This is a genomic window from Enterococcus sp. AZ167 (genome assembly GCF_051714025.1).
In the GTDB taxonomy this organism is placed as follows: domain Bacteria; phylum Bacillota; class Bacilli; order Lactobacillales; family Enterococcaceae; genus Enterococcus_D; species Enterococcus_D casseliflavus.
Genome location: NZ_JBIORB010000001.1, coordinates 537501 through 595171, shown reverse-complemented (window position 1 = coordinate 595171; position 57671 = coordinate 537501). Strand labels below are relative to the sequence as shown.

The 57671-nt window shown below is 41.9% G+C and carries 55 protein-coding genes and 1 riboswitch (2 of these 56 cut by a window edge); of the genes, 14 read left to right on the top strand and 41 right to left on the bottom strand.

Going from position 1 to position 57671, the window contains the following annotated elements; all coding sequences use genetic code 11:
• A protein-coding gene (locus IGJ05_RS02750; RefSeq protein WP_005226188.1) for an amino acid ABC transporter ATP-binding protein crosses the window boundary here: on the bottom strand, positions 1–175 show its 5' portion. Its footprint begins 563 nt before the window's first position; 175 of the gene's 738 nt are visible here — the first part of the coding sequence; it begins with the start codon at positions 173–175; its stop codon lies off the left edge, out of view.
• Positions 176–442: 267 nt separating this feature from the next.
• On the opposite strand from IGJ05_RS02750, the gene trpS reads away from it, so the two are divergent.
• Complete coding sequence (gene trpS / locus IGJ05_RS02745) at positions 443–1450, top strand: tryptophan--tRNA ligase (protein WP_005236112.1); 1008 nt, start codon at positions 443–445, stop codon at positions 1448–1450.
• 402 nt (positions 1451–1852) lie between these two features.
• Here trpS and pheT read toward each other — a convergent pair whose 3' ends face one another.
• The 6 genes from pheT to lepB all read right to left on the bottom strand — a co-directional run bounded on the left by pheT (position 1853) and on the right by lepB (position 14018).
• Entirely contained in the window at positions 1853–4273 is a 2421-nt protein-coding gene (gene pheT, locus IGJ05_RS02740) for a phenylalanine--tRNA ligase subunit beta (RefSeq protein WP_266167254.1), read from the bottom strand.
• Complete coding sequence (pheS, locus tag IGJ05_RS02735; protein WP_266167253.1) at positions 4274–5320, bottom strand: phenylalanine--tRNA ligase subunit alpha; 1047 nt, start codon at positions 5318–5320, stop codon at positions 4274–4276.
• A 352-nt stretch (positions 5321–5672) separates the two neighbouring features.
• Positions 5673–5993, bottom strand: coding sequence for a winged helix-turn-helix transcriptional regulator (locus IGJ05_RS02730; protein WP_005226192.1), 321 nt, complete (start codon positions 5991–5993; stop codon positions 5673–5675).
• A 67-nt stretch (positions 5994–6060) separates the two neighbouring features.
• Positions 6061–9738, bottom strand: coding sequence for a helicase-exonuclease AddAB subunit AddA (addA, locus tag IGJ05_RS02725; RefSeq protein ID WP_317726431.1), 3678 nt, complete (start codon positions 9736–9738; stop codon positions 6061–6063).
• A complete protein-coding gene (locus tag IGJ05_RS02720; RefSeq protein ID WP_317719789.1) occupies positions 9731–13348 on the bottom strand; it encodes a PD-(D/E)XK nuclease family protein in 3618 nt (1205 codons plus the stop codon). The genes addA and IGJ05_RS02720 overlap by 8 nt, the downstream gene beginning before the upstream one ends.
• A gap of 121 nt (positions 13349–13469) precedes the next feature.
• Positions 13470–14018, bottom strand: coding sequence for a signal peptidase I (gene lepB, locus IGJ05_RS02715; RefSeq protein WP_266167250.1), 549 nt, complete (start codon positions 14016–14018; stop codon positions 13470–13472).
• A 214-nt stretch (positions 14019–14232) separates the two neighbouring features.
• On the opposite strand from lepB, the gene IGJ05_RS02710 reads away from it, so the two are divergent.
• Complete coding sequence (locus IGJ05_RS02710; protein WP_311954231.1) at positions 14233–15684, top strand: NAD-dependent succinate-semialdehyde dehydrogenase; 1452 nt, start codon at positions 14233–14235, stop codon at positions 15682–15684.
• 112 nt (positions 15685–15796) lie between these two features.
• Positions 15797–16393: a nitroreductase family protein gene (locus tag IGJ05_RS02705; protein WP_074933687.1), complete on the top strand. Its 597-nt coding sequence runs from the start codon at positions 15797–15799 to the stop codon at positions 16391–16393.
• Between the two features lie 63 nt (positions 16394–16456).
• Here IGJ05_RS02705 and IGJ05_RS02700 read toward each other — a convergent pair whose 3' ends face one another.
• Positions 16457–16951: a hypothetical protein gene (locus IGJ05_RS02700; protein WP_266167248.1), complete on the bottom strand. Its 495-nt coding sequence runs from the start codon at positions 16949–16951 to the stop codon at positions 16457–16459.
• A 137-nt stretch (positions 16952–17088) separates the two neighbouring features.
• On the opposite strand from IGJ05_RS02700, the gene IGJ05_RS02695 reads away from it, so the two are divergent.
• A complete protein-coding gene (locus IGJ05_RS02695) occupies positions 17089–17616 on the top strand; it encodes an HdeD family acid-resistance protein (RefSeq protein WP_005226199.1) in 528 nt (175 codons plus the stop codon).
• A 120-nt stretch (positions 17617–17736) separates the two neighbouring features.
• Complete coding sequence (locus tag IGJ05_RS02690; RefSeq protein ID WP_005226200.1) at positions 17737–18180, top strand: hypothetical protein; 444 nt, start codon at positions 17737–17739, stop codon at positions 18178–18180.
• A gap of 32 nt (positions 18181–18212) precedes the next feature.
• On the opposite strand, the gene IGJ05_RS02685 is transcribed toward IGJ05_RS02690, so the two are convergent.
• Entirely contained in the window at positions 18213–20147 is a 1935-nt protein-coding gene (locus IGJ05_RS02685; protein ID WP_375352780.1) for a heavy metal translocating P-type ATPase, read from the bottom strand.
• Between the two features lie 185 nt (positions 20148–20332).
• Between IGJ05_RS02685 and rsxC the strand changes: the two genes are divergently transcribed.
• Genes rsxC through IGJ05_RS02670 form a run of 3 tightly spaced genes read left to right on the top strand, consistent with a single transcriptional unit; the run spans position 20333 to position 23330 of the window.
• A complete protein-coding gene (gene rsxC, locus IGJ05_RS02680; protein ID WP_311954239.1) occupies positions 20333–21670 on the top strand; it encodes an electron transport complex subunit RsxC in 1338 nt (445 codons plus the stop codon).
• Positions 21663–22733, top strand: coding sequence for an RnfABCDGE type electron transport complex subunit D (locus IGJ05_RS02675; protein WP_015509781.1), 1071 nt, complete (start codon positions 21663–21665; stop codon positions 22731–22733). The genes rsxC and IGJ05_RS02675 overlap by 8 nt, the downstream gene beginning before the upstream one ends.
• 24 nt (positions 22734–22757) lie before the next feature.
• On the top strand, positions 22758–23330 hold the full coding sequence (locus IGJ05_RS02670; RefSeq protein WP_311954242.1) for a hypothetical protein: 573 nt from the start codon (positions 22758–22760) through the stop codon (positions 23328–23330).
• Positions 23331–23366: 36 nt separating this feature from the next.
• On the opposite strand, the gene IGJ05_RS02665 is transcribed toward IGJ05_RS02670, so the two are convergent.
• Complete coding sequence (locus IGJ05_RS02665) at positions 23367–23564, bottom strand: hypothetical protein (RefSeq protein ID WP_015509783.1); 198 nt, start codon at positions 23562–23564, stop codon at positions 23367–23369.
• A gap of 135 nt (positions 23565–23699) precedes the next feature.
• Between IGJ05_RS02665 and IGJ05_RS02660 the strand changes: the two genes are divergently transcribed.
• Complete coding sequence (locus IGJ05_RS02660) at positions 23700–23972, top strand: hypothetical protein (protein ID WP_005226206.1); 273 nt, start codon at positions 23700–23702, stop codon at positions 23970–23972.
• An 89-nt stretch (positions 23973–24061) separates the two neighbouring features.
• Here IGJ05_RS02660 and IGJ05_RS02655 read toward each other — a convergent pair whose 3' ends face one another.
• The 3 genes from IGJ05_RS02655 to IGJ05_RS02645 all read right to left on the bottom strand — a co-directional run bounded on the left by IGJ05_RS02655 (position 24062) and on the right by IGJ05_RS02645 (position 25551).
• Positions 24062–24433 (bottom strand): hypothetical protein, encoded by a 372-nt coding sequence (locus IGJ05_RS02655; RefSeq protein WP_005226207.1) that lies wholly within the window; start codon positions 24431–24433, stop codon positions 24062–24064.
• A 169-nt stretch (positions 24434–24602) separates the two neighbouring features.
• Complete coding sequence (locus tag IGJ05_RS02650) at positions 24603–25148, bottom strand: ECF transporter S component (protein ID WP_262119416.1); 546 nt, start codon at positions 25146–25148, stop codon at positions 24603–24605.
• The gene (locus tag IGJ05_RS02645) at positions 25132–25551 is read right to left on the bottom strand and encodes a DUF4430 domain-containing protein (RefSeq protein WP_005226209.1); all 420 of its coding nucleotides are present in this window, start codon (positions 25549–25551) and stop codon (positions 25132–25134) included. The genes IGJ05_RS02650 and IGJ05_RS02645 overlap by 17 nt, the downstream gene beginning before the upstream one ends.
• Before the next feature lie 165 nt (positions 25552–25716).
• Between IGJ05_RS02645 and IGJ05_RS02640 the strand changes: the two genes are divergently transcribed.
• Entirely contained in the window at positions 25717–27117 is a 1401-nt protein-coding gene (locus IGJ05_RS02640) for a C69 family dipeptidase (protein WP_262119417.1), read from the top strand.
• Between the two features lie 185 nt (positions 27118–27302).
• Positions 27303–27473, top strand: a complete 171-nt coding sequence (locus tag IGJ05_RS02635; protein WP_010748430.1) for a hypothetical protein — start codon at positions 27303–27305, stop codon at positions 27471–27473.
• A 59-nt stretch (positions 27474–27532) separates the two neighbouring features.
• Here IGJ05_RS02635 and IGJ05_RS02630 read toward each other — a convergent pair whose 3' ends face one another.
• From IGJ05_RS02630 to IGJ05_RS02615, 4 genes are all read right to left on the bottom strand, one after another.
• Complete coding sequence (locus IGJ05_RS02630) at positions 27533–28693, bottom strand: MalY/PatB family protein (protein ID WP_262119418.1); 1161 nt, start codon at positions 28691–28693, stop codon at positions 27533–27535.
• A gap of 30 nt (positions 28694–28723) precedes the next feature.
• Positions 28724–30286: a maltose/glucose-specific PTS transporter subunit IIBC gene (gene malX, locus IGJ05_RS02625; protein ID WP_438725006.1), complete on the bottom strand. Its 1563-nt coding sequence runs from the start codon at positions 30284–30286 to the stop codon at positions 28724–28726.
• 103 nt (positions 30287–30389) lie between these two features.
• The gene (locus IGJ05_RS02620; protein WP_262119420.1) at positions 30390–31175 is read right to left on the bottom strand and encodes a MurR/RpiR family transcriptional regulator; all 786 of its coding nucleotides are present in this window, start codon (positions 31173–31175) and stop codon (positions 30390–30392) included.
• Between the two features lie 187 nt (positions 31176–31362).
• Positions 31363–31545: a hypothetical protein gene (locus IGJ05_RS02615; protein WP_087627554.1), complete on the bottom strand. Its 183-nt coding sequence runs from the start codon at positions 31543–31545 to the stop codon at positions 31363–31365.
• 165 nt (positions 31546–31710) lie between these two features.
• On the opposite strand from IGJ05_RS02615, the gene IGJ05_RS02610 reads away from it, so the two are divergent.
• Together IGJ05_RS02610 and IGJ05_RS02605 are read left to right on the top strand one after the other, a co-directional pair.
• Positions 31711–32376 carry an NAD(P)H-dependent oxidoreductase gene (locus IGJ05_RS02610; protein ID WP_115232367.1) on the top strand — a complete coding sequence of 222 codons (666 nt, stop codon included), beginning with the start codon at positions 31711–31713 and terminating at the stop codon, positions 32374–32376.
• A complete protein-coding gene (locus IGJ05_RS02605) occupies positions 32376–32549 on the top strand; it encodes a hypothetical protein (RefSeq protein WP_005226215.1) in 174 nt (57 codons plus the stop codon). The genes IGJ05_RS02610 and IGJ05_RS02605 overlap by 1 nt, the downstream gene beginning before the upstream one ends.
• A 96-nt stretch (positions 32550–32645) precedes the next feature.
• On the opposite strand, the gene dat is transcribed toward IGJ05_RS02605, so the two are convergent.
• From dat to IGJ05_RS02500, 21 genes are all read right to left on the bottom strand, one after another.
• A complete protein-coding gene (gene dat, locus IGJ05_RS02600; protein ID WP_262119421.1) occupies positions 32646–33503 on the bottom strand; it encodes a D-amino-acid transaminase in 858 nt (285 codons plus the stop codon).
• Positions 33504–33624: 121 nt separating this feature from the next.
• A complete protein-coding gene (locus IGJ05_RS02595) occupies positions 33625–34725 on the bottom strand; it encodes an AI-2E family transporter (RefSeq protein WP_010748435.1) in 1101 nt (366 codons plus the stop codon).
• Between the two features lie 162 nt (positions 34726–34887).
• On the bottom strand, positions 34888–35316 hold the full coding sequence (locus IGJ05_RS02590) for a hypothetical protein (RefSeq protein WP_015509791.1): 429 nt from the start codon (positions 35314–35316) through the stop codon (positions 34888–34890).
• Between the two features lie 76 nt (positions 35317–35392).
• On the bottom strand, positions 35393–35809 hold the full coding sequence (locus IGJ05_RS02585) for a GNAT family N-acetyltransferase (RefSeq protein WP_262119422.1): 417 nt from the start codon (positions 35807–35809) through the stop codon (positions 35393–35395).
• Between the two features lie 211 nt (positions 35810–36020).
• Positions 36021–36944, bottom strand: a complete 924-nt coding sequence (locus tag IGJ05_RS02580) for an LCP family glycopolymer transferase (RefSeq protein WP_010748438.1) — start codon at positions 36942–36944, stop codon at positions 36021–36023.
• 1 nt (position 36945) lies between these two features.
• Positions 36946–37599, bottom strand: coding sequence for a phosphatase PAP2 family protein (locus tag IGJ05_RS02575; RefSeq protein ID WP_266166321.1), 654 nt, complete (start codon positions 37597–37599; stop codon positions 36946–36948).
• Complete coding sequence (locus tag IGJ05_RS02570; RefSeq protein WP_015509795.1) at positions 37596–38789, bottom strand: FtsW/RodA/SpoVE family cell cycle protein; 1194 nt, start codon at positions 38787–38789, stop codon at positions 37596–37598. The genes IGJ05_RS02575 and IGJ05_RS02570 overlap by 4 nt, the downstream gene beginning before the upstream one ends.
• Positions 38767–39921 (bottom strand): FtsW/RodA/SpoVE family cell cycle protein, encoded by a 1155-nt coding sequence (locus tag IGJ05_RS02565; RefSeq protein WP_311954305.1) that lies wholly within the window; start codon positions 39919–39921, stop codon positions 38767–38769. Before IGJ05_RS02565 ends, IGJ05_RS02570 begins: the two co-directional genes overlap by 23 nt.
• A 126-nt stretch (positions 39922–40047) precedes the next feature.
• A riboswitch (M-box (ykoK) riboswitch) is annotated at positions 40048–40223 on the bottom strand.
• A 287-nt stretch (positions 40224–40510) separates the two neighbouring features.
• Positions 40511–42406, bottom strand: coding sequence for an endonuclease MutS2 (locus IGJ05_RS02560; RefSeq protein WP_317719774.1), 1896 nt, complete (start codon positions 42404–42406; stop codon positions 40511–40513).
• 348 nt (positions 42407–42754) lie between these two features.
• Positions 42755–44284 (bottom strand): alkyl hydroperoxide reductase subunit F, encoded by a 1530-nt coding sequence (gene ahpF / locus IGJ05_RS02555; RefSeq protein WP_317719773.1) that lies wholly within the window; start codon positions 44282–44284, stop codon positions 42755–42757.
• Between the two features lie 9 nt (positions 44285–44293).
• Positions 44294–44857: an alkyl hydroperoxide reductase subunit C gene (ahpC, locus tag IGJ05_RS02550; protein WP_005226227.1), complete on the bottom strand. Its 564-nt coding sequence runs from the start codon at positions 44855–44857 to the stop codon at positions 44294–44296.
• 306 nt (positions 44858–45163) lie between these two features.
• Entirely contained in the window at positions 45164–45367 is a 204-nt protein-coding gene (locus tag IGJ05_RS02545; protein WP_010748444.1) for a hypothetical protein, read from the bottom strand.
• A gap of 152 nt (positions 45368–45519) precedes the next feature.
• Positions 45520–46479 (bottom strand): permease prefix domain 1-containing protein, encoded by a 960-nt coding sequence (locus IGJ05_RS02540; protein ID WP_005226228.1) that lies wholly within the window; start codon positions 46477–46479, stop codon positions 45520–45522.
• Positions 46476–46808, bottom strand: coding sequence for a PadR family transcriptional regulator (locus IGJ05_RS02535; RefSeq protein WP_005226229.1), 333 nt, complete (start codon positions 46806–46808; stop codon positions 46476–46478). Before IGJ05_RS02535 ends, IGJ05_RS02540 begins: the two co-directional genes overlap by 4 nt.
• A 189-nt stretch (positions 46809–46997) precedes the next feature.
• Positions 46998–47969 (bottom strand): siderophore ABC transporter substrate-binding protein, encoded by a 972-nt coding sequence (locus tag IGJ05_RS02530; RefSeq protein WP_005236194.1) that lies wholly within the window; start codon positions 47967–47969, stop codon positions 46998–47000.
• 24 nt (positions 47970–47993) lie between these two features.
• Entirely contained in the window at positions 47994–48752 is a 759-nt protein-coding gene (locus tag IGJ05_RS02525; protein ID WP_005226231.1) for an iron ABC transporter ATP-binding protein, read from the bottom strand.
• On the bottom strand, positions 48749–49693 hold the full coding sequence (locus IGJ05_RS02520) for an iron chelate uptake ABC transporter family permease subunit (RefSeq protein ID WP_005236195.1): 945 nt from the start codon (positions 49691–49693) through the stop codon (positions 48749–48751). Before IGJ05_RS02520 ends, IGJ05_RS02525 begins: the two co-directional genes overlap by 4 nt.
• Positions 49690–50640 carry an ABC transporter permease gene (locus IGJ05_RS02515; RefSeq protein ID WP_010748447.1) on the bottom strand — a complete coding sequence of 317 codons (951 nt, stop codon included), beginning with the start codon at positions 50638–50640 and terminating at the stop codon, positions 49690–49692. The genes IGJ05_RS02520 and IGJ05_RS02515 overlap by 4 nt, the downstream gene beginning before the upstream one ends.
• A gap of 319 nt (positions 50641–50959) precedes the next feature.
• The gene (locus IGJ05_RS02510; RefSeq protein WP_017144376.1) at positions 50960–51160 is read right to left on the bottom strand and encodes a hypothetical protein; all 201 of its coding nucleotides are present in this window, start codon (positions 51158–51160) and stop codon (positions 50960–50962) included.
• A gap of 120 nt (positions 51161–51280) precedes the next feature.
• Positions 51281–52645, bottom strand: coding sequence for an FAD-dependent oxidoreductase (locus IGJ05_RS02505; protein WP_005226235.1), 1365 nt, complete (start codon positions 52643–52645; stop codon positions 51281–51283).
• Positions 52642–54111, bottom strand: a complete 1470-nt coding sequence (locus IGJ05_RS02500; protein WP_438725003.1) for a helix-turn-helix domain-containing protein — start codon at positions 54109–54111, stop codon at positions 52642–52644. The genes IGJ05_RS02505 and IGJ05_RS02500 overlap by 4 nt, the downstream gene beginning before the upstream one ends.
• A gap of 162 nt (positions 54112–54273) precedes the next feature.
• Here IGJ05_RS02500 and IGJ05_RS02495 point away from each other — a divergent pair, with 162 nt between their 5' ends.
• A complete protein-coding gene (locus tag IGJ05_RS02495) occupies positions 54274–55377 on the top strand; it encodes an SLC13 family permease (RefSeq protein WP_262119428.1) in 1104 nt (367 codons plus the stop codon).
• Between the two features lie 132 nt (positions 55378–55509).
• Here the strand turns inward: IGJ05_RS02495 and IGJ05_RS02490 are convergent, their stop codons facing one another.
• The 3 genes from IGJ05_RS02490 to IGJ05_RS02480 all read right to left on the bottom strand — a co-directional run.
• Positions 55510–56223, bottom strand: coding sequence for a methyltransferase domain-containing protein (locus tag IGJ05_RS02490; protein ID WP_074933632.1), 714 nt, complete (start codon positions 56221–56223; stop codon positions 55510–55512).
• Positions 56224–57231 carry a zinc-binding alcohol dehydrogenase family protein gene (locus IGJ05_RS02485; RefSeq protein WP_225001395.1) on the bottom strand — a complete coding sequence of 336 codons (1008 nt, stop codon included), beginning with the start codon at positions 57229–57231 and terminating at the stop codon, positions 56224–56226.
• Between the two features lie 74 nt (positions 57232–57305).
• Positions 57306–57671 carry the final stretch of a hypothetical protein gene (locus IGJ05_RS02480; protein WP_231473204.1) on the bottom strand. Its footprint extends 696 nt past the window's final position, so the window shows 366 of its 1062 coding nt (coding positions 697–1062); its start codon lies beyond the right edge, outside the window; the stop codon is at positions 57306–57308.

The window sequence follows — 57671 nt, the reverse complement described above, 5'->3', positions numbered from 1 at the left end:
GACCACCTGAAATGGTTTCTAGACCATTAATCGTACGGAGCATTGTACTTTTACCAGATCCTGAAGGTCCGATAACAACAACGACCTCACCTTTTTCAAATTCAAGGTTGATGTTTTTTAATGCATGGAACTTTCCGTAATATTTCTCTACGTTCTTAAATTCGATCATTGCCATTGATTCACACTCCTAGCTTTTTTTAAAATTAAATGAGTAATTGGAAAGATTTGATTCATATTATAGCTCAATCTTTTTTCATTTGTAAAGGTGCTTTTCCAATGTTCCCCCCTTATTTCTGAAAAGACAAGTGCTATTTTACTTTGATGTGAGGTTTTTGTCCATGAAAATTTTTCTCACCCCATCAGATCACAAGGAGAACCGGTTGTTTCTTTTGCTAAAAAAAGGTAAGATAAACCATATAACAAAGGAAAAGGTGGAATAAAAGTGAATACGATTTTAACTGGCGACCGCCCAACTGGCAAATTGCATCTTGGCCATTATGTGGGGTCTTTAAAAAAACGGGTCGAAATGCAAGCTGACCCTGAAAATCAGCTTTATATTATGGTCGCTGACATGCAGGCACTAACAGATAACGCGAAAACACCTGAGAAGGTCTCAGCGAATATTCTAGAAGTTGCTTTGGATTATTTAGCCGTTGGATTGGATCCAGCAAAAACAACGATGTTTATTCAATCGCAAATCCCTCAGCTCTCTGAATTGACGATGTATTATCTCAATCTAGTCAGTGTTGCTCGAGTACGACGAAATCCAACCGTTAAAGCCGAAATTGAACAAAAAAAATTTGGCGAAGGCGTACCTTCAGGGTTCTTCATCTACCCTGTCTCTCAAGCAGCGGATATCACCGCTTTTAAAGCAAATTTAGTCCCCGTTGGAGAAGATCAAAAACCAATGCTGGAACAAACGCAAGAAATCGTGCATAGTTTTAATTCTACGTATAGTGAAGTATTAGTCGAACCAAAAGCGGTTTTACCGCCAAAAGGCATGGGACGTTTAGCGGGAATCGATGGGAACGGGAAAATGAGCAAATCACTGAACAATGGTATTTACTTAGCTGATCCAGCCGATGTATTACAAAAGAAAGTGATGAGCATGTATACGGACCCAAATCACATTCATGTCAACGATCCTGGACAAGTTGAAGGCAATATGGTCTTTACGTATCTTGATGTATTTGGCACTGAAAAAGAAAAAATTGCTGAATTAAAAGAACATTACACTCGGGGTGGATTAGGCGATGTCAAAATCAAACGTTATTTGATCGATGTTTTAGAAGCCGAATTTGCACCGATTCGTGAACGCCGTGAAGCTTTTGCAAAAGATCCCGGTGAAGTGATGAACTTATTAAAACTTGGTAGTGAAAAAGCAGAACAAGTTGCCGCCCAAACGTTAGCTGAAGTCAAAAATGCAATGGGCATCAATTACTTTGCCTAAAAAAACAAGCCTTTACGGCTTGTTTTTTTGTTTACAAATCGGAATGAATTCTTTCATACAAATCCTATGTGTCAACTCTGTGTCAGATTTCACAAGAACCCTTCCTCCCCAGACTGACACTTTGTGTAATTTGATTTGATGCTGTTTCTTGCACAAAAACTAAGAGAGCTGTCCTAAAAAATATCTTCATAAAATGTGGATTAGAAAATGCATTTTTTCAGCCTTGCCAGTGTTTAAAAAAGTTTGTACCAAAAAAACTGGATTGCCTTCTATAGAGAAATCTTTTACGGCTTTCACTCAACTCCTCACATTCTTGTGTCATCTGAGCATCTATTATAATAGTAGAAAACGTTCCCCACCCAACTTCTTTGTATGGTGGAGAACGTTTTTCTACTTATTTGATTAGCGGATTTCTGCTTGAACTTTTTCTTCTAAGTTACGAGTAATTTTCGCTATTGCTTGATTGATCTCTTCATCCGTCAGGGTAGCTTCTGGATTGCTAAAGGTCAGGCTGTACCCTAATGATTTTTTGCCTGCTTCGATGTTTTTCCCTTGATAAACATCGAATAAACGAATCGCACTTAAGAAGCGACCTGCACTTTCGCGAATGATCTCCATCACGGACTGGTTATCGATCGTTTCATCAAGCAAGAGTGCCATATCTCGCGTTACTGATGGGAACTTAGAAACTGGTTGATAGACCAATTGTTCTGTTTTCGCTGCTAACAGTTGATCTAAGTTCAATTCAGCAACATAGGTTTCACTCACTTCATAATCTTTGGCGATCGATGGGTGGACTTGTCCCAAGAAGCCGATTTCTTGGTCATCTAGCAAGATCATTGCCGTACGGCCAGGATGCATCTCTTTGAGGGCTGCCGTTTTTTGATAACGAATACGGTCGGTTAATGCCAACGAATCAAATAGATTTTCTAAAATGCCTTTCAAATGGAAGAAATCAACTTTTTGAGCTTGGGTTTGCCAGTCTTTCTCATGGATATTTCCTGTCAAAGCTAGCCCTAAGTGATTGACTTCTGTTGGCAGCTCGTGCTTACTGTCGCCTGTTTGATAGAAGACGCGACCAATTTCATACAAAGCAACACGATTGTTTTTACGTGCCAAATTGTACGCAACGTCGTCTAACAAGCCTGAAATCAGATTCAAGCGCAAGACGGCACGCTCTTCGGTCATTGGCCAATCCAATCGAGTCACTTGGCTCGATTTATCCGTAAATTGTTGTGCCTTCTCTTCAGTGGTCAAAGCATAGCTGATGGCTTCACTGACCCCGTTGCCTTCCAATAGCGTCCGAACTTCTCTAGTCAGACGTTGCGCTTTGGTTAGATGACCGGCAACCGTTTCTCCTTGCGGTAAAGTCGATGGCAAACGATCATAACCGTAAATACGCGCCACTTCTTCAATGATATCTGCTTCGATCGTAATATCCCAACGACGAGGTGGGACAGAAACAATATAGCTGTCTGCTTCTTGACGATGACCAAAGCCTAATGTATCAAAGATTTCTTGCACTTCTTCATCAGTGATTTCTGTGCCTAAATAGCTATTGATTCGAGCTAAAGTGATTGTAACCTCCACAGGTTCTACAGCTACTTGGGAACCTTTTACTGCCCCTTTTAAGACCGTTCCGCCAGCAAGTTCTGCAATCAGTGCTGCTGCTGCATCACAAGCTTTTGCAACCGTTGCTTGGTTGATCCCTTTTTCAAAACGAGCAGAGGACTCACTTCTTAAATTGAATTTCTTTGAGGTTAAACGAATCGCTAATGGATCGAACAACGCCGCTTCTAAAGCGACTGTGGTCGTTGTTTCCGTGATTTCAGAATCAAGCCCTCCCATGACGCCTGCGAGCGCAACGGGTGTCGTTCCGTTGGTGATAACGATGTCTTCTGATGAAAGCTGACGTGTTTCTCCATCTAAGGTTACCAGGCTTTCATTTTCTTTGCCGCGACGTACCAGTATTTCCTTGCTGTCTAGCTTTTGATAATCAAAAGCATGCAATGGTTGGCCAAATAATAGCAAGATATAATTTGTCACGTCCACAACATTGTTGATTGGACGAATGCCTTCATTCATCAAGCGATTTTGCAGCCATTGTGGACTTGGGGCGATCGTTACACCATCAATGATTCGAATTTGGTAAGCGGGTGCATCGGTTGCTTCCGTGACCTTCACCTGAATTTTATCGGCAGCAGCTACTTCACTTTCATTAAGCGCAATTTCAGGAAACTTCGGTGTTTGCCGATAGATGGCACCGACTTCATAAGCAACCCCCCGCATGCTCAACGCATCCGCACGGTTCGGTGTGATCGATAATTCGATAATGTGATCATCCATATCGAGATAAGGAAAAACCGGTGTTCCTACTTCTGCTTCTGCTGGTAAATAATAGATTCCTTCTGCGTATTCCTTGGGGATTACACTATCAGCATACCCTAGTTCTTGCAATGAACAAATCATGCCGTTCGAAACTTCTCCCCGCATCTTGCCCTTTTTGATTTTTACATTGCCTGCGATTCGAGAGCCTGGTAATGCCACGATGACTTTGATGCCATTTTTGACATTTGGTGCTCCACAAACGATTTGCGTGTCTTCTTCCTCACCAATATTTACTTGGCAAATCGATAGATGATCAGAATCTGGATGTGGTCGGCAGTCGGTCACTTCTCCGACAACGATTTTTTTTAAACCCTCTTCAGGCACGTCAATACCTTCGACTTCGATCCCCGTCACTGACATTTTGTCCGCCAGCTCTTTTGGTGTGATCTCAGACAGATCAAGGTATTCATTTAACCATTTGTACGATACTAACATTTATTGTTCCCCCTTGAACTGGCGAATGAAACGCACATCATTTTGATAGAATTGGCGAATGTCGTTTACGCCGTAGCGCAGCATTGCCACTCGATCAGGACCTAAACCAAAAGCAAATCCTGAATATTGGGTTGGATCGATCCCTGACATTTCTAAGACGTTAGGATGCACCATTCCAGCACCGAGGATCTCGATCCAGCCAGTTTGTTTACAAACGTTACAACCCGCACCACCGCACTTGAAGCAGCTGACATCGACTTCGACCGATGGTTCTGTGAAAGGGAAATAGCTTGGTCGCAAGCGAATTTGGCGATCTTCACCAAACATTTTTTGCATCATGACTTCTAAAGTTCCTTTTAAGTCACCCATCGTAATATTTTTATCGATCACCAATCCTTCAATTTGATGGAATTGGTGGCTATGGGTCGCATCATCTGTGTCACGACGGAAAACTTTCCCTGGTGAGATCATCCGCAGCGGCCCTTTAGAAAAATCATGAGTTTCCATTGTTCGCGCTTGCACTGGTGACGTATGGGTCCGAATCAGCACTTCCTCTGAAATATAAAAAGTATCCTGCATGTCTCTGGCTGGATGATCTTTTGGCAGATTCATCCGTTCGAAGTTGTAATGATCTTTTTCCACTTCGTAGCCTTCGACTACTTGGTAACCCATACCAACAAAGATATCTTCGATTTCTTCCATGATTTGCGTTAGCACATGGCGTGTTCCTCGGTCCATCTGTTTACCAGGCAAAGTCACGTCGATGGATTCTTCAGCAAGGGCTTTTTCCAAGTTTGCTGCTTCGATAGACGTCTTGGCTTCTTCGATCGCTTCTGTCAAGATATCACGAATCTCGTTGGCATAGCTCCCCACCTTCGGCCGTTCTTCCGCAGAAAGATCTTTCATCCCCCGTAGAACTTCAGTAATGGGACCTTTTTTTCCAAGCACTTCCACTCGAATCTGATTCAAGTCATTCATGGTTGGACTTTCTTTGATTTTAAGCAATGTCGTTTCCTTCAATGCTTCTAATTTTTCTTGTAAAGACATGTGTTTCCTCCTTCTATACAGTGAATAGTGTAAAAAACGATTTGACTGGAAAAAGTGACGATCTTTTGATAAAAAGACAAAAAAAGACGTCATCCCTTAAAAAAGGAACGACGTCTCGTGTTACCATCCTCATTCGCGGAAAGTTCCGCGCACTCACTTCGGCTAACGACAGCAACACTGCCGACTGATTGTTCTCAGCAAGCTCCAGAAGTGAAATTCATTTTTCGAATACAGGACTTGCTTTCAGTCTGTGACAAGTCTCCCTTTTTCTGATCCAGCCAAATTACTAGTTTCTATCAACGCTTTTTTTACTATTCATTTAAGCTTAGTTTACCTAATTTCCGTTGAGAAATCAACTGCATTCTTCCTCACGTACCCAGGTTTCTGCCCAACGCTTCACACTCATCATACTCTTTTCAAGAGCAATACCTCTTGGCGTCAAGCAGTAAAGATTGTTTTCTTTGCAGACAATTTCTTCCCGCTCTAATTCTTTCAAGCGTTCGACTAACACCCGATCACTCACTTGAGGAATCTTGTTTGCTAACTCAACAAATCTTTGTTTGCCGTCTTCAAGAAGGACATCAATGATCAAGCCGTTCCACTTTTTGCCTAAAATAGAAAAAGCTTTTTCAAATTTAGGACAAAGGGCATAATCCGATTCTACTTTTATCATTCTCCATCACCTCTTTTACCTATTATAGCATATGACTTACGAAATGTAAGAAACTAGGATCGATCAGCTAGAATGCCACGATCATCTTAGGTTTTAACAGCACTAAATAGGTCTGTTTCACTGGTTTGTTCAATGCTTTCTCCAATGCTTGGCAATAGAGTTTTAATTGACCATAATATCGTTCGCGCATTTTCTGTTCAATCTGAGCCTGACTGCCGAACACATCATCCGTTTTAAAGTCATACAAAATGATTTCATCCGCCAATTCAATATAGCCGTCAATAATACCATGGATCAAAAGCGGCGCATCTGGTTCGTCAAACCCTTCAAAGATCGTATCGGCCTCTTTTAGCATCGAAAACGGCTGCTCCCGCTTCACCACATCAGAGAATTGGTTCAGCAGTTCACCTAGTTCAGTTTGATAAAACCATAAAATACTCGATCGGTCAATTTTTTTGGCGATTTCTTCAGAAAAAAATTGCTTTTTCACGAGTTCAGCAATCAGGAGCGCCAAAGTATCTTGTGTTGGCTTCATTCCTAAGGGGATCATTTGCAAAACCGTATGTGTTGCGGTTCCGATACTGCTGGCGAGAGGCTTCGTTTCTTGCAGAAATTTGGGTTTCGCCAATTCATCTTGTACGTAGCGATATTGCTGAGGATTCGTCTTCTCGGAAACCGACCGCCATTCCAACAAAGTGGTCTGTTGATCATCAGGATCGTTATAGAGTCTTTTCAATTCTGAAACAGATTGATAACTAGTCGTTTGGGTCGCTTTTTGATAAGGATAGCGATAGGCTAGGCGTTTCAAAAGATCATCGATATTGCTATCTGGCGCAATCAATCGTTTAGGCTCCTCGACTGGCGCAAGCGTCTCTTGGACTTCTTGCGTGATCGTTTCTTGATTCCACCATGACAGACGAAAATGAGCAGGATGATCGATCGTTCGCTTGCGCTCTGACGCTTCGGAGAATACTGCTTCCATATCTGGATGGCGCATCAAGGTCCGTCCGACCCAATCCATCAAGCTCCCCCGAGCAACAAGGCGCAACGCTGGATCAAGAACCATCTCGGATTGTGTCAAGCCAGATTGCCACGTCTTAAAGGCATCCGCTTGATTTTTATAGGAGCCTACTAAGAAAAGCTTCTGCTCTGCTCGTGTCAATGCTACGTATAATTTTCGCATCTCTTCTGACAAGGCTTTTTTCAAACGAACTTGCTTGATGGCTTGAAACGGCAGTGTTTCAAATTTAAGGTTTTCTGCGGGTTCCACATATTGGATTCCAGCCCCCAGCTGTTCTTCAAAGATATAGCGTTTTTGAAAATCTTGGTAATTAAAGAATTTTGTTGTATCCAATAAGAAGACTACAGGAAATTCCAAACCTTTACTTGCATGGACGGTCATCACACGAACCGCATCTTCTACTGGTGTAGCTAATGGCTCTGCCAAGTCCTTGTTTTTTTCTTGCATCTTTTCGATGAAGCGAATGAATTGGTACAACCCACGGAAACTGCTCTTTTCGTATTTCTCCGCTCTGTGGACCAATGCCGCTAAATTGGCATAGCGCTGCTGACCTGCAGGCAGTCCCACGACATAATCCAAATAGGCAGTATCTTCATAGATTTGCCAAAGCAAGGTTGGGATTGGTAATCGTCGTGCTTCCTCTCGCCATTGTTCCAGTTTTGTTAAAAATCCATCCACCGTTTGCCACAAGGGTGACGCTTCTTGTTGCCCATGGTAATCCAATACTGCATCGTAGTAGTCGCTGGAACGATTCGCTAAACGGATCTCAGCCAATTGATCTTCTGTTAGGCCGACGATTGGCGAACGCAAAGCGGCCACAAGTGGGATATCTTGGTACGGGTTATCAATGATCTGCAGCAAAGAAACGACGGTTTGGATCTCCGTTGCCTGAAAATAGTTTTGAGCATCATTGACCGCCATCGGAATCCCAAACTGCTTAAAGACATCTAAAATGACAAGATTGTTTTTACGTGTGGGGGTCAATAAGACGATGTCATTGTAAGTGATTGGTCGATTTGTTTTGGCTTTTTTGTCATAGATCATGAAGTTTGATTCAATCAACTCTCGAATCTTCAAGGCAGTGATCTGCATTTCACCTTCTGTTTTGTCATCGATCAATTGTTCTTCGGATTCATGCTCTTTTTCATATAACAAGAGCTCTGTGGCAAAGGCCTCGCTTTCTGGAAAATCAGGAAAACCGGTAATCAAGGCTGCCGCCTCATCGTAAGGGATTTGTCCAACCCTTTCATCCATCAGTTGTTGAAAAACTAGATTCGTAAAATCCAATACATCGGAACGAGAACGGAAATTTTCTGCTAAGACGATTCTTCGCCCACCATTCTCTGTTTCAAATGCCAAGTATTTTTCGATAAATAGCGTCGGATCTGCTAGTCGAAACGAATAGATCGACTGCTTCACATCCCCCACCATAAACATATTGCCAGGGTTATGATCGACTTGTCTGACCCAATATAAAATTGCCTCTTGCAGCCGATTGACGTCTTGGTATTCATCGACTAAAACTTCTTCAAAGCGATCACGATAATAGGTCGATGCCTCACTTCCACTGCCATCTCCTTGTAAAATCTGCAAGGTGAAATGTTCCAAATCATTAAAGTCTAAACGGCCTTTTGAAAGCTTTCTTTCTTGAAATGCTTTCATAAATGCTTCGGTCATCGCTGCCATTTTTTCAACGACAGGTGCTGATCGATGAAGCAGCTCCATCATTTCAGCTGGTGGATACGGGAAGGTGGCTTTCAATTGCTCGACCAATTTTTTCGCATCATCGCGTAAGGGCTTGATTTCTTGGGACAATTCCTTTTGTTCTGGTTTGCGAAAAGCTGGGTAACGACCAAAACGCAATGTTTGGATCTGCTCATAGAAGCCATCGACATCGTCTGCATCCAGCAGAGCCTTTAAGGTTTCCACCATGCCCAATTCGGTATCGATCAACTGTGCCGCTTTTTCCATCGCTTCATCAGAACGGGCATAGTCTTGCGCCGCCTGCAGCAAATGCGCCGCTGTCTTCAAATTTTCTTGCAAACTCGGTTTGATTTGCGATTGATACAGGATATTTTCAGCAAAGGTTTCTTTGCCGATATAGTGATCACTTAGATGGGCTAACCAGTTGACTGGATCTGGATTGGCTCGGGCAAAGTCATAAAGAGACAGGATCAGATCCCCGACGCCTTCATCAGAACGATCACTTGAAAAATTTTCCGTCAAACGAAAGAAGGCTTCATCATTGGCTTCATATTGTTGATCTCTCAGCTGTGTCCAGATTTCTTCTTTCATCAATAAAATTTCGGTTTCATCGGTCATCATGCGGAAATTGGGATCTAAATCGATCAAATAATAAAAACGCCGAATCACAGTTAAACAAAACGCATGCAAGGTAGAAATGTTAGCTGTCGGCAACAGCTGCAGCTGACGAACGAAGTGCTGGCGCTTTTGCTCGTCACTTTCTTGATTGATGGCCTGTTGCAATGCCACTTGAATCCGTTCTTTCATTTCTCGAGCAGCTGCTTCGGTAAAGGTTACGATCAGTAAAGAATCGATCGTCGTTCCTGCTTTTAGCTTTTCGATCACTCGCCGAACCAAAACGGTGGTTTTGCCTGAACCCGCTGAAGCGGAAACGAGGATATTATCCCCTTTATCAAAAATGGCTTGCCATTGGGTATCCGTAAAGGTTTCATTTTGCGGTTTTAAAGGGATCTTACTCATCTTCTTCCTCCCTTAAGCGATGGATAATCTCATCTTTAGATAAGTTTTCTAAACGGTGGTACTCATTTTCTTTCAACAATACATCAAAGTCACAGATGCTGCGAAACGGACAAAATTCACACGCCCGTTTTTTGTCTTTTATTTTATAAGACGGGTTTAAGGCGATTTCACCGCTCAACAGCTTCTCACCGCTTTGCTGCATGTTTTTACGATTGTGTTTTCTTAACAGTTCAAGCTCTTCTTCTGTATAAAACTTGTTTTTCGCCTGCGTTGTTTTTTGATAATTGCCGTTTTTGTCTTTTCGAACAGGAAATATCGGTGAATTTTTGCTGGCTTCAACATCCTCATCTAGCAACGGGAAAACAGCCGGTTCGTCAATAAACAACCCGTCATACTTGAAACGTTTTAAACGTTCTTCTTCACTGGCTTCTTGTCCGTCCAAAAGCGGATTATGCACATGCAGATAATAAGCCCCCGCTGGTCGCACATTTGGCGAACCAACCAGTTGGACAGCATCCGTCAATGCGACATCGAGATAGGTGATCAACTGCATCGCAAGTCCGTAGTATGCTTCAGAAAGGTCAAAATCTCGGCTGCTAGATTTATAGTCAACAACAGAAAGCCATTGTTCTTCTTCCGTTTTTGCCGTATCGACACGATCGATCTTCCCCCGCACATGCAGTTTCCCGCCAGAACTTAATGGCAATTCGATCCCATTGATCCCATTTGAGCCAGCGATCTGACCGAATAGCACCTCCGTCTTTTCAGGACTAAAATGCATTTTTTGTCCTTGTTTCGCTAATGCCCACGCTACTCGCTGAATCGTCTTGCCTAATTGATACCGAATAAAATTCATCCGAGCAGAGCTCGTCAGTAAGCGATAACGGCTTTCGCCAAAAATTTCCTGCAAAACGACTTCCACAAATTGCACGCGTTGGTCAGCAGTTAACTGGGTCAAGGAAATATTTTCAGCAATCAGGACTTTGACAAAGCGGTCCAACGCATCATGGAAAAACTCACCGGTCATTGCTGGATTTAAGCCATAAACTTCCCGTTCTTTTAACCGTAATCCGTAGCTGACGAAATACTTGTATTCACACTGATAGAACGTCTCCATCTGAGAAATGGAACTGTAGATCGACGGTCCATATAGTGCCGCAGCTTGTGCTTGAGACAAAGGAATCGGAATATTTTGATGAGTTTGGCTTTCAAATACTTGGGCAGCTAAATCTGTCCATTCCGAACGCAGCAGTGCTTGTTTCAGCTGCTCCCAAACCCTAGGCAAATTCTCTTTGTTTTTTTGCGCTTGCTGACTGAGGTTATTGATTTGATAGATCAGGCCACGGTAACTGCCGACATAGTTTCTTGGATCGCTGACTAGCGTCAATATTCCTCGCTCTTGCAGTGGGACATCCAAACGTTTGACCACGCGATCTAAATAAGGCGACATTTTGATGTTTTGCTGGGTATCAAAATTAACGGCATAGGACAGTGATAAGTGTTCCGTTGCTGAAAGCAAGACAGAATAAAAGGCAAATGGCTCTTTGACACTGCCTTCCACCACTGTATCTCTAAGGTATTTTTCACCATTGAACAACTGATTGAAATGCTGACGTTCTTCATTCGTCAACAACGTTTTGTTCTCTATTTTTCTTGGTAACGCCGTTTCATTCAATCCCGGTGCAAATGTGATCTTTGCTTGCTTTGGACGTGCCAGATCAAGGCGATTGATGTTGACTTGGTCGATCGCTGTTGGGATCTTCCCGAATGTGACATTTTCTAAGCCAGTCAATAAGACATCCTCAAAGAGCGCAAAATCAAAGGACTCTTCCCCATAGATCGCAGCATATTCATCCAGCAAATCCATCAAGGCTTGCCATGCTTGTTCATGATTACGGGCTTGATCCAACTTCCCTTGCTGGATCGCTTGATCTCGCCAATGCCGCAGTTGTTCTTCAACACCGGCATTCAGTAAAAAGCGATACAGCAGTTCGACCGCATCGCGGTTCGTTCTAGCAGCTGTCAGCCAGTCAAGAGTATCAGCAACATCTTGTTTAAAGGCCCTGCGCAACTGGTTGGTATACGCTGTCAAATCCACTTTATCCGTCTGCTCTTCTTCCGATTGTAAATACTCGATCAGTTCCCAATCTTCGTTTCTCGTCCAACTCGCTCCTTGGAAATCATGAGCCAACGCTTTGTTCTCGGTAATATCCACCAACTTACGAAACTGGTCACGCCCAACGAGCCAATCTGCTTCGGAGCGATAGGCTGCCGGTAAGTAAAGTTCTGTTCTAAGCAACCGTAAAATATCATTTAAGCGAAAGCCATAGGATTGACAAGCAAAAAAAGCATTCAAAAACTCAACCAATGGATGTTGCGCCATCATCTGCTCTTCATCGATATAAAAAGGAATCTCAAACTCAGTAAAAATTTTAGGGATATATTGATGATAGATTTCTGGTTCAGCGATCAATAATTGGATCTCTCGGTATCGTAATGCTGGGTACCGTTTCTTATCGCTCATCATCCCACGGATCGACGCTGCAATCTGACGGATCTCTTCTTCTGGATTCCCAACTTTCCAAACTGCCAGAAAGTCCTTCACAGAGGACTGTTGCTGATAGTTGACTTGTGACTGGGTCTGCCGCCAAAATGTTTCAATTTCATTATACGCCTGTTGCATCGATCCCTTCGCTTCCTTGTCTACCTTTTGGTTGACCGAAAGTTTCTGATCCAAATAAATCGGCACTTGATTTTCTCGGGCAAAACTGATCAATTGATAATAGGTTCGCCCTGCTTCATAAAACAAATTTAACGGTGAAGGCAGCTCTTGTGGATACCCACGATCCAGAAAAAGATCAATAATGACATGACTTTTTTTCATCAACACTTGAATCAGCTGCTGTTCCTGTGTTGAAAAAGCGGAAAACCCACTGATAATAAATAAGGCATGGGAAAGATCTGGTGCTTTGTTCATTGACACCGCGTTAGGCATTGCTTGCTCCACTGGAGAATCATCCAGCAAGGAACCTTCAAGAAAGCGTGTCAACAAGGTGATCGGTTGTTCGACTTGTAATGCACGCTCCAGAAGTTCTTGTTCAAATCGTTGAAATATTTTCGCTAATTCACTGTATTTTTTCTCCTCGTCTTGGGTTGTGCTTGGTGCAGCACCACCTGCCAATAAATCTTCGATCCCCAATCGACTTGTATGCATTTCTTGATAGAACGCCAACAATTGCTGGATAAAACCCGCTTTGTTGATCTCACCACGGTATAAGACGAGTTCTTCTTCTAGTTCCAAAAGCAGCTTACGCATGATCATGGAGGCACCATTTTCAGTGATGGCATTTTGAGAAAGCAACCCGGTTTGCTGCAGATAAAACCAAGCCAAACGGTGAAAACTATACACTTGCGCGCGAATAGAAGCAAAATCTTCTACGCGATCCTCTTTCAGTAATTGAAGGATCTCGCGCTCTCGTTCAAATTTGTTGTAGTTAGGTACCAGAAAAAATACTTCTTGATGGTCTTTTTCTAACCAACTTTTTGCATTTTCTATCACTGCTTGATCATGACGACAACGGCCATCGCCAAGGATAAATCGTAAACTCATGAAAGGACTCCTTCTCTCCATCGTCTTTTAAAAAAAACACTAAAAATCAGCGACACGCTTCTTCAAATGCGTCTTTGTTTTAAAAGAATCTCCTTAAAAACAAAAAAACGGTCGCAGAATTTCACTCTTTGCCTAACATACCAAAATCGGCAATTGGCCAGAATACAAATTTTACATCACCCAAAATCGTTGCTTCATCGATCAGACCTAATTGACGACTATCTTTGGAAATTCGGCGGTTATCCCCTAACACTAAAATTTGACCTTCAGGAATGACTTCAACACCAAATAACCCCATATCAAAATCACTGGTCAATGGAAAGCCATCTGGGACAGCTGCTTTGAATTCATCCAAGTAGGGTTCATCATATGCTTGTCCATTGATATAAAGGGTATCGTTTTGATAGGAAACCTGATCGCCAGGTAAACCGATCACGCGTTTGATATAGTTTTTGCCTGCTTCATCCGGTGCTTCAAACGTTATGATATCGAAACGTTCGATCTCGGTATTTTTCAAAGCAATCACCCGCTCACCATCATGTAATGTGGGGTCCATCGAATCTCCTTTTACGATCACAGGAGTAAAGACATACTGTCTTAATAACAAGAGGAATAAAGTGAAGATCACGACAAATCCTACTGTTTTTAAAAGCTCTTTTACTTGTTGCACGCGTCCCTCACTCCTTGAATATTTTACTATATTTTCCAAGAATCGAACAAACATTCTTATTTTTCTATTCTACCATAAAATGATAGGAGCAGGACATTTCCCCTTTGGTTCTTTACAAAAATTTGGAGAATCAAGAGACTTGCATATGAATTGTCATCCTTTCTGATCCGTGCTAGGGTTAAATAAGAACCCATTATTGAAAGGAAGTGCCAAGATGAACCAACAGTTACCACAAGTACCAACAAAGTTATTGATTAACGGAAAATGGCTTGAAGGAACAAAAGAGTCGGTTTCGGTTACCAATCCTGCCACTAATGAAGAACTCGTAAAAGTTAGTCAAGGAGGGATCGAGGAAACCAAGCAAGCAATCGATGCCGCAGCAATTGCTTTTCCCGAATGGTCAAAACGCTCCCCTCGAGAACGTGCCGATTTGATGAACGTCATTGCTGATTTGATGGAGGAAGAAAGCGATCGTTTAGCAAAAATCATGAGTATGGAACAAGGAAAAACATTAAAAGAAGCGGAGGCAGAAATCCAATCCAACGTTGACAATTTCCGTTGGAATGCAGCTGAAGCGCAACGGGTCTATGGCGAAGTGATTCCAGCCCCTGAACACAATCATTGGCTGGTACGCAAAGAAGCGATCGGGGTTGTTGGCGCGATCACGCCTTGGAACTTTCCTTCTAACATGATTGCAAGAAAAATTGCACCTGCTATGGCCGTTGGCTGTACCCTTGTTATGAAACCATCAAAAGAAACCCCTCTATCCGCATTAGCTTTAGGCGAGCTTTTTCAACAAGCAGGACTTCCTGACGGGGTCGTCAATATCGTCTTAGGAGATTCTTCTGAGATTGGGAAAGAATTGACCGAAAATGAACAAGTCAAAAAAATCACCTTTACCGGCTCCACGAAAGTTGGGATGAAATTATATGAACAAGCAGCACCAACTCTGAAAAAAGTTTCATTGGAGTTAGGTGGTCATGCCCCGTTTCTTGTTTTTGCTGATGCTGATTTAGATTTAGCTGCTGAAAAATTAATTGCAGCAAAATTCCGCAACAACGGTCAGGTCTGTACATCCCCCAATAGAATTTTTGTCGAAGAGTCCGTCAAAGACGCCTTTACCAAAACATTACTAGCGAAAATGGAAACCGTAACGGTCGGCAATGGTCTGGAAAACCCTACTGTTGGTCCTTTGATCAACCAAGCAGGCGTTGAAAAAGTCATCGAGCAGTTGGAAGATGCGGTAAATAAAGGAGCTAAAGTTTTACTCGGTGGTAAGAAGCTTACTGAAGGTGAGTACGAAAAAGGCAACTTCTTCGCACCAACGGTCATCGATGGGATTACTTCTGAGATGGCTATCTACTATGAAGAAACCTTTGGACCTGTGATCCCATTGATCTCATTTACGGATCGACAAGCAGTCATCGCTGCGGCAAATGATACGGAATTTGGACTAGCTTCCTACTTCTTTTCAACGAATTTGCAAACGATCTCGGATGTAGCCCAAAACCTCCAATATGGAATGGTTGGGGTCAATGACATTGCGATCTCAAATCCGGCGGCTCCCTTCGGCGGCGTCAAGCATTCCGGTTTTGGTCGTGAAAACGGCAAATATGGCCCTGAAGAATACGTGACCGTTAAATTCATTGCTATTGATGCCCAATAAGAAAAAGTCAGGTGCGTTTGCCTGACTTTTTGACGTCCCAAGCATTTTCTTTTACTAACATTAAGTAAGAATGTATACTTCACTCTATGACAATAGAAAAGGTGGGAATACGATGACAAAATTTCTTGATACAATCAAACAGCGCCGCTCAATCTATGGGCTAGGTAAAAATGTGGCTCTTTCCGACACTGAAATCGAAGACATTGTGAAAGAAGCAGTGAAAAATAGTCCAACTGCGTTTAACGCACAATCACCAAGAGCCGTGATTTTATTTGGCGAAGCCCACGAAAAATTGTGGACATTAACAGAGGCTGCAATAGAACCATTGACACCACCCGAAGCGTTTGAAGCGACAAAACAAAAACTTGCTGGGTTTAAAGCGGGTTACGGAACCGTTCTATTCTTTATTCACACGGATACCGTGAAAAATTTGCAAGAGCAATTTGCTCTATATGCAGAGAACTTTCCCGTTTGGGCAGAACAATCGAATGGGATCGCTCAAGCGAACGCTTGGACCGCTTTAGAAGAAGCTGGATTAGGTGCCAACTTACAGCATTACAACCCTGTCATCGATGATGCTGTTGCAGCTGAATGGTCAATTCCTGAAAATTGGCAACTACGGGCGCAACTAGTCTTTGGTTCAAAAGAAAGCGAACCGAACGAAAAAGAATTTCTAAGTGACGATGAGCGCTTCCGCGTGTTCCATTAATCCAATTTGCGACCTAAAAAAGACCCTTGATTACGCCTTAAACTGGCAGTAATCGAGGGTCTTTTAGTCCTTTGTTCCTTGATCATGATCGACTAAAATATCGATCGGTGTCCCTTCATTCAAGTGTTCTGACAAGAAAATAACCAATTCTGCTAATGGCTGCTTGAATTTCATTAATGGGCCTCTCATCCCTCTTCGAAAATAGTTCATCTTGATGGGCTGCCCTTCCTTTTCTTGAAATAAAACGACTCGATCGATCTCTTGGTAGAGTACCCCTTTGATACTCATTGGATGGACAATGATTCGATCAAGTGCTAAGCCGCGGCTATCTAAAACAAAGCTCAAAAAGACCAAACCCGAAACGATCCCTCGCACCCGATTATCAAGTGCCTCTTCCATCATCACCATAGATAGGATAATCATTACTGAAAAAATCGTAATGGCGACCTTGCTTAGTTTGCGCTCCACAGCAAGAAATTGAATGTCTTTCCGTACCACGAATAAATAAAGGTATAAAACGATCGTAAAGGCACACATCACTAGCGTTAACCCACTCATAATACTCTCCGTTCTGTTTTCTTTTCCTTATTCTACCAAAAAACCCTCTGATACAAAAGGCTTAGCCTATTTCGTAGGTTTTTTGATATCTATTTTAACAAGAATTCGGTACAATAGGAAAAAAAGGAGGAATTATCATGAATGCATTTTTTGATAAATTACAACGCTATGATTTACTTCGTGCCGTCGTATATATCGTCTTTGGCTTCATCATCTTGATTGCACCACGATCTGTCTTCAACACGATCGTTTATCTTGTTGCCGGGTATATTGCATGTTTAGGGATCATTAGCTTGTATACGAGCTACAAAGAAAAACAAAAGGGCTATCGCAATGTGCAATCCGTCTCTGGTATCTTACTGTTGATTGCGGCAGCTGCGATTTTAGTTTTTGCCAAAGGATTACTTGCCATCGTGCCATTTTTCTTAGGAATCATGATCACCATCAGCGGTTGCACCCGATTGATGGCAAGCTTTAACCAAAAACGCATTGGTTTACCTTATATCACTAGCTTGATCATCAGTCTATTGATCATTGCTGCAGGGATCATCCTAGTATTGAATCCCTTCGCCACTTGGTTGTTGTTCTTCCAAATTTTTGGCGGGATCTTGATTTTCATGGGTGCCTCCGATGCGGTCAACCATTTTCAACGAAAAAGAGCCTAATAAATGAGAGTGTTTTAAAATTTCCTACGAATCTAACATCTACATGTAGACTTTTCCCGCTATTCCTTTTAAAATAGGAGATATCAAACAGTCAGTCCATTGACACGCGGGAGGTGCGACATGAAGAAAATCAAGCAAGAAGCAAAACATCCAAACGATGTACCGGTAATTTTTTTGACCGATGCAACTGGCAAAGTCGTACGAAAAATCTCGATCAATGAGTGGCGTGCGCTTAAAGCAACCCCTGACCAGATCGAAGAACTTGATATCAAATTGTATCGTGAAGCAATCAGTTTCTATCTTCAAGAAGACTACGCAAAAGCAAAAGATCTTTTGCATTTCTTGATCAACAAAACAGACTATAGTCATTATGAATACGTGGAACGACTAGCAAATATCTACCGCATCGAAAACCGTCCCGCTAAAGAAAAAGACCTGTTACTGACTGCTTATCATGCAATCAAACCGTTGGATTCCTCTGAAGGGATTTTAAGAAGGATCGAAAATCGATTGCAAAAAATCGATGCCTTTGATTTTCCAACTTCGACACAATTCAGTCATTAAAAAAGCAGCTATCCTTCGATAGCCGCTTTTTTTTATGCATCTGGCAGTTTGCGCAAAAGGCGCAACCCGTTAAACAATACAATCAACGTACTTCCTTCATGGGCAAATACCCCCAGCCCAATATTCATTTTTCCAAATAGATTCAACCCGACTAATAATGCGACGATAAACATGGAGAAGAAAATATTTTGCCAAATGATTCGATCCATTTTCTTCGCTAAGCGATAGGCATACGCGAAGCGTGAAAGATCATTTTTCATGATCACGGCGTCCCCCACTTCGATAGCAACATCTGACCCTTCCCCCATCGCAAAACCGATGTCTGCCTGAACAAGTGCGGGCGCATCATTGATGCCATCCCCCACCATGGCGGTTTGTCCGTAGGCTTCTTGGAGTGCTCGAACCGCTTCCGCTTTGTTCTCAGGCAACACATTAGCCGCCACTTGATCAACGTTTAGCCGCTTTCCGATGGCTTCCCCAGCAGACGCACTATCTCCGGTGATCATAACGGTATGGATCCCTTCATTTTTTAAATAACGAATCACAGAAGCTGCCTGTTCGTTCGGCTCATCCATCAAAGCGATGATTGCGACAACCTCTTCATTAATGGAAAAAACGACCATCGTTTTTCCTTGCGCCTCCAGGTGACGGTACTGTTGCTCCAACGAACCTGTTAACTGGGAGTTTTCGGTTCTTTTTCCTAATCGATAGGTTTTTGTTCCTGAGACGGCTACTAAACCGGAACCAATCTCATTCGTAACCGTCAGCTGTTCGCTTTGCTGCTCTTTATTGTTCTTCTCAAAATAAGTAACGATCGCATCTGCCAATGGATGATTGGCTTGTTTTTCCAGCGAAACGATGATGGAAGCGGCCTCTGCTTGATCGATGGCTTCAGCGAAAATGACATCCGTGACCGTTGGTTTTCCGACGGTCAACGTGCCCGTTTTGTCAAATGCCACCGCTTTGATCTGAGCAAAATTCGTTAAGTAGTTGCTGCCTTTAAAAAGAATCCCTTTTTTCGCTAGATTTGAAATCGCAGATAAACTAGCAGGTACCGCACTTGCCGCTAACGCACAAGGAGACGCTGCAATCATCATCACGATCCCGCGATAAAAACTGGTATACCAATCCCAACCAAGTAGAAACGGTGCTGTTAAGATGAACAAAGGGACTGCAATGAAAACAGTGGTTACATAGATTGGTTCGATTTTTTTGATTCGTGTTTCTGTTGGTGACTGATTCGACTGTGCCGCTTCAACGACTGAAAGAATTTTGGCAAAGACCGTTTCCGAGCTGTCTTTTGTGACCTCCATCAAAAATGTTCCATTGCCATTGATGGTACTGCCATAAACTTCGTCTCCCGCTGTTTTTTCTCGCGGTATACTCTCGCCATTGATGGAAGCTTCGTTGATGGCACTCGTGCCAGAAAGAATCACCCCATCTGTTGCTAACTGATCACCAGGCAAAACTTGTAAAATATCCCCTTTTTTTATCTCTGAAGCAGCAATTTTTTTGGCTTTCCCATCTGGGCCCATCAAACGTGCTTCCGTTGGATTCAATTTGAGAAGATTGGTGATTTCTCGTCGGCTTTGCCCTTCCGCGTATTCTTCTAAAAAGTGAGCACCAGCAAAAATCAAAATCAGTAAGGCTGCCTCATTAAAATTGCCTATGATCATTGACCCTATCGCTGCTAATAACATCAATAGATGTACATTTGGCGTAAAGCGCCGATTGATTCTTGTGCTTTTTACGGTATCCTCGATCCCTTCCCACGAAATGTGGTAGCCCGCTAATAAAACTGCAGCAAAATAAACCCCGTCTTTTACCCATTGATTCGAAATAAACAGCGCCACTATAAAGAAGATTACCCCCGCGAAGTAAACTTTACGAGGAAACGTCCCATGATCATGGGTATGCGTATGTCCCTTCGTTTTTGTGTGCTCGTGTTGACAAGTATGTTCAGCCATCATCAAAACCTCCTCTATTCCATCGAACATATGAACGATCAATCATGTTTATACCCTGATTATATATGAACGAACAATCATATGTCAACCGAAATAAGTTTTTCTTGTGAAATGTAAGCGTTTATGGTTTTGAGAATGCGGATGGCATGCTAGAATAAAGTTAGGAGAAAAAAGGAGTGTTGGCTATGAGAACATTTACTGGTGGAATTCCACTAAGTCCCCCGTTACAAATGTTAAAAGAAAAATTAATGATCGAACAAGATGAAATCCTTACCTTTTCACCCACGATGGTCTTTATCCCTTTGGCACAACATATTGGTGCCCCTGTCGAACCGACGGTTTCCGTTGGTGAGTACGTCAAGCAAGGGCAAGTGATCGCTGAAGCAGATGCCTTTGTATCTGCGAAAGTCCATGCATCTGTTTCGGGCAAAATCGTCGATATTGTCGATTGGCCAAATCAAAACAATGAAGAAGGAAAAACCATCATCATTGAAAACGATTATGCCTTCGATAATGATTTTTTGTCTACCCCATTCAACTGGCAATCTGCTGCTAACGAAACGATCCTCAAAAAAATCCGTCAAGGCGGTATCGCCGGCAAAGGCGGTGCAACGTTTCCCACCCATGTCAAATTCAGTATTGATGAAAATAAAAAAATCCATACCTTGATCTTAAACGGATCTGAATGTGAGCCCTTTTTGCGCAGTGATGCCTTCTTAATGCAAAAAGAAGCCCAAAAAATCATCCAAGGGGCAAAAATTGCCCAAAAATTGTTAGCTGATCCAAAAATCATCATTGGCATCGAGGATGATAAACCGCTAGCCATTTCAGCGATGCAAGCCGCAAGTGCAGAGGATGACACGATAGAAGTCGTTACTGTCCCAACTGTTTATCCAACCGGTGGTGAAAAGCAGTTAGTAGAGTTATTGACCGATCAGGAGGTACCTTTAGGCGGCTTGACTGCCGATATTGGGATCGTATTGATCAATGTTGCCACCAGCTTTGCCATCGCTGAAGCGGTCTGTTATGACAAACCGCTGATTGAACGCTATACAACCGTGACTGGTGATGTTCAACATCCACGCATCGTCAAAAATCCTTTAGGAACACTCGCAGGAGAGTTGATCGATTTTGCTGGCGGCTTTCAAGGTGCGCCCAGCAAGCTGATTCTTGGCGGCCCCATGATGGGGAAATCCGTCAAAACATTAAAGGTTCCGGTCACCAAAGGCAGCAACGGGATCGTTGTTTTTAATGAAGAAACCGATTGGCTATATGCCGAAAACCCCTGCATTCGCTGCAATAAATGTGTCGAAGCTTGTCCGATGCGCCTGATGCCGATGGAGATCGATCAATTCTATCGAGCAGGCGATTATCAAAAATGTGAAGAATTGCTGGCAGAAGCGTGTATCAATTGTGGTGCTTGCACCTTTGTCTGTCCAGCCAAACGTTCCTTAGCTGCCAACATCACTGCCGCAAAAGGCAAGGTTGCACAGCTGCAGAAGGAGGCGAAGGAAAGTGCCTGATTACTACAAGGATTCCGATAGCGAGCGCCTCTTTCAGCAACGAAAAAACCAAGAAACACCACCAAGCCCACATATTCGCAGCAATGACGAAACAGTCAAAATCATGGGCTGTGTAGTACTAGCCTTACTACCAGCAGTTTTATTCTCTGGCTACCTTTTCGGGCTCAAGGTATATGGGTTGTTTTTCATTGCGCTAGCCACGGCGTTTGCCGCCGACGGAATTTGGTCCTACCTCATCAAACGGCCATTTCGTTTCGATCTAAGTATCGTTGTGACGGCATTGCTTTTAACGATGAATCTTCCACCGACCGCACCTTGGTATTTCCCAGTGATCGGGGTGGCGTTTGCCGTGATCATCGTCAAAGAATTTTTTGGCGGTATCGGCTATAACTTTTTAAATCCAGCCCTTGGCGGTCGCGCCTTGTTGATTGGCTTGTTTTATAACCAGATGTTTTTGATCAGTTGGCCAGATCCACCTTTTGGCAGCATCGCTCCTGATGTGGTTTCGCAAGCTACGGCGAACGATGTCGTTTCCGGTGCTACGCCATTAGCTGTCATGAAGGCCGGGGACACCTTAAGCGGTTCTGATCTGTTGGATGCTTTTTTAGGATTTACTGGGGGACGAATCGGTGAAACCAGTGCCTTGCTTTTACTTCTAGGTGGAATTTTTCTCGTTTACAAGAAAATCATCTCCCCTCGTATCCCGCTGATTATTTTTGCAACGATCGGGCTCTTTGCTTTTATCCTTGGTCCAGAAGGACTTTTTACTGGCAGTTGGCAAACGGTGATTGGGCATATCATCAGCGGTGGTGCCATGTTGGGTGCGATCTATATGGCGACTGATTATTCTTCGACTCCAGGAACAAAAGCAGGAGAAAATCTTTTTGCCTTAGGCGTGGGGCTTCTCGTTGTCCTCTTCCGTTTCTTTGGTTTCACAAACGAAGGCATGAGCTATGCCATCTTGATCATGAATTGTTTTACTCCACTCATCGATCGCTTCTTACGCCTTCGCATTTTAGGGGAAGGAAAAAAGACCCCGTTCAACCTTAAAATCATGAGCTAAAACGCAAGAAAGGAGCGTTCTCATATGATGATCGCCAATCGACTAGTGGTCTTCCTAGTCATTCTACTCACAAATTACGCCTGTCAAAATTTGGCGCCGACCGTCAAAGAAAAAAAACCGAACGTGACGACACGGGTGGTTTTCCTGTCAGGGATCATTGCAGTCGCATACTTGTTGAGCGGTTTAAGTTTTTATCTTTTGCTTCAAAATCGCTTTGTCTATGGCAATAAAGTGGTCACCAATTTGGTAAGTGCTGCCATCATCGCCTTGATTACTGCCAGTTTATGCTTACTGATCGTTCCAGCAAAAAAACATTTCTTGACGAATGATCTAAAAAAGACGACCCTAGTCAGTGTCATCTTGCTGACGATCGCCACTGTGACCCAATTTCCCTATACCGATTATTTAACCAATTTATTTGTTGCTGTAGGCATGTATTTTCTCTTTTCCTGTGCTTTGTCAGGGGTTCATACACGAAATCAAATTGCCGCAATTCCGCCAATTCTGAAAGGCTTACCTCTGGACATCGTGACACTTTTTCTATTTTATCTGAGCTTTTCCTTTCTCAACGGTGTCTTCTTCAATTATTTATTCTAAACAAAAAGCAAGTCCCGCTTTGGCAGCGGAACTTGCTTATTTCTTGCGGAATATTTCTCTGAAGGAACCGATCAAAAAACCAGTCGAAAAAGCATTTTGTGCTTTTTGTTCTTTTTCAGCAGCGATTTTTTGTCGTGTTCGCAGCCCTTTATTGGCATTTTTGGACTTCTTCCCTTCACGGAGTTCTTTCGAAGCCTTTTGAAACTCTTTTGAGAAACGGTTATACCCAACCACTCCTTTTGCCTCCTTTCTTTTTGCGTGACACATAATAACGAGGATTTTTTATAGGAATTGCCTTTCTGATGCAAATCAGGTAACATAACAGACAGAAAGATGATTTATCCCAGGTTTATCAGAAAGGAAGATCCCATGAACGAAACCCACACTGGATTGTTAGTCAATAGCCGTGTTTTTCAAGAAACGCCAATGATGCTAACAGGTATCCAACTTTTAGAAGACCACAAAATCGTGAATTGCATTATTAAGGATCGATACTTAGCCAGTTATGTCTTACGCCTTCCTTTAAATAAATACCAATTAGAAGTCGAAGGAAAATGGAACAAGCGGGAACAGTTAGTGATCAAGCATATGAAAATCAAGAATATCGATGAGTTTATTAAAATCGTCGGTACACCAGAATAACAGGACTCACGAAAAGCAAGTGCAGGCAACTGCCCTTGCTTTTTTTTTGAAAAAATCCAGCTGATTTTTCCCGCGTGTTCCTCCGATGTTTATCGCGACATTCTAGTAAACCGGTCGATCAAGGCTTTTTGTTCCTCTTTGATACCGATCGCCAACGGTTTGATCATTAGTTTGACAGTGGTCGAAGGTGTCTGAATCTGGACTTTTTTATTTACCACACCGCCTAGTTGTAATTTTGTGATCTCGTGGATCATAATTGTCTGCATCCCTTTTTCATGAAATTGCAGATCTAACTGAATCAAGTGGATTTTTTCTTCGTCAACCACCACGATAAAATACTTTGGTGTTGGCAGGGCAATCATTTTGGCTTCCTCGGCATAACCAGCCAGTTTTCCATGGAACTTCGCACGGTAGCTTTCTAAATCATCTTTTTTCACGATCCATTTCATCAAAAGCCACATCCTTCCTTAGATACCTTAAGGATACCTGCAGAAACCGCTTTTGCACAACAATATGCCTGCTTGTTTCCTCACATAACCCCTTTCACCTCATTTGATCGTCAAAGACTTTTTCCTCTAGTCATGGACGTTTTGCCCGACACTAGCTAACTCAACAAAAAAAGCGAAGCGCTTAGTGCCCTTCGCTGTTGTTCTTTGGATAGTAGTGTTGGAAAAGCCGCAGAAAGATCGGTGCTAGTAACAGATAAAAAATGCCATTGCCTATTGCGTGGAGGGCATCAAAGCTCAATCCTTGAAAATAATAAGCCCAAAAGATAGGAAACCCATAAAGTTTGACACTGATCCAAGATATCACAAAGCCATAAGCAAACCCTGCAAATACACTGTAGATGACTTGTAAAAGCAACCGTTTCATAAACAGCTTGCTTTTTGACAACAGATACATCCCCAAAATAATGATTGCATAGCTAACTAATTGAGCAATCGTCCATATTCCCATTCCCATGTAAAAATTGGTAATCAGCATCGAGAGCAGACAAACGATCAATCCACGACTAAGACCTAAATGGATGGTTACTAATAAAAAGATCACCGTCATTGGTTGAACATTGGGTAAGGGTTGAAAAAGTGACCTGCCGACGACGGCCGCTGCCACAAGCAACCCTAAATAAGCAATTTCTTTTCCAGCAAATGCAAGTGGTTTATTCGAATTTTTCATAGGTGAAAACCACTTTATCGTTGTTTCCTAAAAAGGTATCATCTGCCCCAGTTGTAATCATTTCATCATTGATCGTATATGTCCAATAATAGCCAGCTTTTTCATCTTGCGCTAAACCGTCAATGCTGGTGATCATCCCTTGATTTTCTTCCAAGTCAAAGTTCTCTTTCATGATAGTCATCAAAGAAACCCCTTCTTTAAAAGTGACCGTTTTGGTTTCGATCTCCTGGTCTTGCTCTTCACTTTTATTATTGAAGCTGATTTGGGCAGTGCGCTCTTCGGCGTTTTGTTGGACTGACGAAGATTCACTGGAGGAGTTTCCCGCATCCATCGATGGTTTGGCACAGCCGGCAAAAACCAGACTTAGTAAAAAAATATAACTAAAAACAACTGTTTTCTTCATAATAATGGCTCCTTTGATTTTTTTTACAACACCTTATTCTACTAAAAATTAATAAAAAAGGCGAAAATTTTTTGTTCCTCTCTATAGAAAGCATTGTAAAACCATGAGACTATGGGTATACTAGCTTCAATCATTCGTAAGAAGAAATGAAGGAGTGTTGGAAAGATGGATAGAAAAAAAGCGTCCTGTACCACTTTACTAGTAGGAAAAAAAGCATCGATCGACGGCTCGACCATGATTGCCCGCAATGAAGATTCTGGAAGCGGTTCGGAACCGCAAAAATTCGTCGTCATCACTCCAGAACGGCAAGGAAATGAGTTTTACGCCGTTTTAAGCGACTGTCGAATCAGTTTGCCAGCAAAATCATTACGCTATACTTCAACCCCTGAAGCAGATGAATCGCAAGGAGTTTGGGCAGCTTCAGGAATCAATGAAGAAAATATCGCCATGACTGCAACAGAAACGATCACAACCAATTCACGCGTTTTGGCTATTGATCCATATGTGGAAGATGGTATCGGGGAAGCTGATTTCGTCAGCATCGTACTGCCTTACATCCATTCCGCTAAAGAAGGTGTTTTACGCTTAGGGGAACTCTTAGAAACCTATGGGACCTATGAAGCCAACGGGATCGCTTTTTCTGATGCCGAGGAAATCTGGTATATGGAAACCATCGGTGGACATCACTGGGCAGCTGTTCGCATACCAGATGATGCCTATGTCGTGGCACCAAATCGCTTAAACATTGATCACTTCGATTTCGCCTCAGAAATGACGTTGTGTTCGCAGGATCTCGAACAGTTGATTGAAGACTATCAATTAAATCCTGATTTTGAAGGCATTAATCTACGCCATATTTTTGGCAGCTCCTCAGAAAAAGATACCCGTTACAATAACCCGCGGGCATGGTACATTCAAAAACACTTTAGCGGAACAGCCGCTGAACCGATCGATCAAGAGCTCCCGTTTGTATGCTACCCAAAACAAAAGCTATCCGTGGAAGATGTAAAATGGGCATTGAGCTCCCACTTCCAAAATACGCCTTTTGACCCTTACGGTACAGGGAGCGAGACACAAAAAACACAATTCCGATCGATTGCTCTCAATCGCAACCAGCAAGTCCATATTTTACAGATCCGCAACCACGTGCCCGCAGCAATCGCTGGCATTTATTGGCTTGCCTTTGGCCCCAATACCTTCAATGGCGTTGTGCCCTTTTATGCAGCTATCACTAAGACCCCACTTGGCTATTGTGATACGACAAAGACCTACGATCCATCAAATAGCTATTGGTTAGGACGCACCTTGGCGTTGATTGGAGACAGCGACTACGATCGCTATAGTGATCTTGCCAACCGTTTTGAAATGGAAACGATGGCGGCTTGTCGCCGCATCCAACAAGAAACTGATCGTAAAGCTTCCGTTGACAAGCAGCCTACTCGTCTGCTTGAAGAAGCCAACGCTGAGATGGCCGAACTGTATTTAAAAAATGCAACAACGTTACTAGGAAAAATGGTGGAGTCTGGCAGTAATAAAATGGCCTTGCGTTTTTCTTTAGCCGATTAGTCAATCGCTGAAAATAAAAGGATTAACAAAAACTTTACATGGAATTGCAGCAATCTAAACATTGCTCTCCTATACTAAAGATACCAATTCGTTTTCTTTTTCCTTGCTGGTACAAATCAAGCAATTGATTTGTACTAGTCCCCCTATTGAAGATCAATTGGTAAAAACCGTTGGGAGGAATGAACATGACTACAAGCATTTATCGGACTGTCACCAACGAAATTGTTAAAGGTGAGATCATCAAGAGCAAGAGTCAGCAAGATATGCTGATCATTCAAGACAAAGAAGGTTATTTCCATGTCGTTGAACCAATCCCCGTTACTACTGCAATGACTCCCCGCACGACGAAAGACTAAAAAACCACTGGCGATCAGAAAGAATACAGGATCTTTCTGATCGCTCAGTGGGTTCTTTTTTATGTCAAACTCAATGTGAATCGCTTCAAGCCATCAATGAGTTTTTCTCGCGAACAGCCAATGTTTAGGCGCAAAAAATTTCTCCCCTCTTTCCCATAGATCTCTCCTGACATAATCGCGACTTTCCCCTTTCGAATCATTCGTTGCTGCAATTCCGCCATCGTTAAACCCAGTGCTGTACAATCAATCCACATAAGATACGTGGCTTCGCTTTTCGTGACCACGAGTTCTGGGTGATGTTCCTGTAAATAAGCGATCACATAAGCAAAGTTACCATCAAGATAGTCATTGAGCTGATCCACCCACTTACTTTCATTATCGTAGGCAGCAATCGTTGCGGTCATGCCAAAAATACTGGTGGAGCTCAACCCATCGGCTTCTTTTAACTGAGTTAAGAAGCGCTCACGCAACTTGGGATCAGGAATGATTCCATAAGAATAAATCAACCCTGGAAAATTAAATGTTTTACTTCCCGAAGTAACAAGGGCTACATTTTCTTGCAACAAATCAATGATCGGTTGATGCCTTTGCCCTTTTCTTACAATGTCCATATGGATCTCATCAGAGATGATAAATAAATCATGGGTTTTCGCCAATTCGATGATTCGTTGCAACTCATCCTTTTGCCAGACTCTCCCAGTTGGGTTATGAGGACTACAGAGGAGAAGAACTTTATTTTCAGGCTGTGCCATCAATCTTGTTAGCTCTTCGAAATCAATGCGATACGACTTAGCATCATAGATGAGTGCATTAGGTACGATTTTTCTTTTGTTCTCTTTGATCATTTTATAAAACGCATCATACGCTGGCGTCTGAACAATGATCCCATCTCCTGGTTCACTGAGTAGGGTGACGAGCTGTTTAACGCTATACATAACGGAAGGACTGTAGACCAGCCAATCGCTTTTGATCATGCTGTTAAAACGTTCAGAATACCATTTGCAGACCGCTTGCTTGAATTCATTATGATTCCAACGTGTATACCCAAAAACCGGGTGCTGCATCCGCTTGATAAGTGCCGCTTCAACTGCAGCTGGCACCTTGAAATCCGTATCGGAAATCGTAAATGGCAACAAGTTTTTTTCACCAAAACGGTCTTCAACATAATCCCATTGAGTACACTGGGTTCCTTTACGATTGATTGGTTCATCAAAAAACATTTTCTTCACTCCTACTACTTGACAATTTTGCTAAAGAATCGCATCAAGTTGATTTCTGACTGTTGTTACTTTCGTTCCAATGATTACTTGCACGTTAGTATCATCTAAGTGAACGACCCCAAGCGCACCTAGTTTTTTCAGCCGTTCATCATCAACCAATGTACCATCGTTTAGAACGAGGCGTAGCCGTGTAATGCAATTGTCTAAAGAATCAATATTGCTTGCTCCCCCTAAAGCTGCCAAAATACCATGGGCATCGTAGCCACTCTTTCCAGAATAGGTCATTTCCTCTTCCAACTCATTCGTTTGATCACTGTTCTCTTCTCTACCAGGTGTCTTCAAGTTCTTGCGAAGGATTACTGTTTTAAAGACAAAGTAATAAAGGGCAAACCAGCAAGCTCCTACAATCAGAACGAGCCACCATTTTGTATATGCGCCTTGCATCACGCCAAAGATAAGAAAATCAAGCACGCCCCCATCGGTATTTCCAATCGTGACACCTAATAGACTCATTACCATAAATCCAGCACCTGTCATGATGACATGAAAAATCCATAATAAAGGGCTGATGAATAAGAATAAAAATTCGATTGGTTCAGTAATTCCTGTCACAAAAGTTGCAATGACGCCTGAAATCAATAAACCTTTTATTTTTGAACGATTCTCAGGTTTTGCCGTGTGGTACATAGCTAATGCTGCTGCCGGTAAGCCAAACATGAAGGTTGGCATCTTCCCTTGAGACAAGAACGCAGTTGCACTTGGTGAGATGCTCAAGCCGTTTTGTAATTCCGCATAAAAAATATTCAACGCCCCAAAGACTTGCTGACCATCGATCAGCTGACTTCCCCCGGCTTCGGTAAAGCGAATCATGGAAACCAAAATATGGTGTAATCCAAATGGCAGTAACAAGCGCTCACCTGAACCAAATAAGAACGGACCGAAAGGACCAGCTTGTTGGATCAAATGTCCGATTCCTGTGATGATCATAGCAAACAACGGCCAAATCATCGGAATGATCACCCCGACCATAGCTAAAGTAAGCGAGGTGATGATTGGAACAAAACGTGCTCCTGAAAAGAATGCAAAACTATCTGGCAATTGAAAATGGTAGAAGCGCATATGCAATTTATAAACGATCAATCCTGCGATAATACCTCCTAGAACACCCATTGATAATGTTTGAATGCCAAAAACGATCTCTTGCCCTGCTTCTCGTAGTTGATCTGCAGCAGCTAGTTGATTCGTTTCTTGCAAATAAAAATTTATGGATAAATGCATCACGACATAGCCCACAAAGCCTGAGAATGCCGCAACTCCCTTCTCTTTTCTTGCTAGACCTAAAGGAATCGCCATCGCAAACATGACGGGTAAGTAACTAAAGGCAAACCCACCGATCGTTGACATGAAACGAAAAACCACTTGGAGCCAAGGGGCACCTAAAAATGGGAAAACGTCGATCGTTGAAGAAGATGAAAATGAACTACCAATCCCTAAAAATAAACCAATGAATGCGAGTAAAGCGACTGGCAACATAAATGTTTTCCCAAGTCCTTGAAAAATTTCCATCCAGCTTGCTTTCTTTCCTTTTTGCATATCATTTCCTCCTAACACTTTTATCTCTTAAAATGTAAACGATATCAAGAAGGCTTACAATACAGTTCCCCAAAGAAGAATGACCATTCACAAAATGGAATGGTCATTCAGGATCAAGTCCTGCTTCGATTTGATTGGCGTATTGAATAATTAAAATATCCAGTAACGCCGCTAAGGAGATCCGAGGGATCAAATCGACTTCATGATGATAAATCGCTGTCATTTCAACAGGAAAAGAGAAGGTGGCAAGCTTTTCTAACGTGCTTTTTGGTTGACCAATACAGGCTAAAATCGGCACGCCTCTTTGTTTCAAACGAGTAGCATAATTTAGCATCCCGATCGTTTCTCCACTATGACTAATAAAAAGAGCTAAATCATTTTTTGATAGTTGGTTCGCGATGGTTGTCAATTCATCCCAATCCGTTGATGCACCCACTGTTTTACCTAAAAAGTGCAATTTTCGACTTGCAGATAATGCGACCGGCGCACTTTGCCCTAAAGCGAAAAATTCGATTCGTTGTGCTTGCTGCAGCATTTCCACGGCACGCTGAAAGTCAGCTTCTTCAATCATTGATAGGGATGTCGTCAGCTGGTCAATCATTTGCTTGATCAGTGGGGATAAGCCAAGAGAGGCTTGGGTAGCAGACTCGTTTCTTTCAAGGCTTTGATAACTTTTCAATGAAAATTTGAATTCTTGAAAACCCGTAAAGCCAAGCTTTTTCGCCATTCGACTGATCGTTGCTTGACTAGTATAGGTTTGAGAAGCTAACTCATCGGCCGTCATTTCCGAAACTTTCTCAGGCGCCCTCAAACAATAGTTAAGGACGGTTCGTTCTACTCGGTTTAGCTCAGGGATTTTGTATTGGATTCGTTTGTATAAATGGTTCATCACCTGCTTCTCCTCTCTACTGCTTCTCCTCTCTACTGTTTCTTTATTCTTCTCCTCTCCACTATGCTTCATTTACTCATTATACCTTCCATCAAGAAAAGTACCAACTGATGATGAAGAACTTGACAGCAAAAAAGTGACTCACCAGGTAAAAGGTGAGCCACTTCTTCTATTTTCTCTCTATCTATCATTTTTGCGCAGTCAATTCTGTAAACTCTTGCCCATTGCCATAGTCACTTTCTTTTGAGGGTTGCTTTCCAGATATTCGTTGTCGGCAACTGGCAAGTTTATTTTCGACATATTCCATTGTATTGGCGGCGAACATTACTACATTTGCTAGACCTTTGATCAAGGGATCATTTGATTCCATCCTCTATTCCCCCATTTCCTTCACGTGTAAGTCGTTACTGACACTTCCTTATCAATGAATATAGACGAGGTACCTTAAATCAAACTAAAAGAGGACCAACACTACGAAAAGCAAAGCAGACTAGTTTCCCTTTCTGGTAAAATATGGTACATGTAGTAGGAAAGGATGATCAATCTCATGATAAAAACCTTAGTGGTGGCTAGCCACCCAGATTTCCACAACTCTCTTTCCCAACGTTTTTTCAGTGAAAGTGCCAAACTTCCTAATGTCACCATACACTTTCTTGATGATTTTTCTGACTTTTCCCTTGCCGATGAACAGGCGCTGCTGCAAAACTGTGACCGTTTAGTTTTACAATTCCCCTTATATTGGTACAGTGTTCCAGCAAAAATGAAAGCTTGGATCGATACGGTTTGGGAAAATTGTGCGCCTGCTTTGGTGGGAAAAGAAATCAGTTTCGCCGTTTCTACTGGTATTGCTGCCAAAGAATTTCAGTTAGGCGGTCGAGAAAATACGACCTTTAACGAAATTTTGCATCCACTCGTACTGATGGCAAAAAAACACCAAATGACCGTGTTACCCATCGTTGTCCTTGACCAACTGATGTATAAAACGGAAAAAGAAAAGCGTGCCTTTGTCATTGCCTATCAGCAATTATTATCGATGCCCGCTCCCTTTACGTTTGACCAAAAGCAACAATGGTTTGCTGAGAAACTGGCACATTTGGTTTCTAAAAAACCGCAGCTTTCTCCTTTGCTATCCCTGTTGCAGGAAAACCATGAAACATTGAACGAATTAGAAGATGCTTTAGCTGAATTGGAGGTGCTTTGATGGGGCATGATTGGCTAACACCGCTGATAGAACAATCCATTCAAGAAACCACTGATTACCATGAAAAAGCATTTTTGCAAGAGCTGGGACAGTTGTTGCAGCAGCAAGAAACCCGCATCGAATTGAAACAAGGAGAACTTGACGGGAAGTTGTGGAACCCTAGTGAATGGTAAGAAATAATTTTCAACGCAAGAAAAAGCTTTGGTCCCACCCAGCCTTAAAAATACTGGGTGTTGCCAAAGCTTTTTTAGGTGGTTTCTATTGCATAATCACAATGAATCGCTTTTATTCTTTGTGGCAGCGATATACGCTGCTTGCAATTGTTTCGTGATTGAACCCAATACGCCAGTGCCAACGGGTTTCCCATCAATGGCAACGATCGGAACGATTTCCCAAACTGAGTTGGTCAAGAAACACTCTTGCGTGTTGCGTAGTGCCTCAATCGGGACGGGTTCTTCTCGATAGGGAATTTCTAATTGGCGACACAACTGAAGGACCTTCAATTTCGTGATTCCCGGTAACACCAAACGCCCATCCGGATGAGTATAGACGATCCCATCAATGACAAACCAGAGATTGGATGCAGATGCTTCTGTAAAAAAGCCATCTCGTTGCAGTATCGCATCATCGAAGCCAGCTTCGATCGCTTGATCCAGCGCCAAAAGATTCCCTAACAAACTCAATGATTTGATATCACAATGCAACCAGCGTTCATCAGGAAGAACGGTTGCCGAAAGCCCTGCTTGCTGCATTTCATCTGGTCGTTCAAAGGGGATCACATTTGCCGTCACCACCCCTTTGACCGATCCAGCTGGTGGAAACTCGTGATTTCTCGGAGAAGCGATTCCTCGGGTGATCTGAAGATAGATTTCTCCTTCTGTGATTCCTTCAGTCTTAATGAGTAACTTTAGATTTTCAGTCAATTGGGGAATCGAATAGGGTAACGTTAGCTTAATTTTTTGTGCACTGCTTTCCAATCGAGCCATATGCTCCGCTAACATAAAACAGTGGCCATTATATATTCGGATAACTTCATAGATCCCATCACCATACTGATAGCCACGGTCTTCGATATCAATTCTCACTACCTCTCGATCAACGATCTGACCATTCCACAAAACCTTCATTTCCTCACTCCTATCGTCGTTTTCGTTTCAATCAGTATAGCATGAGTCTTTGTACCGTGCTATGTGTCATCTAAAACAAAAAACTTGCTGATGAAGATTTCTTCAACAGCAAGTTTTATTGTTACAATGACTCCTTATCGATCACAGAACGTTCTAGTTTGCGTTCCTGGAAAAAACGGAGTAGCGTGCCAGACATCGCCATAATGATCGAATACACTGGAAGTGCAACGATCATACCAACAAATCCCAGCAAGTTGCCTGCGATCAATAATAAGAACACCGCAATAATCGGATGGATATGCAACACTTTATTCATTACTAGAGGTGAAACTAGATACGATTCACCCAATTGAATGATCGTGATGCCCACTACCAATAAAATGGCAGTACGGATATCTAAACTTAAAGCAAATAGAAATGCGGGTGCCGCTCCGATAAATGGTCCGAAGTATGGGATGATATCCAAGACACCGCAAATCAGGCCTAAAAGCAACGCATTCTGCAAACCTAGCAAAGAAAAAATCAAATAACTGGAAACGGCAACGTACGAACAAACAAGCAATTTTCCGCCAATATAAGCAGACGCTGCTTGGTGAAAATCACTGCATAATTGACGCATTAATCCTTGGTACTTTTTCGGTGTTTTGTTTGCTAAAAAGTCTGGCACTTTCTCACCGTCTTTAAACATATAGACTAAGAGCAGTGGGATCGTAAACAAGACGATCGCTGAGTGAGAAACGATGGAGATCAAACTCGTTAGACTATTCGTTGCCCCGGTAATAAACTGCAAAGCGAAATTGCTCGCTTGCGAAATATCGATCGAATCAATGAAAGGACCGAAAAGTTCCTCCAAATAGGAATGATCGATGTTATCGATCACCAAATTGATGATAACGGGTATTTGATTGATAAAGCGTCCCATCTCATAGGCTAATGCGGGTCCAATCACCTGAATGATCAAATAGGCTGCAAAAACGATCAACAACAGTGTCGCATACAGCGCAATGCTTTTCTTTTTCGTCCTTCTTTTTACCCAATTAAAGAAAGGCAAAAAGATATAAAAAATAAAAATGGATATCAGTACAGGTAAAAAGACACTAGAAAAGATTGCTTCTAATGGTCGAAAAACAAACAGTATATTTGAATAGATCCAGACGGCGATCCCTAAAAGGCAGACGATCACCAGACCTGCAAAAATTTTTGATTTTTTAAGAAACTCCAATAATTGATCCTCCTGATTCTAGAAAATACGTTCACTTCTTTCAGTTTATCATAATTTTTTAAGCGAATGATCCTTTTGCGAATATTTTTTCAAAAATCCACGTTTTACATAGGAAACTTTTGAGTAATTTAATTATTTCCCCCATAAAACCCTTCTGCAAAATCAATTTTGATGAGCAGAAAAAGGAACCGAGAGTTGCAAGTGTTTGATACAGTAAGCTGCCACACCGAGCTGGAGTAAACCTAACACTAAGAAAATCAGATGCAAAACATTCCCGCCCCTTAATAAAATCACTTGAACAATGATCCAGATAACTAAACAGATGCCTAAAAGCAATTCGCCATGATACCCTTGGTTGCGCCACAATCGGATAGCTGCCAATAAATTGCCCAGTCCTAACACAATTAGCAAAAACACCCCGGGAATCAAAAATGTTGTAAATGGCGTTCCTTGGAGCATGGACGATTCCAACCCAGCAAATGACTGTCCTTTCCTTAATGGCTCAATACTCATAAACGCCAGCATGCTTCCTCCACATGCGCCAACACCAATCACTAAACTTAACACAAATAACGCAAATCGCAGCTTCATTTCTCCCACTCCTTCATCAAACATAAAACCGTTAATAAATTGACCATTTTCAACTAGCGATCGGGTTTCTGGCTATTTACTCGTTTTTAGGCAAATAAATAAATGCTGCAATTTGCTGCGTTTCTACAGAGGAAAAGCCGCAAGACTCATAAAATCGGCGCGTTTTCTCTGTGTTGTCCGTGATCAAAACCTTTTGTCGAATTGATGGATATCTCGCCAGCATTTTTTTGAGCAATCGCTGACCAATTTTTTGACGTTGGAACGCTGGCGCTACTAATAGATCCTGAATATAAAGAATGGTTTGTCCATCGGTTATACATCGAATAAGTCCGACTAGCTGCTCTTCAACATAGGCAGTGATCACCTGTGACTGAGCTAGGCCGATTAATAGTCGCTCTGGCTCTTTCGTATAGGCGACCCAGCCAACACATTTATATAAAGCGAGAATCTGATTTGAATCCGCTGGTAATTGATCTTTAAAGATGATAGTCATTCTTTTCCCCCTTGTAACTTTTAACCAAACGATATAGCAACAAATAAAGAGTTAACAGTCCTTCTCCGAACAGGCTCTTGCTACCCTTCAAGCCGAATTGCTTTGCTTGACTAAAGAGTATCCTGAGGAAAAGCAGCTGTCAACTCTAATCACGATTTACTAAAGGAACAAAGAGGAAGTGGTGTTATTACTAATTAAACCCAAGGCTTACTTAATCAAGCATTAATTCGCTTTTTAAACGCTGACTCGTCGCTTGTTGTTCTTCAGGCGACACTTCTTGATAAGAGATACCGTATTCACCTCTAAAGCCATCGCCAGTGAACCCAGTACCCGCCATTTGGTAAGATTCGACAGTAACGAGTGCCGATTGATATTGGGTGAATAGTTGACTCATCTGAGAAAACGTTAAATCTGTTTCACCATTTTCCCCAATAATCGTTAACAGATCCTGAATCCGCATCACGCTTGATAGAGAAACTAATTCATTCGCCAAAATCTCTGTCACTTCTCGCTGACGACGTTGGCGTCCATAGTCACCTTCGGGGTCATCTTTTCGCATACGAGTATATTGAAGTGCCTCCCAGCCATCTAATTCGAGCGTTCCCTCTGGATAATCGATTTTTTCTGCCGTAAAAGCAAACTCATTTTCAACCGTGATTCCACCAATCGCATCGACAAGATCTGCCATCCCATCCATGTTTAAGGAGAAATAATGATGAATCGGTATATCCAAGTATTGTTCGACAGTTTCGATCATCATTTTTGCGCCACCGAATGAATGGGCATGATTGATCTTATCCTGATAGCCTTGCCCAACGATCTCCACATAAGCATCTCGAGGAATACTTGTGAGGGTCGTTTTGCGTGTAGCAGGATTCAACGTCGCTACCATGATCGTGTTTGCCCGGTAATCCGTTTTGCGACGAGAGTCATTGGCGATCCCTAACAAGAGAAGACTTAAGGGCTCGGCGTTTTCGATAACCTCCGCCTCTTCTCGCCCTTCGATCGGTCGATGGATAGACTCCACGACATCCTCTACTTGAAAATACACCCTAATAGCATAGGCGGTTCCGGCGGATACGATGCCCATCAACAGTACTAAGAAGACAATTATCAGTTTTTTCGCTGTACTCATTTTACTTCCCCCTACGCACACTTTTTTTGAACGAAAATACAAAAGCAGATGTGATAAAACTGATTCCACTTGCCAACAAGAGACTCGCTAACAAGTCACTAGGATAGTGAACCCCAAATAGCAAGCGGCTCATCATAATAAGCAGTAAATAAACCAATCCCAAAAACATAGCTAGTTTTTGGCTAATAGGACGTTTGCCTCTTTTGCCAGGCGCTGTTTGTGCGAAGAAAAAGAGGAGAGAAATAATTAGCGTGGTCGCTAATAGTGTATGGCCACTTGGAAAACTGGCGGACGCCCGTTCCATACTGTCAGCAAACTCCGGTCTTGGGCGATCAACGAATTTCTTGATCACTTGGCCAACACCACTGATTATGATCATATTTCCCATCAACCAAAAACTCTCGATCCGTTTCTTTCGAAGAAACAAAATTGCTGCCAATAGAAAATGAATAGCTGCTATCGGGACGATCGTTGCCGTGCTAGCAAGCGGAACAAAAATCGCTTCTACTGTAGCCGTCCGCCATTGAGGCACGTGGGAAAACAGGGTATCAAGCGTTTGGAACCACTGCGGCTCTAATGCTACAAGGAAAAACAACCATGCGAAACAGCTACAAAGCAGTCCACCTATCACCCCTTGTTTTGCTGTCTTGCTCATGTTAATCCCCTACTTTCTTTTAATGCGTACGATCGTTTCTTCGCTTTAGTCGGGAATTTTTCTAACCCGAAAATAATTCCCATCGCAATACTGATCGCAATCAACGAGGTTCCTCCTTGGCTTAAGAATGGCAGAGGAATTCCCGTTAATGGCAGCAACCCAATCGCCGCTCCGATATTTTCAAAGATCTGAAAGACTAAGCCAAAAACGTACGTGATGGCGATATAGACCGACGCCTTGTTATTCGTTTTTAACGCGGCGAAGATGATTTGATAGATGAGATAAAAATACAAGAAGATCACTAAGGTACTTCCTAAAAAGCCATAGGTTTCACCAATAACTGTAAAAATCATATCTGATTCACGAACCGGCACGTACACTGTCGTATGGGTGTCAGGCGCTCCCAATAAGCCTCCTGAGCCAATCGCCCACATACTGCGAACTTGTTGGAACGCGATAGAGTCTTGGTACGCTAGGGGATCTGCCCAAGCTCGCACTCGGTCTAATTGATACTGCGAGAAATGAAGTCGAAACAAGACACGATTGCCCCATTCCGTAAACACGAGCAGCAATAAAATAGCGCCGAGGGCTGCGATCAAACCGATCACTACGGTCAAAATTTTCCAATGAACACCCGAGATAATAAATAAAGCCCCTAACATCACAATAAACACTAAACTCGTACCAAAGTCCCGTTGCATAAACATCAATAGAAATGTCGGTATACTATAAAGCAAGATCTTAGTGACGTAGATCAAATCAGATTTAATGGTCCGTTCGGCTTTTCGTTTTTCATATACTAAGGTGAGATAGACCATAAAAAGCATAAAGGCCACTTTCATAAACTCTGAGGGCTGAATGGTAAAGTCGCCGATTCTGATCCAGCGTTTGGTAGAAGTCTGCTCAAACATCGTTTGATCGTAGAACCAATGAAGAGAAGCCATCAAACCTAGCGCCAATACATACAAAAGACCCGAAAAGCGTAAGAGCAAATTGGTTGGGATCAAACTTGTAACGAAGAGCGCGATGGCGGATAGAACACAAAAAACGATCTGTCGAAAAACGATTCCAGAAGGATCATTGCCATCCATTACAGAAGCTTGATGTTGTACCCAAATGCTTAGCAAAAAAAGCAGAAAAACGGGTAGCAGCAAGGCATAGTTTGCATCATGTCGTTTGAGGAACTTCATTTCGTTTGCCCTCCTCTCGCTCTAATTTCAGGCACATACTAAAGGCAAATGAAAGAATAAAGTAACTGGAGCCACCATAGCTGATAAAGGGTAACGGTACCCCCGTCATCGGCATCAACCCTAAAATACTGGCTATATTGATACTTGTTTGCAACAAAAGTAATGTACTTGTTCCTAGCAATATCAACCCAATCTGAGGGTTTTCAATAGCTGCGGAACGAATAAATAAACGTAAGATGATTACGAATAATAAGCCAATAACAAAAATCCCGAAAAGCAAGCCAAGCTCTTCTACTAAAACGGAAAAAATAAAATCGGTTTCCGCAACTGGTAAAAAGCCTTTTTTCGTAATACTGTTTCCTAAACCGAGACCAGTAAGCCCTCCATTAAATAAAGCATAGTAAGAATGGATCATTTGGAACCCCTGATTGTAAGGGTCGGAGAATGGATCGCCTACTAAGCGAATTCGGTTATATACGTGCATAAACATGTGGGGCAATAAATCATTGTCGCCTAAAAACATGATCAACAGGGCAACCAGGAATAGACTGATCACTAAGCCACCAAATAAAAGAGCCGTCAGCTTCACGGGGACTTGTACCGTAGTTATCATGACAAATGCTAAAAAGAGTAAAATCATCACACCGGCTACTTTCGGTTGAATCAGGATCAACACACAGCACAAAAACAAAACGAAAAGCGGACGTTTCATTTCCTGCAAGGTGGTTTTTGCAGTTTGAAAGTAATGAGCAAGGTACAAGACCATCCCTACATTCACAATCTCTGATGGTTGAAATTGAATCCCTGCGATCGAGACCCAGCGTTGTGCCCCATTAACAGAGACACCGAAAAAGGGCAAACGAGCTAAGAGCAAGGTAAAGATCCCAAATGCTAGCAGACCGATCGCTAAGTATTTGCTAAGCAAAATCTCTCTTCGCGTCCGCTGAATAATGAATAAAAGAACCCAGCTAAGTAACAAAAAGACCAATTGACGGATAAATAGCGACGCTGGTGGTTGATCTCTCGTTAATAAACGGTATGAACTTGAACTATAAATCATTAAAAGACCGATAAGGCTCAATAGCAAATAAGCTATGATCAGCAGCCAATCGATCTTCTTTTTTTCTATCATTGCTTCCACTCCTCTTGCCTTGGAGTAGGTGTTCAGACGGTACCAGTTATTTTGCTCTATGAGCTTCGTCATCCATCAGAAAGAAAAGCAAAAAAGTCTCACTTCTCTTAGGACGTCAGACTTTAGCAGCAATCTCATCGTCCGAGTTTTAGCACTATACAACGTAAAGAAAGTCATTTGCTCTCTTAGCTATTTTATGAAAAGCCTTAATCCGACAATTCCTGTTTTACACATTGGCGTCTTTCGACGTTTCTGCGCAATAGCTTGTGTTTGTATAGGAGCCTCACCTAACAAGGTTATATGTTATTTTTCAATCCAATATGAATGGTACCCTTCCTCGAATAAAGATACAACCAATTCTCTGTTATTTTTATTTTTCTTTAACTTTTCTTAAAGAATTTAGATATTTCGAATATTTTCTGCTCTATAAAGAAAAAACAACCAAAATAATCATCCAAACAAAGGAACGGCATCGATAAAGGACGTTATTAAAAAAACGAACATTTAAAAAAAGCAGTCCTTTTTCTAGGTGCTGAAAAAGGACTGCTTGCTTGATTTTGGTCTATCGATTGAAAGTTTTCTTAATCTATCAATCCACGGGTCGATTGGTTTGCCGTTCTTGCGCTGCTTTTCGTAACTGCTTCTGCGCTTTTTTAGATCCTCGTTCAATATCTCGAGTAAACTTGCGCTGCGCAAACTCAACGAATAGCTGATCAAGATCATAACCTGCGGGATAGAGCACCTCTCGCTTTGTGAGGAGTTGCAAGCGACGTGCGGCAACAACAAAAAAGTGTTTCTCAATTGAAAATTTCGCTTGTCCTTGTTCCAAATACTCATAAAAAAGTCCGCGCTGGTTATGTTCTGTTGAAAAGACCAAGTCTCCTTTTTGAAAAATAAGATCTATCTTGGCTTCTTGTTGAGGGGGTTGTTTCTTCCCCTTTTCAAAAAGCTGCTTCTCAAAAGAATAGGTTTTATGCTTTAAATATTCCTTTGCTGTTTGGACTACGTCAGCGGGGATCGCCATCTTTTCGGCAATCCAAAACGCATTACTATCACCGACTGCATTCGTCAGCAAACGATATTTTGGTGTCAAGGTTTTGGCATCAAAAGCCATTGCCGCTGTTTCGAAATCTTGATGATCGACGGCAAACTGCTTGATTTCACCATAATGCGTTGTTGCGATCATTAAAGCTCCTGAGCGATAGATGGATTCCATGATGGCGATCGCCAAAGCAGCCCCTTCATTAGGCTCAGTGCCGCTGCCGATTTCATCCAATAAAACAATACTGTGTCGGGTAGCATTCTTCATAATCTGAGCAATGTTCGACATGTGCCCAGAGAAGGTACTTAAAGAATTTTCTAGACTTTGTTGATCGCCAATATCCATCCAAAGACTTTTTAAAAACGGAACAATGCTTTTGCCATTGTGCGCTGGAAATAAGCCATAATGAGCCATGGCGCAAACAAGTCCAACGGTTTTTAAGACGACGGTCTTGCCTCCAGCATTGGGTCCAGTGATGACCATGCAGCGGTTTTCTTCGCCAAGTTTTAAAGAAAGAGGAACCGCATCACGCCCCAGCAAAGGATGGCGGACTTGATCAAGAAGCAAAACTTCTTTCTCAGTCATAGTTATCGGCTGCCCATGGATTTCTCGACAATATTTTCCCCGAGCAAAAATAATATCCAGCACAACTAAAATGTCAAGACAGGCAAACACGGCGTTCATTTGTTCGGCGATCGCCCCTGTCAACTCTGACAACACTTGGTATTGAGCGGCTGTTTCTTCTGCTTGTGCCAAGATCAATCGATCATTTAAACGGGCAGCTGCCTCCGGTTCAATAAAGACAGTCGCTCGTTTATTGGAACGTTCGATGATCGTTCCGTTAAATTGCTGTTGAAATTCAGCACGCACAGGTAACGTATATCGGTCGTTCTTTTTGATGACACGATTTTCTTGTAAATAGCGACTTTCCTTAAAAAACTTTGCAAAAACTTTTTTCAGATCAGCTTCATATTTTTCGATCGTACCGCGAATTTTCCGCAATTCTCGGCTGGCATTACTATCAACCTGACCATTGCGAATCTTTTGGAAAATCATTTCGGCGATTTCAGAAAAGTCTTCTAACCCTTGTGCATATTGATGTAATCTTGGGGCAATCGATTGATTCTTTTCGAACAATTGACGGATGATTCGAAAAGACCGTAAAAAGTCTCCATATTCGATAAGCTCCTGTGGTTCTAAAACAAACCCTTTTTCAATTTTCTCCGTATGGTGTAAGACATGCTGCAGCCCCATAAAAGGCACTTGACGACCAGCAGCTAATAGTGCCATCGCTTCAGTGGTCTCTGTCACTCGTTTTTGGGCAGAGTGGATCGTCGCTGCTGGTTTTTCATTCGCAAAGCGCGCTTTGCCGTAATCGCTGATTATTTTTTTACTTACTTGTTCTTTAATTTGTTCAAATTCAGTTGCTTGAGGTATCTTCATGAGTTATCCTTTCTTGTGCCTGAGGATTCCGATCAGATCCCCGTCCAAAAAAGTGTACAAAAAAAGCGATAGTCTCCCATCACCTGATTCATCAATAACGATTTTTATCGGTATCTACAGGCACAACAAATAAACAGTCTGTTTTTGCTTATTTGTTTTAATTGGCTGATTAGATACCTACGACACTCATCAATATACCTCTTTCTTTTTTGAACGAGTTTTTTTCATTGTAATATAGAAGCTGTCCTTCTGTCAACTGGTCCCAAACTGCCCTTACAAAAAGAAAAAACGCTCAGCAGCTCCTAGAAGCCCCTGAGACGTTTTTTGATTTTAAATGATGCAAGGCGCTTACGAGCGAATCAGGTGATCAAAGGCACCTAATGCCGCAGTCGCACCTGAACCCATTGAAGTGATGATCTGTTTGTATACACTATCGGTACAATCCCCTGCTGCAAAGACCCCTTCAATATTGGTTGCGCCGTGTTTGTCTACGACGATCTCATTGCGTTCGTTTAAAACGATGCGATCTTTTAACCATTCGGTATTCGGCATCAAGCCAATCAAGATGAAGACACCCTCAACAGCTAATGTGAATTCACCACTCGTTTCACGATCAACGTAGGTCAATTGTTCGACATGATCGGATCCAGCAATTTCCTTCGTTGCCGCATTCGTAATAACAGTCACATTTTCTAACGTGTTCAAACGGTATTGTAGCACAAGGTCCGCTTTTAGTTCCGGTAAAAATTCAAGAACATAGACGTGTTTTGCCATGCCAGCTAAATCGATCGCTGCTTCGATCCCAGAGTTTCCGCCGCCAATGACAGCAACCTCTTTCCCAGCAAATAACGGGCCGTCACAATGTGGACAATAGGCAACACCTTTATTTTTGAATTCTTTTTCTCCTGGAACATTGATGTTACGCCAGCGAGCGCCAGTTGCTAAAATGGCTGTTTTGGTTTTTAATACTGCACCATTTTCTAATTCAACTTCGATGACATCATTGCGACGAATATCTTTCGCACGCTGCCCTTTCATCACGTCTACATTGTATTCGTTGATGTGCTCTTCTACCTGACGCATTAATTTTGGTCCTTCGGTATAAGGAGTACCGATCATGTTTTCGATCCCCAGGGTTTCCATTACTTGTCCACCCATTGTTTCGACGACCATCCCAGTATTGATGCCTTTACGCGCTGCATAAATCGCTGCGCTTCCGCCTGCAGGTCCGCCACCGACAACTAACACATCGAAAAGCTCTTTTTCAGCAAAGTCATCTTTACTCGTCGGACCAGCTGCTTTTTCCAACAACTGTTCGATCGTTTGACGGCCGCTTGCAAATTCTTCACCGTCTAAAAAGACGGTTGGCACAGCCATAATTTTTTTCTTGTCAATTTCTTCTTTGAACATCCCACCTTCGATCATGGTGTGACTGATGGAAGGATTTAGCACTGCCATGATATTTAACGCTTGAACAACATCAGGACAGTTATGGCAGGTCAAACTGACATAGGTTTCAAAATGTAATGGCTTATCGATCGCTTTGATGCGCTTTTGAAGTGCTTCGTCAATTTTCGGCGGACGACCGCTTACTTGAAGCAACGCTAAAATAAACGAAGTGAACTCATGTCCTAACGGTAAACCAGCAAAAGCGATGCCGCTTTCTTCACCGGGACGATTGATCGAAAAGCTTGGTGTCCGTTCACTTGCTACAGCTTGGATAGTGATTTTTGGCGACATTTCTGCGATTTCTTCTAAGAATTCACGTACTTTTGTGGAAGAATCATCCTCACCTAAAGTTGCCGCAAAAACAACCTCTGATTCTAGCATCGCGAGATACTGCGTCAGTTGGTCTTTGATTGCCTTATCTAATGCCATGAGAGCCTCCTAAATCTTGCCTACAAGGTCTAAGCTTGGCGTTAAAGTTTCTTCGCCTTCTTTCCATTTTGCAGGACATACTTCACCTGGATGAGTACGGACATATTGTGCAGCACGGATTTTATCGATCAAGCCACTAGCATCACGACCGATACCGTCCGCATTGATCTCAACTGTTTGGACTACGCCATCTGGATCGATGATGAATGTTCCACGTTGAGACAACCCAGAAGCTTCATCTAGTACATCAAAGATCTCTGAGATAACATGAGAAGGATCTGCAATCATGATATATTCGATTTTATTGATAGCATCAGAATGATCATGCCATGCTTTGTGAGTGTAATGAGTATCTGTTGATACAGAATAAACTTCTGCGCCTAATTCTTTTAATGATGCATATTGATCTTGCAAATCTTCAAGCTCTGTCGGACAAACAAATGAGAAATCTGCAGGGTAAAAACAAACAACGTTCCATTTTCCTTTAAAATCTTCTGATGAAACATCGATAAATTTTCCATTGTGGTAAGCTTTCGCTTCGAATGAACCAATCTCTTTTCCAATTAATGACATATCATTTCCTCCAATTAGAATAATTATTTGAGAATAATCTCTATTAATTATTAGTATATCTAACTATAAAAAGCAATAGTTTATTCAGAAATAGTCAAAAAAAATGTTATCCTCCTCAGAAATGAGCATATTTATTTTCTATCCAATACAAATAGAGTATAGTTGTAAGTTTGACTAATCGTTTCCATTTTAATTCCCTACTTGTTAGATTCTCAATTACACCTCTCATTCTCAATTAAATAAAAAAGATTGCCTCTTCCTATGATTCCTCACCAAGTAAAGTGAGCCATAGAAAAAGGCAATTTTTTATTTAGTATTTAAATAGTTGAACAATCCACTGATCGTTCGATCCCTCAATGTAATCCGCTTACCGTCTAAAAAAACTTCTTCGACTGGGTAATGGTCTTGAAAAGGTGGAACTTCCAAGTATTGACTTGCGAGAAAGCGCTCCGGAGATTCGACTGTTGCTATTTCTTTGCTGCCATTTTTCAGATAATGAATTTCTAACATATTCATTGCCTCTTTTCTTGTATTCTGAACTTTTAAAAAGCATTGAGAGAACCATATTTCTCGCTGTTCTTTTTTGATTGGTTCAGTTACAAGGCGTATTATAATCTTCCTTTTTTTAAAAGTAAAGAAAGCACTCTCGATTGAAGTGTCTCTTATTTTTTTGCTTTCGTATGTCCGATAAAGTAGTCCTCTAAGACACCACCAATAACAAAAATGACCCAAGAGTAAGCCCATGCATGAAACATGAAGGACCAAAGCATGTAAACGACCAAAATCACTGGCCAGTAGACTGTTCGAAAAAAGGTAACTCTACCAGCGGATTCGCCATATTTATGGCGTGTTGCTCGATCCCCCGGATGGTCTTCGTCGCGAATAAAATACGTCTCAGTTGCCAGCTTCGCAAAGCCTGTACGGATAATACTTACATAAATAATAAAGAACACACCTGCTGCAACCGTCAAGAAAAACAAGGAAATCCCAAATTCAACAGAATAATAAAACAATTCACTTAAAAGTACAGGCGCAATTGATAAAATACAGGCACCAATTCCTAAAACAAGACCAATCCGAAAACTTTTTTCATAATTTGCGAGTTGCTGAGCGGCTTCTCGTTTGGCATCCCTTTTTATTGGACGATCATCCAACTGTTTACGCGCACCGGAAAAGTGCAAACTGCTAGAGATAATAAAACCGACCCCGATGGCGATAAAAAGAAACATCACCATTATTCCAAAGGTCTCAGCATATATACTAACAAAGAGCATCAAGGCTGCTAGGGATGCGATACAAAAACCGATTCCTATAGATAACGAGAAAGCAAAGTGTCGCACAGTTCCCCAATAATCAAACGCATCGTCTTCTGTGATGGCATCGGACCAATCATCAATCGGCGCTTCTTCTTTTGAAACATTTAACTCTTGCAACAGCTCATCTACGGAACCAAACTCACTGATTACTGCACCGATGGCTTCATGCTCGCTTTTCCCTTGGTGAATCAGTTCTAAGTAGTGGTCTTCCATAATCGCTAAGAGGTCTTCTTTCGCCTTTTTGGTTTCCGGTGTGATGGGTACTGATAAAAATAAGCTGTCTAGATAGTCATGAATGGTTTTCATTTGTCTCCTCCTTGTAAGAACTGGTCAACGACGATCTTTGTCTGCTGCCACTCCAATAGTTTCTCCGTAAGGCTTGCTCTTCCGTCTGCAGTTATCTGGTAATACGTCCGCTTTTTGCCATGCGTCACTTCTCCAGGATATGAGCGGATCAATCCTTGTTTTTCTAACCGAGTAAAAGCGGAATACAACGTCGTTTCTTTGATCACATATAAAGCATCTGTTCCTTCGCGAATACGCTTGGATATTTCATATCCATAAGAATCTTCATTGGAAAGAATGGATAAAATGATTGCGTCGTTATAGCCGCGAATTCCGTCACTCGAGATCACGCAATCGCCTCCTAAATTACTTCATCTGTCGTACTAATTATAAAACAATTACTACGACAGGTAAAGTAAAGCAGGGAAAGTTATCAAAAATCAGTCGTAGGTCTTAGAAAATAGGAAAATAAAAAGGGACACGCATTCTCAGTAAACTGATACGCGTGTCCTAATTACTTGATTGCTTTTCTCACCTATTTATTCAACGGCTGGTTTGACATCGTCCATCATTAGTTGGATCGACTCCAAGCCTGAACCTGCTAAATACCAAACCGCAGCATCCAATTCAATGACTTGATCGTTTTGCCCAGCATTTGTTTCTTGGACGATTTCATTTGCAACAAATTCACTTTCACTTTCATTGCCGCCGATCGCTTTTGTCCGGTCGATCACGAAAATGATATCAGGATTTTTCTCAAGCAAGTACTCATAAGAAATACTTTGTCCATGTGTCGACGCCTCTAATTCCTCATCTACTGCAGGGAAACCAAACGTATCATACAAGATACTGTAACGAGAACCTGGCCCAAAAGCAGAAAGATTGCCTTCATTTACCATAACAACCAAGGCTTTCTCGTCAGCATTTTGCGCTTGCTCCTTCAAGGTATCGATCTGACCTTGTAACGATGCTAGTTGTTCTTGCGCTTCCTCTTCCTTACCAAAAATTTGACCAATGGTCGTAATGTTGGCTTCGATCGATGCCCAAGTATCACTATTGTCAACGCTTAAGAAAACGGTTGGCGCGATTGCAGACAATTCCTCTTGGAAATCACGTTGTCGCCCAGAAATAATGATTAGGTCTGGCTGCAGTTGATTGATTTTTTCTAAATCAGGCTCTTTGATTCCCCCTGCTGATTCAACATCTGCATACGCTGATAAATAATCTGGTAAATTGCTGGTCGCAGCAGCAACGATTCGATCCCCAAGGCCAAGCGCATCCATCGTGTCTAAGGCGCTATTGTCAAAAACCACCACTTTTTCTGGTGCATAAGGAACAGTAACGGTTCCATTGCTATCGGTGATTTCAACCTCTGTCGGTGTCTGTTCACTCTGAGCAGTTTGGCTTTGCTGTGTCCCTGTCGATTCGATTGTACCAGTATTATTTGATCCGCATGCGGTCAACCCCGCTAATACGAAAATACTCATAAAGCTTACTACAATTTTTTTCATTTTTTTCCTCCTTAGGAATACATTTTATTGGAAGGTATAGCAAAATTGTCGACCATCCACTTGTACCAGTTTGATTGGAATCTCATATAATGATGCCAACACTTGCTCCTGGATTACAGCCTCAGTGTCGGCCGCTTTAAAAATCTGACCGTCTTTCATGGCAACGATGTGATCGGCGTAGCGAGCGGCAAAATTAATGTCGTGCAAAACGATCACAACGGTTTTCTGATAGTCTTCCACCAAGGTGGTCAATAGCTTCATCAGCTGGTTGGCGTGCTTCAAATCTAGATTGTTTAACGGTTCGTCCAACAGCAGATAATCTGTATCTTGAGCCAAGATCATCGCCAAGTAAACTCGTTGTAGCTGACCACCAGAAAGCTCATGAATCGATTGATCGGCGTATTCGGTAAGGGATAGCTTAGCTAAAGAATCATCAATGATCCTATCATCCGCTGCCGATTGTCGCCCGCGGTTATACGGATAGCGACCAAATGCCACCAGTTCTCTTACAGTCAGATTGACTGCATAGCGATTGCTTTGTTGCAAAAAAGCCATTTTTTTGGCTAGCTCTTTGGATTTCCATTGGCGAATCTCAGTTCCATCTAAATAAATATCACCAGTTCTCTGGTCCAGCATCCGACTGACCAAGGAGAGTAAGGTGCTTTTTCCCGCACCATTTGGCCCGATAAAGGCAATCATTTTCTGCTCAGGTAATGCTAAAGAACACTCGGTCAACACCTGTGTTTTCGCATAATTTTTGGATACGTTTTTTGTTTCGATCATGATTTTTTCCTTTCCAGCAGCAATTTGCTTATAAAGAAGACGCCACCCAATAATTGAATCACCGTACCAATGGTCGTTTGCCATTGAAACACTTGTTCCACTAAGAACTGCCCTCCTACTAACAGGAGAAAACCAATCAGGCTGCCACCAGCAAACAACCACCCATGGCGATAGGTGGGAAAAAGCTGATAGGTGATCGTTGCCACTACAAAGCCGAGAAAAACAGCTGGACCTACGAGTGCCGTAGCGGTACCTGTCAGAAGCGCAATCAAAAATAAAATACCTCTATGAAGCCATTGAACAGGAACGCCTAGACTTTTGGCTTGCCCGCTTCCTAAATGTAATAGATTCAATTCTGGAATCAACAGAATCAGGCAGCTACTACCGATCAAAATGATCACAGCAGCAATTAAGAGATGTTGCGTATTGATATTGCCAAAGCTAGCGAATAAGCGTCCTTGCAGTAAATCATATTCATTCGGGTCCATCAAGACTTGCAAAAACGTGCTCAGACTACTGAACATCGTGCCGCATACCATTCCAGCCATCAACAACAAAAACAATCCGTTGACGGCTTTTTGATAGAAAAAACCGATCAATAAACTTCCTAGAATGGCAGTCAGACTGACAGAGAATAAAAACATCGCTGCTGTTTCTTGGCTTAGCATCTGGATCCCGCCGATAAAAAAGAAACACAGGGTCTGAACCAGGACATATAGTTGATCCAAGCCTAAGATTCCTGGTGTTAAATAGCGATTGCTCGTAACAGTCTGTAAGGTGATCGTACTAAAGGAAATTGCGATCGCCACCAGAGCAAAGGCGAAGATCCGACGGCCCCGCAATGCAAAAGCAAATGACCAATTACCATAGGTGTTATAGGTCAGATAGGCAGTAGCGGCACAAAGGATCAGAAAGAACAAAAGAAAGAGTTTTTTCTTCATTGAAACTTCCTCCCCAGCAGCAAAATCAAGAAGCAGCAACCACCTAGTACACCGGCAACCACACTTACGGGCATCTCATACGGAGCAATCACGATGCGTGCCAATACATCACATAAAAGTAAAAATGCACTTCCAGCAAAGCTGATCAACAGTAGATTATTCTTCAAATGATCCCCAAAGACCATGCCGATCATATTTGGGATAACGATCCCCAGAAAAGGAATTTGTCCAACGGTCAATAAAACGACACTACTGGCAAACGCCACCAGAGCGAACACAGCAAAGCGTAAAAACAGATAATTGATCCCTAGACTCTTGGCGGCACTTTCTCCTAAACCAGCAATCGTGATCTCATATGCTAGAAAATACAACAGACCGAATACTGGAATCGTCAAATACAAAAGTTCATACTGGCCAGCCATAATGGTAGCGAAATTTCCTTGTAGCCAAGAAGAGACATTTTGAACCAATTGGAAACGGTAGGCCAAGAAGCTGCTAATGGCACCGATGATATTACCGAACATCACCCCGGTCAAAGGGAGCATCATTGGATCTTTCTTTGGTAGAAATTGGCTTAAAAATAAAAAGAACAAAACACCTGCATAAGCAAACACAAATGCTGCGGTTGTCCGAATCAAGTTAGAAGCATTTGGCAGAAAAAGCATGACTAGCAAAATTCCTAAACGAGCACTATCAGATAATCCGATCGACTCTGATGCCACAAATTTATTTTGCATCATATGCTGCATGATTTTCCCACATAAACTAATGATTCCACCTGCAATGATCAAACTGATCGTCCGTGGGAGCCTAACTTTTACCAAAACAAGCCAATGATTCGGATCACCCTGCTGTAAACCACTTAATGATAATTCATGGGTACCTACCAGTAAAGAACAGCCCACAAGAAGAATCAAGATCAGCAGTAATCCGATTTTTTTCAACATGCCCCGCCCCTTCCTTATTGAGAATGATTCTCACTCTCTTTAATAGGGTAACGTATTTCACTTAAAATCACAAGAAGTTTTTTAAAAAAATCGCTTTACCAACGCAATTTCAGTGAAAACGAATCTGCGAAGGCAAGGGATTATGTGATATTTTTCTCTTATAAAAGACTGCGAGCACGTCTTTTTTTCTCAACGGAGCCTATTTAATCGCTTAAATCAAATAAATACTTGAGAAGGCTAGATTCAACTTCTGAGTTTCATTCAATAACAAATCATTCACACGTTCATTCGTTTCAATTTGTTGAACCCCCTGTGTAGTTCACACATGCTCATCCCATGCTAGGCGTAGCTTTTCAGATAAAGAGTACTGATGAGCTAACGTTTCCATCCAAGGAACATTCGTCTGCCGATAACAATCCTTTACCAAAAATCGTTCAGTCATAAAACGAGCGTCGTCATATTTTTTACGAGTTTCTTCATCAAAAAGATAGCGATACCAGTTGGCATCAAAGTTCAGCACAACCCCACTTGGTTTTAATACGCGATACCTTTCATGGGCGCAATTGCTATTTTCTCTCGATTAATGTCAATTCACAAAAATAAACCTGCGATCATCGCAGGTTTATCAAGACTTACTATTTTACTTTAACAAGCCATCAAGGGCCAATTGATTCAAAAAGTGCAGTGGAAATGAGATGGTTGGATTGAAAAAGTAATCCATTGTTGCTAATTGGTGCAAGGTCGTCTTGCTATTGATCAAGGTTGAGATCGTATTGATGATCTCCAAACTTCCACGATCACTCGTAATGATTTGTCCCCCCATGATCACTTTCGTTTGCTGATCAAAAATCAGTTTTAACGTTACTTCAAAATCCTCATCTGTCGCGAAAAATGTCCGAGAATGAAATGTTTGCGTCACTGAATCTACTTCAAAGCCGTAATACGGTGCCTCGGTCTCATTAATACCTGAACTGCTGACGAAATAGCCAAACAATTTACTGACGACGGTCCGTTGCATTTTTGGAAAAGGAATTTTCGTTGTTCCCCGTTCATTTGCCAATAAATTGGTGGCAGCAACGATCCCGGTGCGGTAAGCATTTGTTACTAAAGGAATATACAAGGAGCTATCCGAATGATTAAATGGGATCGAAACAAGATCCCCAATTGCATAAATCGCTGGGTCAGACGTTTGCAAATACTCATTTGTCGATACCGTGCCATCCAGATTTAGTTTCAGAAAATCTTCTACTAGCGCAACATTTGGACGTGGATTGACAGCATAAACGACCACGTCAGCTTGAATTTTCGTTCCATTTGACAGCTCAATTCCTTGATAATCGCCTTTCTCATTTTTGATCGTATGAGCGACATTGCTGTTAAGATAGATCTGCAAATTTTTAGGAAAGCGTTCCATCAAAATTTTGGCAATTTCATGATCAAAATAACGGAACAACAGCGTATCCATGCGATCGATCAAATGAACGGCTTTTTGTTGTCCGCTTAAAGATTCCGCTAATTCAAACCCGATCAGACCAGCGCCGACGATCGCAACGGTTTGGGCATTCTCGATTTTTTCTAATGCTTGCTTTGATTGACCAATGGTTTTGTAGGTCGTTATATGTGCTTCGACATCTGAGGCAAACTCCGAACGGAAAGTACTCGATCCCATCGCCAAAATCAAGCCATCATAACTCACTTCATCTTCTTGCTGATAAGATTCCGTTGATGTGACAAAATGAACCGTTTGTTCTTGCGGAAAGATTTTTGTGACTTCACTGTTTAGCATCACATTGATTCCTTCTGAAAGAAGTTCACTGGCAGTTGCCGTTTTGGAATCTTCCAAACGCTGAATGTAACCTTCCAGTACTAAATTCAAACTGCTGGCAACATAACCAAGAACGCTTGATTTTTCTATAATTATCACATCGACTTTTGGGTCAACTTTTTTTAAATGACGGGCAGCAGCAATTCCTGCATGAGAGCCTCCAATAATCACTATTCTCATATCTTTTCCAACTCGCTTTCAAGGTTCTCATTTCGTATTTCATCCACGATTTGATGAAGCCGCTCTTCTTCAAATGGGGTTGCACCACCTGTTAAAATCAATCGTTTTTTATAACGATAGCCTTCCGAGATCTCAGAATGATCAACGATCAATAGATCATAGTCCTTCTCCTTCGTCCCATCGAAGTGAATATTCGGATAGCCAGCCAATTCTTTGATCAAAAAGCGCCGTAAAAAGCCACTGCGTAATCGTGATTGAGTCAGTAAAATCCCTACCGTAAATGCTTTTTCCTGTTTTACTTGAATCCATTGACGGATCAAAAGCAATTCATTGGTCAAATGCTGCTTTTTCTCAAGAGAAAAGGACTGGTTTACGTTTTTCTCCAACTGTTCGATTGCTTGCTGTGCCACTTCGATCAAGCTCTCATTCGCAACACTTTGCGGCTGAAATTCAGCAAAGGCAATAATGCCGCCATGAATATACAACGCTTGGATCGTCACACTCGTCAAGAAGACGCGTAATTCCGTAGAAGTTTCTGTAGTCTTTCTTTCACTATCACCAATGGCCTGCAGCAGCTCCCCATTTAACGCATCGATCTCTTGGAAGAAAAGTGATTTTTGCAAGGAGTCATCCAGTGAAGGGCGAATCAAGCCTTCAGCTAATAAAAATAAATAGAAATATACCGTTTCATAATCGCTCCAGGATACGGCAAAACGACTGAGATAGCGCCCTAATATATTCCGCAAAAGCTGGAACATCGCTTCATTTTCCAATGACTTCAACAATGGATACGAGGCTTCATGCTGTTGCGAGCCGCGATAATCAAAACGGGCTTCCATAATGCCTAACCAAAGCCCGACTTTCCAACGCTCTGCTTGACTAAACGTTGTCTGCAACTGTTTTTCAATGACTCGAATCAAATTGTTGATGGCTGGTGCATTCAAGCGAGCGATCAATTCTTCATTGGGATAACTTTGTGAAAAAAACTGATAATAGAAAAAGCGAATCTGTTTTTCATCCCCAATCAATTTTTTATTTTTTAATTGGATGTCGAATTCTTTCAATAACTGATTGATCCCTTTGAATCGACGAAACAATGAAGCTTCACTCAACATCAGTTCTAACATCATTTTCGTCGTTGACTCATCTCGATGAAAAAACAAATACGACAATATCTGAAAATCGATTGCTTCTGAAAGATACGCATAAAAAAATTGCTTTAGGGAAAAATCAAGAGGCAATACCAATTGCACTTGATCATTTTCTGAATAGATCAAAGCTGCGTCTTCATGGAAAGCAGCTAAATTTTGATGAAGATTTTGAAGTTCTTTTTGCAAAGTGGGCGCGGAAATGGATAACGTTTTTGCAAGTTTTTTATAAGAGACTTCTGAGCCATTCTGAAAAAAAACAGCCAAAATTTGAAAATGTACCTGCTGATTTTTTTCAAGCAGCTGCATCACATTCATTCTTGAACCTCCTTCACCTTTCACATACTAATTTCCCAATTAATGAGTCGTTTGTCAACTATAAAAATTGCCTGAATGTCTTTGAGTTCGATGGAAAAAGCGTTATTTATTGTTCCTAAAGCATAGGAATGGTAAAATTCTTGAGAAGAAAGGTGGTGAACTATGGGAAAACGAATGTTAGCATTTTTTCGAACGGATCGATTATTTTCGATTTCCCTGCTACTAGCACTTAATGCGTGTTTTTTCGGCACCTTCCGTTGGTCGTTTATTGACTTTAAAGTGATTTTATCACTGTTTGGATTAATGTTAGTAATCAATGGGTTAGAAGAAGCTGGTCTTTTACGAGCATTTGGACAAAAAATAGTGGAAAAAAGTCGCAATTTGCGTGACTTGATCCGCGCAATCGTCTTGCTAAGCTTCTTCAGTTCGATGTTTTTAACAAATGACGTGGCTATCTTAACTTTATTGCCCATCTATTTACTCTTAACGAGGAAAGAACAACAGCACACCAGCGTCTTATTAGGCGCTGTCTATTTGATCGTAGCAGCCAATTTAGGAAGCAGCCTGTTTCCATTTGGAAATCCGCAAAATCTATTTTTATTTTCCTGCTATCAGATTTCGCTGCCACAATTCATGTGGACTACCGGCACCTTTGTGGGACTTTCATTACTATTACTCCTTGTTTCGATCCAGCTCATCCCAAAGACTCCATTGGAAATCGCCCTGCAAGAAGAACCCTTTGAAAAAAAGCCAGCGCTGCTTAATGCAGGATTATTTGTTCTTATGATTCTTGGTATTTTTAGTGTTCTCCCTATTTCAATCGCCGTGCTTGTCGTCGCAGCCGTGGTTTGGTTTAGCAATAAACGATTATTTGCAAAAGTTGATTATCGGTTACTACTTACCTTTCTCTGCTTCTTCTTGATCGTCGGGAATATTCAAGACCTATCTCTGGTCACCGATCACATTCGACCGTATTTTCAAGAAACGCATCGCGCTTTTTTAGGTAGTATTTTACTCTCCCAAGGAATATCTAACGTTCCAGCAGCAATTTTGATTGCTCCTTTTACCGATTTAGAAAAAGCCGTTCTTTTGGGCGTCAATGTTGGTGGTTTGGGTACATTGATTGCTTCTTTGGCGAATTTGATTGGGTACAAATTATTGAAACAAGCCAGACCAAAAGAAGCGAGAACGTTTCAAAAGCTGTTTTTTATCGTCAACATCATTTTTTTACTGTTATTAGGCAGCATCGTATACCTTCTATTGTAGCAAATTCACTGTAAAACGAGATTCCAGCATAAGATGTTTCCAGTCAGCAGCCAAAAGAAGCCTAGCTCCTGTACCTGTTTCTTGATCTTATGTCAGAATCTCGTTTTTTTGATCCCCATTGTGTGATTTTACTTAGGCTAAGAGAAGCTCAAAGGTGATTTTTGTTTGGCTTTCGACAGTCAATGCCTCACCAAAGACATGTTGAACCATTTGTTGCCGTTGTTCCAATGAATACTCCTCCTCAAAATAAAGATGAAATATTTCTTGATCGATCTCTTCCTTCAAAATATACTCGAATTGCCGACTCTGCCAATCGATCGCTTCTTCTGAAAACCACTTCTTGTACCAAGTGTTTAAGTTCAGGTCATTCTTCGCTGAAAGATTTTTTTCATAAGGCTGAAACACGTTTTCTTCTTCTGCGATCATTCTTAGAATAATCAATTGATGGGCCTTTTTTTGAAACTGAAGCAATGCTTCTTTGTCTCTGACTGCTGGATTCATTGCCATAAAAATACAGGGCCAGTGCTGGTCTGCAGATAAAAAGTCTTTTTGGCTCTGCTGAACCAGATGGAGCTTGTTCATCGGATCTTCCGTCGTTTCTTCAATGATTTTTAACATTTCTTTTGAAAAATCAATTGCGTAATACTCATCTACATAAGGATAAAATGCTGAAATGTAGCGGCCAGTCCCCGCAGCAAAGTCAACGAAGGCCGATATCGGGAACACTTTCTGCTCCACCAAAAAAGCTGCTACCTCTTCGGCAATTTTCAATTGGGATTCTCTTTGAATCTGTGCATATTCTTGGGCAAATTCATCCCAAAACAGCATCGCTTCCTCTTCTTCCATCTAGCGGACGCCTCCAGTGATCACTGTCTTTCCTTTCGTTCCTTGCTCAACCGCTTTTGTAGCGAGCTTTAAGGTCTCGATGGTAATTCCTCCATCAAACGTTTGCACCGCAGTCGTATGGATCTTTTTGTCAGCAAGCAACGAGGCGATCCGTTGCAAAATGCTCCCTTGTGTTTCTATCATCAACTGAACATCTGTTTTTGCGAACATATACTCCCAATAAAAATCGATGCCGAGGTTTTTAAATGGATTTAAATCTAGCGCTTCTTTCGTATTCACGATCATTCCGACTTTGCCAAACGGCAAGATTGCTTTCGTTAATTGTGGCAAATAGGCCGAGGCGTCATAAAAAATTGCAACGGCTGAAAAAGGCTCAGTGATTTGTTCAGCCAACGGCAAGCGATGATTAAGTACTTGATCCACTTGATTGTTTTTAAGCCACTGATCGTTCTTAGGACTCGCAGTGCCATAGACTGTCAATCCTGCCCATTTTGCTAGTTGCGCCGCAATTGAGCCAACACCACCGCTGGCATTGACCAATAAAATCGATCCTTCATTCGCGTTTTCTTCAGGCACGTACCCAAATTTTTCAAAAAGCAATTCCCACGCTGTAATACTCGTTAATGGCATAGCTGCAAGATCGCCATCAGAAAAGCCGGCTGGTGCCTTTGCTGCGATCCGAGAATCAACTGTCTGGAACCTTTGATTCGCACCAGGTCGTTGTGTGGTTCCAGCATAAAACACCCGATCACCAACGGCAAAGCCATTAACTGCTGAGCCGATTTCTTTAACGATCCCAACGGCGTCATACCCTTGGATCTGGAACGCTTCACTTAAAGCAGTCATTTGCCGTCTTTTTGTATCGATTGGATTGACCGAAACTGCCTGTACTTCCACCAATAAATCATTTGCTTGGCAATTGGGTATCGGAATTTCCTTTTCAATAAATACATTTGACTCATCTAAAGATCGTCCTTCATAAAAACCTAGTGCTTTGCTTTTCATCATACTGCTCCTTCCAAAAAAAAAAGTGCTGAATAGTTATAAAAACCATTCTAGCACTTTTAATGAATTTAGAACATTTATTCTTCACCTTCCACGACAAGCGGAACCAAAAATGGATAGCTTGTGAAGAAATCTAATAAGGATCGCTTCCATTGATCTGAATCAATCGTTAGTAAAGTGGACTCTGTATACAAATGGATCGTCAATCGTTGATTTTTATCAAGTAAAACAAGAATTTCACCTTTGTTTTCTGTGATAAAATCATATTGCTGATTCTCCATTGTAATAATGAAAATTTGATCGAGAATTTCTGCTGCAACAGCAAAGTCCGTCTCCATATCGACAGCCAATGTTTGGGTATTGTCGATCAAGCTTGGTGAAACCGTAAAGCCTAATTCTTTTAAATGCGCCAATACCAAGTTGACATCATAATTAAAGAGCGA

What these genes read in the sequence shown, in the direction of transcription:
- IGJ05_RS02610 (WP_115232367.1), top strand. Translation starts at nt 31,711, where the DNA reads ATGATCAATCTCATGATAAAAACCTTAGTGGTGGCTAGCCACCCAGAT.
- IGJ05_RS02630 (WP_262119418.1), bottom strand. Translation starts at nt 28,693, where the DNA reads ATGTTTTTTGATGAACCAATCAATCGTAAAGGAACCCAGTGTACTCAA.
- IGJ05_RS02590 (WP_015509791.1), bottom strand. Translation starts at nt 35,316, where the DNA reads ATGAAGCTGCGATTTGCGTTATTTGTGTTAAGTTTAGTGATTGGTGTT.
- IGJ05_RS02730 (WP_005226192.1), bottom strand. Translation starts at nt 5,993, where the DNA reads ATGATAAAAGTAGAATCGGATTATGCCCTTTGTCCTAAATTTGAAAAA.
- IGJ05_RS02720 (WP_317719789.1), bottom strand. Translation starts at nt 13,348, where the DNA reads ATGAGTTTACGATTTATCCTTGGCGATGGCCGTTGTCGTCATGATCAA.
- dat (WP_262119421.1), bottom strand. Translation starts at nt 33,503, where the DNA reads ATGAAGGTTTTGTGGAATGGTCAGATCGTTGATCGAGAGGTAGTGAGA.
- IGJ05_RS02620 (WP_262119420.1), bottom strand. Translation starts at nt 31,175, where the DNA reads ATGAACCATTTATACAAACGAATCCAATACAAAATCCCTGAGCTAAAC.
- ahpF (WP_317719773.1), bottom strand. Translation starts at nt 44,284, where the DNA reads ATGGCATTAGATAAGGCAATCAAAGACCAACTGACGCAGTATCTCGCG.
- malX (WP_438725006.1), bottom strand. Translation starts at nt 30,286, where the DNA reads ATGCAAAAAGGAAAGAAAGCAAGCTGGATGGAAATTTTTCAAGGACTT.
- IGJ05_RS02525 (WP_005226231.1), bottom strand. Translation starts at nt 48,752, where the DNA reads ATGATCGAAACAAAAAACGTATCCAAAAATTATGCGAAAACACAGGTG.
- IGJ05_RS02540 (WP_005226228.1), bottom strand. Translation starts at nt 46,479, where the DNA reads ATGAAAACCATTCATGACTATCTAGACAGCTTATTTTTATCAGTACCC.
- IGJ05_RS02570 (WP_015509795.1), bottom strand. Translation starts at nt 38,789, where the DNA reads ATGAAGTTCCTCAAACGACATGATGCAAACTATGCCTTGCTGCTACCC.
- IGJ05_RS02530 (WP_005236194.1), bottom strand. Translation starts at nt 47,969, where the DNA reads ATGAAAAAAATTGTAGTAAGCTTTATGAGTATTTTCGTATTAGCGGGG.
- IGJ05_RS02505 (WP_005226235.1), bottom strand. Translation starts at nt 52,645, where the DNA reads ATGAGAATAGTGATTATTGGAGGCTCTCATGCAGGAATTGCTGCTGCC.
- rsxC (WP_311954239.1), top strand. Translation starts at nt 20,333, where the DNA reads ATGAGAACATTTACTGGTGGAATTCCACTAAGTCCCCCGTTACAAATG.
- IGJ05_RS02705 (WP_074933687.1), top strand. Translation starts at nt 15,797, where the DNA reads ATGACAAAATTTCTTGATACAATCAAACAGCGCCGCTCAATCTATGGG.
- IGJ05_RS02655 (WP_005226207.1), bottom strand. Translation starts at nt 24,433, where the DNA reads ATGTGGCTTTTGATGAAATGGATCGTGAAAAAAGATGATTTAGAAAGC.
- IGJ05_RS02515 (WP_010748447.1), bottom strand. Translation starts at nt 50,640, where the DNA reads ATGTTGAAAAAAATCGGATTACTGCTGATCTTGATTCTTCTTGTGGGC.
- ahpC (WP_005226227.1), bottom strand. Translation starts at nt 44,857, where the DNA reads ATGTCATTAATTGGAAAAGAGATTGGTTCATTCGAAGCGAAAGCTTAC.
- IGJ05_RS02640 (WP_262119417.1), top strand. Translation starts at nt 25,717, where the DNA reads ATGGATAGAAAAAAAGCGTCCTGTACCACTTTACTAGTAGGAAAAAAA.
- IGJ05_RS02650 (WP_262119416.1), bottom strand. Translation starts at nt 25,148, where the DNA reads ATGAAAAATTCGAATAAACCACTTGCATTTGCTGGAAAAGAAATTGCT.
- IGJ05_RS02710 (WP_311954231.1), top strand. Translation starts at nt 14,233, where the DNA reads ATGAACCAACAGTTACCACAAGTACCAACAAAGTTATTGATTAACGGA.
- IGJ05_RS02615 (WP_087627554.1), bottom strand. Translation starts at nt 31,545, where the DNA reads ATGGAATCAAATGATCCCTTGATCAAAGGTCTAGCAAATGTAGTAATG.
- IGJ05_RS02580 (WP_010748438.1), bottom strand. Translation starts at nt 36,944, where the DNA reads ATGAGTACAGCGAAAAAACTGATAATTGTCTTCTTAGTACTGTTGATG.
- IGJ05_RS02685 (WP_375352780.1), bottom strand. Translation starts at nt 20,147, where the DNA reads ATGGCTGAACATACTTGTCAACACGAGCACACAAAAACGAAGGGACAT.
- IGJ05_RS02485 (WP_225001395.1), bottom strand. Translation starts at nt 57,231, where the DNA reads ATGATGAAAAGCAAAGCACTAGGTTTTTATGAAGGACGATCTTTAGAT.
- IGJ05_RS02700 (WP_266167248.1), bottom strand. Translation starts at nt 16,951, where the DNA reads ATGAGTGGGTTAACGCTAGTGATGTGTGCCTTTACGATCGTTTTATAC.
- IGJ05_RS02565 (WP_311954305.1), bottom strand. Translation starts at nt 39,921, where the DNA reads ATGATAGAAAAAAAGAAGATCGATTGGCTGCTGATCATAGCTTATTTG.
- IGJ05_RS02605 (WP_005226215.1), top strand. Translation starts at nt 32,376, where the DNA reads ATGGGGCATGATTGGCTAACACCGCTGATAGAACAATCCATTCAAGAA.
- pheT (WP_266167254.1), bottom strand. Translation starts at nt 4,273, where the DNA reads ATGTTAGTATCGTACAAATGGTTAAATGAATACCTTGATCTGTCTGAG.
- addA (WP_317726431.1), bottom strand. Translation starts at nt 9,738, where the DNA reads ATGAGTAAGATCCCTTTAAAACCGCAAAATGAAACCTTTACGGATACC.
- IGJ05_RS02695 (WP_005226199.1), top strand. Translation starts at nt 17,089, where the DNA reads ATGAATGCATTTTTTGATAAATTACAACGCTATGATTTACTTCGTGCC.
- IGJ05_RS02645 (WP_005226209.1), bottom strand. Translation starts at nt 25,551, where the DNA reads ATGAAGAAAACAGTTGTTTTTAGTTATATTTTTTTACTAAGTCTGGTT.
- IGJ05_RS02635 (WP_010748430.1), top strand. Translation starts at nt 27,303, where the DNA reads ATGACTACAAGCATTTATCGGACTGTCACCAACGAAATTGTTAAAGGT.
- IGJ05_RS02545 (WP_010748444.1), bottom strand. Translation starts at nt 45,367, where the DNA reads ATGTTAGAAATTCATTATCTGAAAAATGGCAGCAAAGAAATAGCAACA.
- IGJ05_RS02500 (WP_438725003.1), bottom strand. Translation starts at nt 54,111, where the DNA reads ATGAATGTGATGCAGCTGCTTGAAAAAAATCAGCAGGTACATTTTCAA.
- IGJ05_RS02490 (WP_074933632.1), bottom strand. Translation starts at nt 56,223, where the DNA reads ATGGAAGAAGAGGAAGCGATGCTGTTTTGGGATGAATTTGCCCAAGAA.
- IGJ05_RS02585 (WP_262119422.1), bottom strand. Translation starts at nt 35,809, where the DNA reads ATGACTATCATCTTTAAAGATCAATTACCAGCGGATTCAAATCAGATT.
- IGJ05_RS02660 (WP_005226206.1), top strand. Translation starts at nt 23,700, where the DNA reads ATGAACGAAACCCACACTGGATTGTTAGTCAATAGCCGTGTTTTTCAA.
- IGJ05_RS02495 (WP_262119428.1), top strand. Translation starts at nt 54,274, where the DNA reads ATGGGAAAACGAATGTTAGCATTTTTTCGAACGGATCGATTATTTTCG.
- IGJ05_RS02690 (WP_005226200.1), top strand. Translation starts at nt 17,737, where the DNA reads ATGAAGAAAATCAAGCAAGAAGCAAAACATCCAAACGATGTACCGGTA.
- IGJ05_RS02670 (WP_311954242.1), top strand. Translation starts at nt 22,758, where the DNA reads ATGATGATCGCCAATCGACTAGTGGTCTTCCTAGTCATTCTACTCACA.
- IGJ05_RS02575 (WP_266166321.1), bottom strand. Translation starts at nt 37,599, where the DNA reads ATGAGCAAGACAGCAAAACAAGGGGTGATAGGTGGACTGCTTTGTAGC.
- pheS (WP_266167253.1), bottom strand. Translation starts at nt 5,320, where the DNA reads ATGTCTTTACAAGAAAAATTAGAAGCATTGAAGGAAACGACATTGCTT.
- IGJ05_RS02560 (WP_317719774.1), bottom strand. Translation starts at nt 42,406, where the DNA reads ATGAAGATACCTCAAGCAACTGAATTTGAACAAATTAAAGAACAAGTA.
- IGJ05_RS02520 (WP_005236195.1), bottom strand. Translation starts at nt 49,693, where the DNA reads ATGAAGAAAAAACTCTTTCTTTTGTTCTTTCTGATCCTTTGTGCCGCT.